Source organism: Shimia sp. MMG029 (assembly GCF_027947445.1).
Taxonomy (GTDB): Bacteria; Pseudomonadota; Alphaproteobacteria; order Rhodobacterales; family Rhodobacteraceae; genus Shimia.
Genome location: NZ_JAQJIM010000002.1, coordinates 283,048 through 340,718 on the forward strand (window position 1 = coordinate 283,048; position 57,671 = coordinate 340,718).

The 57,671-nt window shown below is 58.3% G+C and carries 48 protein-coding genes (2 of these 48 only partly in view); 24 read left to right on the plus strand and 24 right to left on the minus strand.

The genetic code is table 11. The features are described from left to right. Positions 1 to 1,436 carry the 3' portion of a putative bifunctional diguanylate cyclase/phosphodiesterase gene (locus PJL69_RS08185; protein WP_271309214.1) on the plus strand. It extends 766 nt beyond the left edge of the window, so the window shows 1,436 of its 2,202 coding nt (coding positions 767-2,202); the start codon falls outside the window, past its left edge; it ends in the stop codon at positions 1,434 to 1,436. Positions 1,437 to 1,475: 39 nt separating this feature from the next. After that, positions 1,476 to 2,444, plus strand: a complete 969-nt coding sequence (locus tag PJL69_RS08190) for a capsular polysaccharide export protein, LipB/KpsS family (RefSeq protein ID WP_271309215.1) — start codon at positions 1,476 to 1,478, stop codon at positions 2,442 to 2,444. A gap of 91 nt (positions 2,445 to 2,535) precedes the next feature. Here PJL69_RS08190 and PJL69_RS08195 read toward each other — a convergent pair whose 3' ends face one another. From PJL69_RS08195 to PJL69_RS08225, 7 genes are all read right to left on the minus strand, one after another. Next, positions 2,536 to 3,837, minus strand: a complete 1,302-nt coding sequence (locus tag PJL69_RS08195) for a M16 family metallopeptidase (protein ID WP_271309216.1) — start codon at positions 3,835 to 3,837, stop codon at positions 2,536 to 2,538. After that, positions 3,834 to 5,177 carry a M16 family metallopeptidase gene (locus PJL69_RS08200; RefSeq protein ID WP_271309217.1) on the minus strand — a complete coding sequence of 448 codons (1,344 nt, stop codon included), beginning with the start codon at positions 5,175 to 5,177 and terminating at the stop codon, positions 3,834 to 3,836. Before PJL69_RS08200 ends, PJL69_RS08195 begins: the two co-directional genes overlap by 4 nt. A 181-nt stretch (positions 5,178 to 5,358) precedes the next feature. Further along, the gene (locus tag PJL69_RS08205) at positions 5,359 to 5,880 is read right to left on the minus strand and encodes a DUF3035 domain-containing protein (RefSeq protein WP_271309218.1); all 522 of its coding nucleotides are present in this window, start codon (positions 5,878 to 5,880) and stop codon (positions 5,359 to 5,361) included. A gap of 53 nt (positions 5,881 to 5,933) precedes the next feature. Then, positions 5,934 to 6,404 (minus strand): signal peptidase II, encoded by a 471-nt coding sequence (gene lspA, locus PJL69_RS08210; protein WP_209097117.1) that lies wholly within the window; start codon positions 6,402 to 6,404, stop codon positions 5,934 to 5,936. Between the two features lie 204 nt (positions 6,405 to 6,608). Further along, positions 6,609 to 8,198, minus strand: coding sequence for a bifunctional phosphoribosylaminoimidazolecarboxamide formyltransferase/IMP cyclohydrolase (gene purH, locus PJL69_RS08215; RefSeq protein ID WP_271309219.1), 1,590 nt, complete (start codon positions 8,196 to 8,198; stop codon positions 6,609 to 6,611). Positions 8,199 to 8,217: 19 nt separating this feature from the next. Next, entirely contained in the window at positions 8,218 to 9,960 is a 1,743-nt protein-coding gene (locus PJL69_RS08220) for a heparinase II/III family protein (protein WP_271309220.1), read from the minus strand. 133 nt (positions 9,961 to 10,093) lie between these two features. After that, positions 10,094 to 11,365, minus strand: a complete 1,272-nt coding sequence (locus PJL69_RS08225) for an RsmB/NOP family class I SAM-dependent RNA methyltransferase (RefSeq protein WP_271309221.1) — start codon at positions 11,363 to 11,365, stop codon at positions 10,094 to 10,096. A 108-nt stretch (positions 11,366 to 11,473) separates the two neighbouring features. Here PJL69_RS08225 and PJL69_RS08230 point away from each other — a divergent pair, with 108 nt between their 5' ends. Then, a complete protein-coding gene (locus tag PJL69_RS08230; protein ID WP_209097121.1) occupies positions 11,474 to 11,659 on the plus strand; it encodes a DUF1674 domain-containing protein in 186 nt (61 codons plus the stop codon). A gap of 6 nt (positions 11,660 to 11,665) precedes the next feature. Here PJL69_RS08230 and PJL69_RS08235 read toward each other — a convergent pair whose 3' ends face one another. The 5 genes from PJL69_RS08235 to dapB all read right to left on the minus strand — a co-directional run bounded on the left by PJL69_RS08235 (position 11,666) and on the right by dapB (position 18,521). Then, entirely contained in the window at positions 11,666 to 13,018 is a 1,353-nt protein-coding gene (locus PJL69_RS08235; RefSeq protein ID WP_271309222.1) for a hypothetical protein, read from the minus strand. A gap of 319 nt (positions 13,019 to 13,337) precedes the next feature. Then, a complete protein-coding gene (locus PJL69_RS08240) occupies positions 13,338 to 15,410 on the minus strand; it encodes an ABC transporter permease (RefSeq protein WP_271309223.1) in 2,073 nt (690 codons plus the stop codon). Further along, entirely contained in the window at positions 15,407 to 16,459 is a 1,053-nt protein-coding gene (locus PJL69_RS08245; RefSeq protein ID WP_271309224.1) for a quaternary amine ABC transporter ATP-binding protein, read from the minus strand. The genes PJL69_RS08240 and PJL69_RS08245 overlap by 4 nt, the downstream gene beginning before the upstream one ends. Before the next feature lie 6 nt (positions 16,460 to 16,465). Continuing rightward, positions 16,466 to 17,428: an ABC transporter substrate-binding protein gene (locus PJL69_RS08250; RefSeq protein WP_441347461.1), complete on the minus strand. Its 963-nt coding sequence runs from the start codon at positions 17,426 to 17,428 to the stop codon at positions 16,466 to 16,468. Between the two features lie 283 nt (positions 17,429 to 17,711). Then, on the minus strand, positions 17,712 to 18,521 hold the full coding sequence (gene dapB, locus PJL69_RS08255) for a 4-hydroxy-tetrahydrodipicolinate reductase (RefSeq protein ID WP_271309225.1): 810 nt from the start codon (positions 18,519 to 18,521) through the stop codon (positions 17,712 to 17,714). 99 nt (positions 18,522 to 18,620) lie between these two features. On the opposite strand from dapB, the gene rbfA reads away from it, so the two are divergent. After that, the gene (gene rbfA, locus PJL69_RS08260) at positions 18,621 to 19,046 is read left to right on the plus strand and encodes a 30S ribosome-binding factor RbfA (RefSeq protein WP_271309226.1); all 426 of its coding nucleotides are present in this window, start codon (positions 18,621 to 18,623) and stop codon (positions 19,044 to 19,046) included. A gap of 26 nt (positions 19,047 to 19,072) precedes the next feature. After that, positions 19,073 to 19,789 carry a phosphodiester glycosidase family protein gene (locus tag PJL69_RS08265; protein WP_271309410.1) on the plus strand — a complete coding sequence of 239 codons (717 nt, stop codon included), beginning with the start codon at positions 19,073 to 19,075 and terminating at the stop codon, positions 19,787 to 19,789. Here the strand turns inward: PJL69_RS08265 and PJL69_RS08270 are convergent. The 3 genes from PJL69_RS08270 to PJL69_RS08280 are packed head-to-tail and all read right to left on the minus strand — an operon-like array spanning position 19,779 to position 22,790. Then, positions 19,779 to 20,786, minus strand: a complete 1,008-nt coding sequence (locus tag PJL69_RS08270) for an ABC transporter substrate-binding protein (RefSeq protein WP_271309227.1) — start codon at positions 20,784 to 20,786, stop codon at positions 19,779 to 19,781. The two genes, PJL69_RS08265 and PJL69_RS08270, sit on opposite strands and share 11 nt — an antisense overlap. Beyond that, positions 20,765 to 22,132, minus strand: a complete 1,368-nt coding sequence (locus tag PJL69_RS08275) for a sensor histidine kinase (RefSeq protein ID WP_271309228.1) — start codon at positions 22,130 to 22,132, stop codon at positions 20,765 to 20,767. The genes PJL69_RS08270 and PJL69_RS08275 overlap by 22 nt, the downstream gene beginning before the upstream one ends. Further along, the gene (locus PJL69_RS08280) at positions 22,125 to 22,790 is read right to left on the minus strand and encodes a response regulator transcription factor (RefSeq protein ID WP_271309229.1); all 666 of its coding nucleotides are present in this window, start codon (positions 22,788 to 22,790) and stop codon (positions 22,125 to 22,127) included. The genes PJL69_RS08275 and PJL69_RS08280 overlap by 8 nt, the downstream gene beginning before the upstream one ends. Positions 22,791 to 22,896: 106 nt before the next feature. On the opposite strand from PJL69_RS08280, the gene PJL69_RS08285 reads away from it, so the two are divergent. The 3 genes from PJL69_RS08285 (at position 22,897) to PJL69_RS08295 (ending at position 25,961) form a co-directional block, all read left to right on the plus strand. Beyond that, positions 22,897 to 23,883, plus strand: coding sequence for a tripartite tricarboxylate transporter substrate binding protein (locus PJL69_RS08285; RefSeq protein ID WP_271309230.1), 987 nt, complete (start codon positions 22,897 to 22,899; stop codon positions 23,881 to 23,883). 79 nt (positions 23,884 to 23,962) lie between these two features. Further along, positions 23,963 to 24,445, plus strand: coding sequence for a tripartite tricarboxylate transporter TctB family protein (locus PJL69_RS08290; RefSeq protein WP_209097131.1), 483 nt, complete (start codon positions 23,963 to 23,965; stop codon positions 24,443 to 24,445). Between the two features lies 1 nt (position 24,446). Continuing rightward, complete coding sequence (locus tag PJL69_RS08295) at positions 24,447 to 25,961, plus strand: tripartite tricarboxylate transporter permease (RefSeq protein ID WP_271309231.1); 1,515 nt, start codon at positions 24,447 to 24,449, stop codon at positions 25,959 to 25,961. A gap of 67 nt (positions 25,962 to 26,028) precedes the next feature. On the opposite strand, the gene PJL69_RS08300 is transcribed toward PJL69_RS08295, so the two are convergent. Then, the gene (locus tag PJL69_RS08300) at positions 26,029 to 27,381 is read right to left on the minus strand and encodes an aminotransferase class III-fold pyridoxal phosphate-dependent enzyme (RefSeq protein ID WP_271309232.1); all 1,353 of its coding nucleotides are present in this window, start codon (positions 27,379 to 27,381) and stop codon (positions 26,029 to 26,031) included. A 237-nt stretch (positions 27,382 to 27,618) separates the two neighbouring features. On the opposite strand from PJL69_RS08300, the gene mutL reads away from it, so the two are divergent. The 3 genes from mutL to PJL69_RS08315 all read left to right on the plus strand — a co-directional run bounded on the left by mutL (position 27,619) and on the right by PJL69_RS08315 (position 31,250). Beyond that, positions 27,619 to 29,502 carry a DNA mismatch repair endonuclease MutL gene (mutL, locus tag PJL69_RS08305; protein WP_441347462.1) on the plus strand — a complete coding sequence of 628 codons (1,884 nt, stop codon included), beginning with the start codon at positions 27,619 to 27,621 and terminating at the stop codon, positions 29,500 to 29,502. After that, positions 29,502 to 30,821 (plus strand): DNA recombination protein RmuC, encoded by a 1,320-nt coding sequence (locus PJL69_RS08310; RefSeq protein WP_271309234.1) that lies wholly within the window; start codon positions 29,502 to 29,504, stop codon positions 30,819 to 30,821. The genes mutL and PJL69_RS08310 overlap by 1 nt, the downstream gene beginning before the upstream one ends. Before the next feature lie 102 nt (positions 30,822 to 30,923). Continuing rightward, positions 30,924 to 31,250: a DUF3775 domain-containing protein gene (locus tag PJL69_RS08315; RefSeq protein WP_209097136.1), complete on the plus strand. Its 327-nt coding sequence runs from the start codon at positions 30,924 to 30,926 to the stop codon at positions 31,248 to 31,250. Here the strand turns inward: PJL69_RS08315 and PJL69_RS08320 are convergent, their stop codons facing one another. Next, positions 31,251 to 31,835, minus strand: coding sequence for a TetR/AcrR family transcriptional regulator (locus tag PJL69_RS08320; RefSeq protein WP_271309235.1), 585 nt, complete (start codon positions 31,833 to 31,835; stop codon positions 31,251 to 31,253). A gap of 103 nt (positions 31,836 to 31,938) precedes the next feature. Here PJL69_RS08320 and PJL69_RS08325 point away from each other — a divergent pair, with 103 nt between their 5' ends. Further along, the gene (locus tag PJL69_RS08325) at positions 31,939 to 32,532 is read left to right on the plus strand and encodes an NAD(P)H-dependent oxidoreductase (protein WP_271309236.1); all 594 of its coding nucleotides are present in this window, start codon (positions 31,939 to 31,941) and stop codon (positions 32,530 to 32,532) included. Between the two features lie 64 nt (positions 32,533 to 32,596). Here the strand turns inward: PJL69_RS08325 and PJL69_RS08330 are convergent, their stop codons facing one another. Both PJL69_RS08330 and PJL69_RS08335 read right to left on the minus strand, forming a co-directional pair. Then, on the minus strand, positions 32,597 to 33,739 hold the full coding sequence (locus tag PJL69_RS08330) for a saccharopine dehydrogenase family protein (protein WP_271309237.1): 1,143 nt from the start codon (positions 33,737 to 33,739) through the stop codon (positions 32,597 to 32,599). Positions 33,740 to 33,764: 25 nt separating this feature from the next. Beyond that, the gene (locus PJL69_RS08335) at positions 33,765 to 34,820 is read right to left on the minus strand and encodes a saccharopine dehydrogenase (RefSeq protein ID WP_271309238.1); all 1,056 of its coding nucleotides are present in this window, start codon (positions 34,818 to 34,820) and stop codon (positions 33,765 to 33,767) included. A gap of 140 nt (positions 34,821 to 34,960) precedes the next feature. Here PJL69_RS08335 and polA point away from each other — a divergent pair, with 140 nt between their 5' ends. Beyond that, positions 34,961 to 37,762, plus strand: a complete 2,802-nt coding sequence (polA, locus tag PJL69_RS08340; RefSeq protein WP_271309239.1) for a DNA polymerase I — start codon at positions 34,961 to 34,963, stop codon at positions 37,760 to 37,762. Positions 37,763 to 37,833: 71 nt separating this feature from the next. Here the strand turns inward: polA and PJL69_RS08345 are convergent, their stop codons facing one another. Beyond that, complete coding sequence (locus PJL69_RS08345) at positions 37,834 to 38,586, minus strand: hydroxypyruvate isomerase family protein (RefSeq protein WP_271309240.1); 753 nt, start codon at positions 38,584 to 38,586, stop codon at positions 37,834 to 37,836. A 94-nt stretch (positions 38,587 to 38,680) separates the two neighbouring features. Continuing rightward, the gene (locus tag PJL69_RS08350; protein ID WP_271309241.1) at positions 38,681 to 39,271 is read right to left on the minus strand and encodes a DUF1285 domain-containing protein; all 591 of its coding nucleotides are present in this window, start codon (positions 39,269 to 39,271) and stop codon (positions 38,681 to 38,683) included. A gap of 67 nt (positions 39,272 to 39,338) precedes the next feature. Here PJL69_RS08350 and PJL69_RS08355 point away from each other — a divergent pair, with 67 nt between their 5' ends. Genes PJL69_RS08355 through PJL69_RS08370 form a run of 4 tightly spaced genes read left to right on the plus strand, consistent with a single transcriptional unit; the run spans position 39,339 to position 46,048 of the window. After that, positions 39,339 to 40,346 (plus strand): AAA family ATPase, encoded by a 1,008-nt coding sequence (locus PJL69_RS08355; RefSeq protein WP_271309242.1) that lies wholly within the window; start codon positions 39,339 to 39,341, stop codon positions 40,344 to 40,346. Then, positions 40,343 to 41,227: a DUF58 domain-containing protein gene (locus PJL69_RS08360; RefSeq protein WP_271309243.1), complete on the plus strand. Its 885-nt coding sequence runs from the start codon at positions 40,343 to 40,345 to the stop codon at positions 41,225 to 41,227. Before PJL69_RS08355 ends, PJL69_RS08360 begins: the two co-directional genes overlap by 4 nt. Then, on the plus strand, positions 41,224 to 43,992 hold the full coding sequence (locus PJL69_RS08365; RefSeq protein WP_271309244.1) for a DUF4159 domain-containing protein: 2,769 nt from the start codon (positions 41,224 to 41,226) through the stop codon (positions 43,990 to 43,992). The genes PJL69_RS08360 and PJL69_RS08365 overlap by 4 nt, the downstream gene beginning before the upstream one ends. A 13-nt stretch (positions 43,993 to 44,005) precedes the next feature. Beyond that, on the plus strand, positions 44,006 to 46,048 hold the full coding sequence (locus PJL69_RS08370) for a hypothetical protein (protein ID WP_271309245.1): 2,043 nt from the start codon (positions 44,006 to 44,008) through the stop codon (positions 46,046 to 46,048). Here the strand turns inward: PJL69_RS08370 and PJL69_RS08375 are convergent. Continuing rightward, positions 46,045 to 46,977: a CatB-related O-acetyltransferase gene (locus PJL69_RS08375; RefSeq protein ID WP_271309246.1), complete on the minus strand. Its 933-nt coding sequence runs from the start codon at positions 46,975 to 46,977 to the stop codon at positions 46,045 to 46,047. The genes PJL69_RS08370 and PJL69_RS08375 overlap by 4 nt on opposite strands. 196 nt (positions 46,978 to 47,173) lie before the next feature. On the opposite strand from PJL69_RS08375, the gene gpmI reads away from it, so the two are divergent. The 3 genes from gpmI to PJL69_RS08390 are packed head-to-tail and all read left to right on the plus strand — an operon-like array spanning position 47,174 to position 51,174. Further along, positions 47,174 to 48,694, plus strand: coding sequence for a 2,3-bisphosphoglycerate-independent phosphoglycerate mutase (gpmI, locus tag PJL69_RS08380; RefSeq protein WP_271309411.1), 1,521 nt, complete (start codon positions 47,174 to 47,176; stop codon positions 48,692 to 48,694). Then, complete coding sequence (locus tag PJL69_RS08385) at positions 48,691 to 49,836, plus strand: murein hydrolase activator EnvC family protein (protein ID WP_271309247.1); 1,146 nt, start codon at positions 48,691 to 48,693, stop codon at positions 49,834 to 49,836. The genes gpmI and PJL69_RS08385 overlap by 4 nt, the downstream gene beginning before the upstream one ends. Before the next feature lie 3 nt (positions 49,837 to 49,839). Next, complete coding sequence (locus PJL69_RS08390) at positions 49,840 to 51,174, plus strand: S41 family peptidase (RefSeq protein ID WP_209097148.1); 1,335 nt, start codon at positions 49,840 to 49,842, stop codon at positions 51,172 to 51,174. 76 nt (positions 51,175 to 51,250) lie between these two features. Here the strand turns inward: PJL69_RS08390 and PJL69_RS08395 are convergent, their stop codons facing one another. Together PJL69_RS08395 and PJL69_RS08400 are read right to left on the minus strand one after the other, a co-directional pair. Then, positions 51,251 to 53,899 carry a methyl-accepting chemotaxis protein gene (locus tag PJL69_RS08395; RefSeq protein ID WP_271309248.1) on the minus strand — a complete coding sequence of 883 codons (2,649 nt, stop codon included), beginning with the start codon at positions 53,897 to 53,899 and terminating at the stop codon, positions 51,251 to 51,253. Positions 53,900 to 53,978: 79 nt separating this feature from the next. Beyond that, positions 53,979 to 55,139: an ABC transporter substrate-binding protein gene (locus tag PJL69_RS08400; RefSeq protein ID WP_271309249.1), complete on the minus strand. Its 1,161-nt coding sequence runs from the start codon at positions 55,137 to 55,139 to the stop codon at positions 53,979 to 53,981. 358 nt (positions 55,140 to 55,497) lie between these two features. Between PJL69_RS08400 and truB the strand changes: the two genes are divergently transcribed. From truB to PJL69_RS08420, 4 genes are all read left to right on the plus strand, one after another. After that, on the plus strand, positions 55,498 to 56,409 hold the full coding sequence (gene truB, locus PJL69_RS08405; protein ID WP_271309250.1) for a tRNA pseudouridine(55) synthase TruB: 912 nt from the start codon (positions 55,498 to 55,500) through the stop codon (positions 56,407 to 56,409). Between the two features lie 16 nt (positions 56,410 to 56,425). Continuing rightward, positions 56,426 to 56,944 carry a DUF1643 domain-containing protein gene (locus PJL69_RS08410; RefSeq protein WP_271309251.1) on the plus strand — a complete coding sequence of 173 codons (519 nt, stop codon included), beginning with the start codon at positions 56,426 to 56,428 and terminating at the stop codon, positions 56,942 to 56,944. Positions 56,945 to 57,081: 137 nt separating this feature from the next. Further along, positions 57,082 to 57,351 (plus strand): 30S ribosomal protein S15, encoded by a 270-nt coding sequence (gene rpsO / locus PJL69_RS08415; RefSeq protein WP_058241030.1) that lies wholly within the window; start codon positions 57,082 to 57,084, stop codon positions 57,349 to 57,351. Between the two features lie 146 nt (positions 57,352 to 57,497). Beyond that, a protein-coding gene (locus tag PJL69_RS08420) for a sterol desaturase family protein (RefSeq protein ID WP_271309252.1) crosses the window boundary here: on the plus strand, positions 57,498 to 57,671 show its beginning. The gene runs 549 nt beyond the window's last position; the window shows 174 of its 723 coding nt (coding positions 1-174); it begins with the start codon at positions 57,498 to 57,500; the stop codon falls past the right edge of the window.

A 57,671-nucleotide genomic window follows, 5' to 3' on the forward strand; every position in this document is an offset into this window, starting at 1 on the left:
CATGGCCACCCATGGGACAGGGCACGCGCATCATCGTCGCCGCTGCCCCGCTTTTGGTATTGCTCATTCTCACGATCACGTGGTTGAGCTGGCGGGTGGTGCGTAGCAACGCTGCGGCACAAGAAAAACTCGCGGAAATCGCGCTGCAGTCACGCTATGACGCCGACCACGACAATCTCACCGGTTTTTCCCTGCGCGACCATTTCTTCGCGCGAGCAACAACTGCTCTGGAGGCGCAAACGACGGAGCTACAGGCGCTGGTGTATTTGGACTTGGACAACCTTAAGCACGTGAATGACACGTGGGGGCATGCAGCTGGCGACCATCTGGTTCATTCCGTCGCAAATCGCATCACAGATCGTCTGGGCACGCATCAGATCGCAGGACGGATTGGGGGAGACGAATTCCTCATCCTTGTGAGCGGCTTTGCGCAGCAAGCGGAAATCGAAGCGCAACTCAGGGAGGTTTTGCTCGCCCTCAAACAACCACTCCGGTTTGAAGGTCATCTCATTGAGACATCCGCAAGCGCTGGCGTGGCCTATTTCCCGGAACATGGCAGCACAATCGACGAACTGGTACGTGCCGCTGATGTGGCCCTGAACCGCTCCAAAGACATCAGCCAGTTTGGCATCGCCGTCTTTGACCCAACAATGGACGCCAGCTTGAAAGAGAACAGGGACCTGCGTGCCGACCTCCAGAAAGCTGTACAAAACGGCGAGCTTGAGCTTTTCTACCAACCGATCATCTGCGCGCAGCACGGCAAACCTACCCACGCAGAAGCCCTGCTGCGCTGGAACCACCCGTCGCGTGGCCGCATTCCCCCGGATCGCTTCCTACCATTGGCAGAAGCCAGTGGGCTGATGCCCGAAATCAGCCGATGGGTCACGCAAACCGCGATCAAGGATGCGGCCGAATGGCCGATGGACTTTGGCGTCAATATCAATGTGAACACATCACAATTGCTACATGCAGGGTTTCCGCAAGAGATCGGCACATTGCTGGCCAAGAGCAAGCTGCCCCCCGATCAGCTGACAATCGAAATCACAGAGCGCGAGATTCTGGACAGAATCGACGACACCAAATCCGTCCAGAAAGAGCTCACAGACATTGGCGTTCGCTTTGCCCTTGATGATTTTGGCACCGGCTATTCCAGCCTCAGCTACCTGCATCTGTATGACTTCCAGACACTGAAAATCGACAAGAGCTTTCTGTCCGGCCCTGACCTGTCCGAGGACGCAAAAGGCCTTCTGTCGACCATGATCAACCTTGGACAGGTGCTCGGCATGACGGTTGTGGTGGAGGGTGTCGAAACCAAGGAACAGCATGATTTTCTTACTGAGTCTGGCTGCTCTGAGTTACAGGGGTTTCTTTTTGCAAAGCCAATGCCCTTGTCGGAGCTGACTGCGCTTTACGGTCGTCAAAGCAAATCCGGCTAGTTCTTGCTGAGAATTCTACTAAGCTCCCCGCTCCGCAAAATGCCCAAGATCATCCTGCATCTCAAATCAAATGACGCCAACCCAGAGCTGAATGGGTGGCATCTCCGTCTCTATCGAGAGATTGTAAATTTAGGGCATGCTGAAGGCATCGCAGTCGATATTCGCGTGCGTGACAGCGACATACGCGTTGGCACGCGCAGTGTTCCAGATGACCGGTTTAACGACAGAAACCTTCACATCATCGATGATCGATCCATCAGGGCACCCGGTGTTCTGAATGCTGGCGTCGCATACCTGTGGGAGTTTTGGCACCTAGATCCGCATGGAACAAAAGCCTTCTCATCAATAGGAGAAGACACTTACGCCCCCTCCATGATTTCAGATCAGCGCACGGAGACGTTTGCTCGCAATATTAAGCGACGCTATTTGGAGAAGCGGAAGTCGAAATATGACCAGCCCGAAATTCGCGAAAACTTCGTGCCAAAGGCGGTCGCGGTTTTCTTTCAAGGCCAATATCCCCTCAACTCAGGCGCAACGCAGCACTCAGACATTGAGGTGCTGAAGGCAACGCTCCGCGCGACGGGCGATCAGCCGATTGTGGTGAAGCCACACCCAATCTCAAGTGACGCAGCGACAATGGACGAAGTGAAAGCTCTGGCGCAGCACGATTCACGCATCACGCTGACACACGCGAACGTCCATGACATTCTCAGAGCAAGCATATGTACGGTTTCAATAAATTCGACCGTTGCCCTTGAAGGGTATCTTCACGGTGTGCCTGCAATTTTGTGCGGCAAAGCCGACTTCCACCATCTCGCGCAAACCGTTACCGATCTGAGCAAAATGTCACATGCTCTGGAAAATGCGCTGTCCTCGGAGGAGGATTTGGAACGCTACTTGACTTGGTACTTCCTCAAAAAATGCATCCCGATAAACAGCGGGCAACTCCACAAAAAGATCTGGGAAAAATTTAATATCGCGGGCTTTCCAAGAGAACGGTTTGGCTAAGTCTCAAACCTCTAGCAACGGCCTTTTCACAGGTAAAAAGGGCTGCGCGCGTCAGATCGCACACAGCCCCCAGTAAAAGATGTATGGCGCGCTATAGCCCCTCCGGTTGCCCGACAATGACAAACTGTAGGGCATCACTGTCCAAGAGCTCGCCGGCAACCCGCGCAATATCCTCAGGCGTGACAGCATTCACCTTGTCATTGCGGGTCGCGATGTAGTCGATGGGCATGCCATCCATCTGCATGGACACCATGATCTGGGCAATCGCCCCATTACCATCAAACCGCAACGGATAGGCACCGGTCAGCAGCGCCTTGGCTTTGTCCACTTCCTCTGCGGTGGCCCCTTGGTTCGCCATACGGGCCCATTCGTCTTTCACAACGCTGACCGACTGCGCAACGCGATCATTGGCAGATGACACGCTGCCCATGTAGACGTTCGCCAGATCTCGCAGCACCAGATAACTGTAGACCCCATAGGTCAGGCCACGCTTCTCACGCACCTCTGTCATCAAACGGCTTTCAAAGCCCCCGCCGCCCAATATGGTGTTGAGCACATACGCAGGGAAAAAATCTGGATCGTTCCGATCAATGCCGTTTTGCGCCCACAGGGCGACAGACTGTGGTGTGTCATAGTCAACAACGTCGATGCCGCCCGTGATGGCAACATCTGCTGGCCCAGGCAGGGGCGCGCCCGTCTCAGGCAGATCCCCCAGAAGCGCATCAAGCATGGGGCCCAGCTCTTCTTCAGTGATGTCACCAACAACACCCACAAACAGCCTGTCTTTGGCGAGCGCCCCCCTATGAGCCGCTGCAATGTCTGCCCGTGTCAGAGCAGCGACGCTTTCAAGTGTGCCTTCACCGGGCGTGCCATAAGGATGGTCGCCATAGACCAATTCAGCCAGACGTGCGCCCGCGATCTGTTCAGGATCTTTCAAATCAGAGCGAATGCCAGACAGAACCTGCTCGCGCACACGATCCAGTGCATCCTGAGGAAAGCTCGGCGCCACTAGGGAGCGCCGCAACAGCTCAACGGCCTCTGCGCGATTTTCTGTGAGCAGGCGTGCGGAAATAGAAACCGCGTCTGAATGGCTGTCATAACCAAACTGAGCCGCCAGCTCTTCGCTGGCCCGTGCAAAACCTTGGGCATCCAGATCGCCGGTGCCCTCTTCCAGCAAACCGACCATTAGATTGGTCGCCCCACGCTTCCCAGGAAGATCCAAGGATGTGCCGCCCTTGAAACGCAGCTCCAAGGCCACAAAAGGAATGGATGGCTCTTCAACAAGCCATGCCGTGATGCCGCCAGCAGAGGTGACTTCTTTGATTTTGATTTCCGCCCACGCTGCTGGCGCGATAACGACAATGGCAATGAATGCATAAACAAAACGGATCATTGGCTCACCTCTTGTTCTTCAGCCAACAGCCAGCCTGTGACGGAAGTGCGCAGATCGAACACCTCTTCCGCCGCAGCCATGATGTCTTCACTCGTGATCGACTGCAAAATCTCGGGCCACTCTTGGATATCCGCTATGGTGAGACCTGAGGTCAGCCCTCGACCGTACCGATTGGCCACGCTTTCGACACTGTCCCGTTCATACACCTGGCTGGCGCGCAGCTGCATCTTCAGACGATCCAGATGCGCCGCATCAACACCTTCCGCCATAAACTCTGCAACCGCCTCGTCCATCGCGTCTTCGGCCTCCTGCATCCCAATGCCGGGGGCCGGTACCATGATGAGGTTGAAGGTCGTCGCATCAAGTGAGGTGCCGCGATACCAGCTGCCAGCATAGACCGATTGCTTTGTCTCAAACTGAAGTTTTTGGCTTAGCACCGACGTCTGTCCACCTCCCAAAAGTTCGGCAAGAAGGGTCAGCGCGGCCGCTTTGCGTTGATCGCCACTGTTGCGCTCAGGAGCCAGATAGCTGCGTGTTACATAGGGTTGCGCCACCCGCGCATCATAAAACACCATGCGTCTTGCGCTGGATTGCGGCGGTTCGCTGGGTCGCAGGCGTGACGGCAAATCCGGATTGGCTGGTATGACGCCATAATATTGATCGGCCAATACTTTCACGTCTTCAGGCTCTACGTCGCCCGCGACGATCAAGATTGCATTGTTGGGCGCATAATACGTCTCATAGAACGAAAGCGCATCATCCATATCCAGCGCCTCCATCTCATGACGCCAGCCAATTACGGGAATGCCATAGCGATGGTTGAGATACTGCGCCGCAGTCAGTTGCTCCCGAAACAGGGCCCCGGGGTTGTTCTCAACCCGTTGATTGCGTTCTTCGATGATCACCTCACGCTCGGTCAGAATCTCTTCTTCGCCGATACGCAGATTGACCATGCGGTCACTTTCCATACGCATCATCAGCTCCAGACGATCAGAGGCCACCCGCTGGTGATAAGCCGTCACATCGTAGCTGGTAAAGGCGTTGTCGCGCCCCCCATTGGCCGCAACCGTCGACGAGAACTCGCCCGACTCCATGGTGTCTGTGCCTTTGAACATCAGATGTTCGAGAAAATGTGCGATGCCGGATACACCGGGTTGCTCATCGGCAGAACCCGCTTTGTACCAAACCATATGCATCACCACCGGCGCGCGGTGGTCTTCGACCACAACGACCTGCATGCCATTTTCAAGCTCATAGGTGGTTACCAAATCATCGGCAGCCTTCAGGGGCGTTGACATCCCCACACTGACGGCCACCGCCAACACTATGCGTCGCAACATCAAAATGTCTCCCAACCAATCGCCGCTTAACATCGATACGCAGGACACGCCGCCAGCAGCTCACTTTATATAAAGAGTGACGCCCCAAGAGGGGCGCTTCAAGATCACTTACGTGATTGTGAGCCAACCAATGTCTGGCTCACACGATTGGCTAGGCGCAGCTGCGCATTGGCGTTTGAGATCAATTGCCTGGCGCAGCAGGGGTGCGCACGCCAGCGCGTTTCCAGCGCCACCATTCCTGCCTGTAGTCCAGTGCTTGAGGCTTATAGACCTGTTCGTAAAGCCCCTTCTTGGAGACCCGAATGCTGGTAAACCGCCCTCTGCGATCACGGAACTCTTCGTCTTCCTGAGCAACAACCTGTCGAATGTTCGCATCACGCCCATAACGAGAGGAATAGGACACAAGACCAGTATCAGAGTTTGGAACAGCTGTGTTCAAAGGGCTGCGCGCCGCAGCAGACCCACCCAAAGCCGCAACAGCATCCCCAAGCGGATCTTGATCTGTGCGGTTCACGCCCGCGGGCGTGGGAGGCGGCAGCGCGGACAAATCACTGGGAACCACGAGCTCTTTGCTTGGCAAGATGCTAAACTCATCTGGGCCATTGCCCGAGCTCACATTGGAATGCAACGTTCCACCCGATGTGCATCCGGCCAGCGCCAACACGACAGAAACGCCCAAAATCTTCAAACGCGCCACGCTCATATTCACTTCTCCAAGAGCCATTGGCACAGCTTTACCCGATCCCAAAGCGGAGGTCACGTCTCTCTTTTGTTACTCCCAAAAAGGATAAGGCCAAATGCCCCGGCAAAGATCCAAACATCCGCCACGTTGAACGCGTAAGGGTTGTCAATTCCGCAACAAGACATGTTCAGGAAGTCCACAACAGCGCCAAATAGCAGTCGATCCACCACATTGCCCAATGCGCCCCCGATCAGCAGCCCTGCGCTGATCATGCCCCATTTGCCCGGCGGATCTTTGCGCACCCAATGCATCACAAAGCCACAAATCAAAACAGCAAGCGAGATCAGAACCCATTTTGCGGCGGCCGGACTGCCGGAAAACAGGCCAAAGTTAATCCCGTCGTTCCACGCCATATGAAACCGCAAAACAGGCGGCAGGACATCAATCTGCATCACCTCACGCAGATTCAATGCGTTCAAAACCAGAAACTTGCTCGCCTGATCCGTGATGAAGGCCCAAAAGCCTGCCCAAAACACAAGACGCATGTCCTGCGCCCCCTTTCTGCCTAACTGCCCCAATGTTCTGTGTTGATCACAGAAACGCTGATTTTTAACTTTGCCGGTACTCTATGTCACATTTGTTGAATGGAACAAGCGCATTGGCGGATTTTCGCACCCGCCAAGCAACGGCTTGCCAAGATCAGTTAAGAAAGGCGCAGCCGGACAAACGCCGGCCACGCACGCTTAAGCTTAGTGGCGGAAGTGGCGCATGCCGGTGAAGACCATCGCCAGACCAGCCTCATCAGCGGCCTTGATCACCTCGTCATCACGCATGGAGCCGCCCGGTTGAATCACACAGGCACCGCCCGCAGCAGCGGCTTCCAATAGACCATCCGCAAATGGGAAGAATGCATCAGACGCCACAGCGGACCCTTTTGCGGGGCTCTCAGAAAGACCCAGCTCATCGGCCATGCGCTGCGCCTTCGCTGCGGCCACATTGGCGCTGTCCAAACGGCTCATTTGGCCGGCACCTACGCCGACAGTTGCCCCGCCTTTTACATAGACGATGGCGTTGGACTTCACATGTTTTGCCACTTTCCAGGCAAACAACAAATCGTCCAGCTGCTCATCCGATGGCGCAACCTTGGTCACCACCTTCAGATCGTCTCGGCTGACGTAGCCCACATCTTTGTCCTGCACCAGCACGCCTCCGGCGACCTGCTTGTAAGCAGTGATCGCTTCACGCACATTTGGCAGACCGTCAGTCAGCAGGAGACGCAGGTTTTTCTTAGCCGCGAAAATTTCTTTGGCTTCATCAGACGCGCCCGGCGCAATCACCACCTCAGTGAAGATCTCAACAATCTTGCTGGCGGTCTCTGCATCCAGCGGCTGGTTCAGCGCCACAATCCCACCAAAGGCAGAGGTGCGGTCACAATCAAACGCTTTCTGATAGGCTTCCACCAAGGTCGTGCCAACCGCCACACCGCATGGGTTGGCATGCTTGATGATCGCGACAGCTGGGCTGTTGGCTGGATCAAATTCCGCCACCAGCTCAAAGGCTGCATCGGTGTCATTGATGTTGTTGTAGCTTAGCTCTTTGCCCTGCAGCTGAGTGGCGGTTGCAACGCCGGGGCGGCCAGTGCCATCGGTGTAGAAGGTCGCTTCCTGATGGCTGTTCTCACCATAGCGCAAGGTTTGTTTGATCTCACCGGCGAAGGCACGACGGCGCGGCGCTTTCTCTTCCAGCGCTTTGGCCATCCAATTGGACACGGCGGCGTCATAGGCTGCGGTGCGCGCATAAGCGGTCTGTGCCAGCTTTTGGCGGAACGCAAATGTGGTCTGCCCATCATTGGCCTCCAACTCGCCCAGAAGCGCATCGTAGTCTTCGACGTCCACAACAACGTTCACGAAGCCATGGTTTTTAGACGCCGCACGGATCATTGCCGGGCCGCCAATGTCGATGTTTTCAATGCAGGTCTCATAATCACCGCCTGCGGCCACGGTGGCCTCAAACGGATAGAGATTCACCACCAAGAGATCGATTGCACCGATGCCATGCTCATCCATTGCCGCAACATGATCATCGTTGTCGCGCAGCGCCAACAGACCCCCATGTACTTTTGGGTGCAGGGTCTTCACACGACCGTCCATCATCTCAGGAAATCCGGTCACCTCGGAAACGTCTTTCACCACGAGCCCCGCATCGCGCATCGCTTTGGCGGATCCGCCTGTAGAAAGGAGCTCGACACCCCGGTTGGAAAGCGCGGTGGCCAGTTCGATCAATCCGGTCTTGTCGGATACGGATAGCAATGCGCGGCGAATGGGGTGGAGATCGGTCATAGGGGCGTGGTCCTTGGGCTCAGCTGTTCAAATCCATCTCATCCCGGTTCAAGTCCCTGATCGCCATGTTGGTCTCATGGGCTTTGCTCAGCGACCACCGGATGCGGGTCGCATACTCCATTGCCACGCCAGATAGAACGATTTGTTTGGTCGCACGCGGCTTTAATCGCCCTTTTTCAAGAAAAACGCTGGCATCCAGCCGCATTTTGGCGATCGCATCGTGCCGGAACACCCATGTCTCGCCACTTTTTAGGGCAATCGAGACGGCAGCACCGCCCATATCAAGGCTCGCATCGACCTCTGGATGCAGGTGAAATGCAATTTCATAAGGCACGCCTTGCAGGGCGCCTTCATCCATCACCTTGTCAAACCGGCGCTTGGCCACGTCATCCATTGTGACAAGCAAGTCTTCGCCCGCCATGCCCCGCCCATCAAAGGTCAGCTCCAAAGTGCGCGCATGGGTCAGACCGTGGGTCTTTACATAGCCGTTGTGCCCACCTTCAAACCGCAATCCGTCACTGGCATTGCTCATCTGAATAGGCACATCTGTGGGCGCGTCGACCAGCTGCTCCTCGCGCCAGCCTTTGCCCTCTTGGCCAAGCCGTGCGCTGGAAAGCTCATCAATCGTCACGGTGGAATGTGATGGCGTTGCCCGGCCAAACCGCCGCCAATCTTCACCAAAGCTCGCGCCGGATCCGCAATTCACAATCACCGGCCGCCGTCCGCTAGTCAGCTCAAAAGCCAATGTGGAGGCATGCGCATTGGGGGCATTCATGCCACTGGGCGGAACGCTTGCATCCACCACAACGCTGGTGCGTCCAGCGCTTAGGCGGGCATAACCCATCGCCAACCCATCCGCCTGTCGCGTCTTGTTTCCACTTTCCGCCAGAGCATGGTCCAACCGCCCCTCCAGACCGCGCCCCCCGCCATGAAACCGCGCCAAGCCACCATCCGAATGGCGCAAGGTCCGCAAGGTTGGGGCAATACGTTCTATCGCCCGCAGATGCATATCCGAAGGCGTCTGTCCCGCATCTCTCAGCGCGGTGGCCGCCCAGGTGAGCAACGTGAAAACCTCCAACAACTCTTCAGGATTGCGTGTCGGAATACCGCCTTGCACATCCACCTGCTGCGCGCATTCCTTATCCAGTGCCTTACAGGCAGGCGCCACATGATGCTCCATGCCTTCAAGCGCCAAGCCTGCATAAATCAGCCCGGTCAGCGCTTCAAAACGCGGCAGGCCCGGTGCCGTTTTGTGCCACCGTTTACTTAGAAAAATGGTCTGCTGGCCCAGTGACTGAAAAAAGGCTTCCGATGGGTCGGATCCCTGCGCCCGCAACAAAAAAATCGCATGGCTGATCCAGCGGATCAGGCGACGGCCAGTCAGATCAGGAGTCCATCCGGGGCCCGTTCCACGTCCATAAAGGTCGATCCAACTCCAGACCCATTCCTGCGCACGATCCCGCGCCGGCATATCACCAACAGCGGCCAGATCATCAAGCCAAGCGAATCCTTGTAGTTCCTGCGCGAAAACGTCGTCAGGCACATCAATGTCCCAGATCAGCGTCTTTGGGGCGCTCACCAGATGCCCGGCAAATAGAAAATTTCCTGCAACCAACTGCTTACCGCGAGCAAACAGCCCAATGGTGCGTGGCTCAGGCGTGCTGGTGAAACCGGTGGCAGGACGCGCACGCGCACTGCTGCGCGCAGCCACGCGGTGCATCAGCCGCGTCCATCGTGCCGAAAAACTATGTGTTCTGGACATCCACTCTGCCTCTACGCTCTGCTGGCGTTTGTCGGGAGTGTAGCGAGCAGATCGCCGCAAGTCACCGATTCAATCTGCCAATAGAAATCGTGCGTGCCCCATAGACAAACGTCGGGCTGGTCTCTTCACGTCGCTAGATGCCTTTGCGCAACATCGCGACGTAAAAGCCATCCATGCCGCCTCTGTCAGCCCAGAAATCAGGCCGCAAGCGCAGGCCGCCTTCTTCCGTCACCCAAGACGGATCAATCCCGTCGATCAACACCGCGCCTCGATCCACGGTCACATCCGCCCAGCGTTCAACCACCTCTTCGATCTGAACCTCGCCCTCGTCAGGCAGCAAGGAACACGTGCAAAACACCAAGCGCCCGCCGGGTTTCAACAGGCCAATGGCGTGATCGAGAAACACTTCCTGCATACCGATCAGATCACCAAATTCACTGCCATCCTTGGCAAAAGGCAAATCCGGGTGGCGCCGAATCGTCCCTGTGGCTGAACAAGGTGCGTCCAGCAGGATCGCATCATATTGACCGTCCTGCGCCATCACATCGCCTACCACAACCTCGGCATTCAACTGCACGCGTTTGAGATTTTCTCGCAGGCGCTCCATCCGCGCGGGATTGTCATCCACCGCCGTAACCTGCGCACCTGTTGCGGCGATTTGCATGGTTTTACCGCCGGGCGCTGCGCAGAGATCAAGCACAGTCTCGCCAGGCTGGGCATTGAGCACACGCGCTGGGATTGCCGCAGCTGCGTCCTGCACCCACCATAGTCCCTGTTTGAACCCTTCGAGCGCAGTCACCTGCCCCCCCTCGCGCAGACGCACGGAACCTGTGGGCAGCACCTCCCCGCCAACAGCTTTTGCGACAGCTTCTGCATCTTCCTTGGCGGTCAGATCAAGCGGCGCGCCCGCATAATGTGCCGCCTCAATTTCAAGCATGATCTCAGCATCATAAGCCTGCGTCAGAGGCTTGCGCAGCCATTTGGGCAACCGTGGCACACGCAGCTTTGCCCACTCATCGCGGCCCTTATCATCAACCTTGCGCAGCACCGCATTCACAAGGCCCTTCATGCCCGCAGTGCGTTTAGATTTGCTGACGATCTCTACCGCGTCATTGACCACGCCATGCGCTGCGCCACCCTGACAGATCTCCAGAGTTGCCATGCGCAGCACATTCTGAACCGTCAAAGTCGGGATCTTTTTGAGATGCTTCTGAAGCACGCGATCCGCCCGCTCCAGATTGCGCAATGTGTCGGTGGCCAATCGTTGCGCGCGCGCACGCTCTGCTGGCTCCAGCTTTTGCAATGCCCCGCCTGCAATCACATCTGACAGCAAACGCCCTTCGCCCATCACCTGATCCAAAAGGTAAACCGCACTGCGACGGGTCGGGTAGCTGGATTTGGACATGTAAGAGACCTTCAGAGATGGTGGCCACAACACATGCGTGGCGACAGGGGACTTGTCGTTGTCAGACGGGCGCGTATATCAAGGGTCAGGCTTAAAAGGAACCCTTCTATGAGCGACACATCTCAAACCCGCGATGATTTGCCCGAAGCTGCAAAGCGCGCTTTGGCGGAGGCCGAAGACCGCCGCAAGAAAGCAAAAGAGCTCGAACTGCCGACGGAGCTTGGCGGACGAGATGGGCCGGAGCCGGTGCGCTATGGGGATTGGGAAAAAAAGGGCCTCGCGATCGATTTCTAAAGACGCCTACTCAGGGTTCTCCCATCCCGCAGCGCGCAACAGACCCAAGAAACGTTGCTCATGTGCAGCGCCAATATCTGGCGCAAATACACCATGAACCAGTTCTGGCCGGAAGTTTGGCCAGGTTTGCCCTAACATCGAAATCATTTGCTGTGCCTCATCAAGGCGCCCCTCAGCCTGGTACGCAGCGGCAAGGTACGCTGCGCGCACTGCGTTTTGTTCAACACCTTGCTGCAGCGCCAATTCAAAAGACTCAACGGCGATGGCGTAGTCTTTCAAGTAAAACGCTGCAAAGCCGCGAATGGCTGTATTGCCTGTCCCAAATGCGCTCTGAGTTGGGTCCGTGACCAGCGCAGCATTTTCAAAGTCTCCGGTAAACAGCGAGATCAACGCGTGGAAAATCAATTGATGCCACTGCCCTTGGCTAAGCTCATATCCCTGTTTGCTAAGGTCCCTGGCCAAGTCCCAATCGGTACGGGCGTAAGCCACCCATCCCGCTGCGGAAAGTGTCCAGGAATCTTCAGGTGCCAAGGCGCGAGCCTGATCTAACATCGCCTCAGCCTGCCCCAGAAAAACCTGAGACTTGCCGGATCCACGCATTAAGACCGCGATACTGCCTAAGCTGTGGGCGGCGGTGGCAAAGCTGCCTGAATAGTCGGGATATTGCGCAATCACCGCCTGCGAATGGGCGATCACCCGCTTTTGACGCGCGATGTCCATAAACGAAAACATATGATCGCGTCCAAGCGCGTCTAAACTGATCGCAGTTGGGGCCTCTAACTTGGCCGCATCTGGCAACAATACGCCTTCTGACTGCTGGCGCGACGACTGCGTCACACTGGCCCCAGCGGATTGAGACACCGTTTCAGCCTCCTTGGCATCCGGCAAATACTGCGGAACGACGACAAAACCGATTGCAAGTATCGCAACAACCAACGCCAAGGCCCAATGCCTCTTTAACTTTGGCCGCTCAAACGACGATTCAGGATCTTCCTGCAACTCTGCGAAGGTGAGCTCTAGGTTTAAACTTGAGGGATCCAGCCGGAAATGCAAAGCATCCCAACGCCCCTCCTCGGCGAAATAGCTCTCTAGCAAAGCCGCCAAACGGTGCACATCGGCGCGCGCCAAGCGCTGCGCTTCCTCACCGTCAAAATCCGCATAGAGAATGGGCAACAACGTCTGAATGGAAACTTGTTCCTCGAGCCCTGCGATGTGTTCTTCAGCCAGAAAGTGCAACAAAGCGTCAACGCGTACAATTTTATGGAACCGATCACTCGCAATAATGCGCGCCACGGCGACGCGAATAATTTCAGGCGCTATTGCATCCAACGCGTGCAGATCTTCATCGCTATCATACATCACTTTCTGTCCAACAATCACGTTCTTATGGGCATTCAAACGCTCCCCCTGAAAGGTGCGTAACCTATCTAGTTCGAAACGATTAAATAGCTGCAAACTCACAGGCTGGGCGCAGCTTGCGCTCTACAGTATTTTACCCACCATAGCTGTTTGCGCCCCTGACACTATTGATGCAGGTCAAATACAAAATTCAGCATCTCAGTAAAAAACACGTCTCGTCCGATGCGGCCACTTTCAGTCAGCGCTGGCTAGGACCGGACTCGACACCTGATAGAAAAATCGGGGCTGGCGCCCCGATCTGTTTCTTCCGTGCAAAACGCTACAGCCCCAGTGCTTGTCGCCGCTCTTCTGCGAACCCCTGCACCAGGCGATCCGCTACAAGTGCAAGAATCGCCATCGCAGCACCCGCTGTTACGCCAAGCCCCACATCCGCCTGACCCAGCGCCAGATAGATCGATTGGCCCAAACCCGTGGTTCCGATCAGCGCTGCAATCACCAGCATTGCAAATGCATAAAGGATGGTTTGATTGAGCCCCAAAAGGATCGTTGGCGCGGCATAAGGCGCGCGCACTTCAAGCATCGTCTGCCAACGCCCTGCGCCGCTGGCTGTCGCCGCCTCGATCATTTCATCCGGTGTCGTGATCAGGCCATGGCGCGTGTAGCGAACCATCGGCACCACCGCATACATGCAGATCGCCAGAAACGCAGAAAACTCGCCAATCTGAAAGAACATCAGCACAGGTATCAAGAACACAAAAAGCGGGATGGTCTGGAGCGTGTCACAGATGGGCCGGATCACCAGCCAGGCTCGCGGGCTCATCGCAGACCAGAACCCCAGAAAACCGCCAACCAACGCACAGGCCGCGACCGCCGCTCCGCTCAGATAGAGTGACAGAAGTGCACGTTCCCAGAGGCCTGAGATCAGGATCAATCCCAAAAGCAGCGTCACCTGCAACGCAAGCTTGCGGCCGCTCGCAACCCAGCCAAGTGCGGCAACGCCAAATACGAGGATCGGCCAAGGCAGTTGCGCCACGCCAATCTCAAGAACCATCGCAGCGATCATCACAAACCCCGCACCGGCCACATGACCACGCAACACCATTAGGCCCGAAATAGCAGCAAAGACCGCGTAGAACACAAACGTATGCGTGGCCGTCCAGGCAAATCCCCAGGTGAAGGGCAACACGGCGTCAGACAGGCCAATCCGCAGCGGAAGCAGCCCATAAAACATCGCTGAGTTTTTGAGCGCGTCTAACGTTGTGCCATAACTTGCCGTGAATTGCCCAACCCCTTGGTCCACAGCTTCGGCCACACCGTCCATTGCTGCAAACCCAGCCGGGTTCCACTCAGCAACCTCCGCCCATACCGCCACAGCAGCGCCAATCGCAAAGATCACCGCCGCCACGCGCTTATCTTGAGCCGGGCGTGGCTCTGCAAGCGCCGCAGACATCCGGTCGATCACCACAGCAAAGACCACGATCACCGAACCTGCCAGAAACGCTGGACCAAACAGCGCCTTGCGCATGGTCAGAAGCACTTCCCAACCGATGTCTTCAAACCCACCGATCACGGCGGCAATAATCACCATGCTGAGCGCGGCCATCAGACATTGGTTGAAACCAATCATGATTTGTTGAGAGGCCGCAGGCAGTTCCACAAGGAAAAGCTGTTGGCGGCGCGTGCCACCCGACATCACCGCCGCTTCCCGGATCTCCGGCTCAACCCGCTCCAGCCCCAGCAGCACGTTGCGCGCCATCGGAGGAGCTGCAAAAATCGCAGATGCAATCAGCCCAACAACGGGACCAAAGCCAAACAGCACAAGCAAAGGTGTGAGATAGGCAAATGTCGGCATGGTCTGCATGACATCCAGAACAACATTCACACTGCCTTTGAGCTTGGGATATTCAAACGCAAGGATCCCAATTCCGGCCCCGAGCAACGCCGCCAGCGGCACCGACACCGCCACAAGCGCAAGCGTGTTCATCCCTTCCAGCCAGTAGCCACTGATGACCACAAAGCCAAAGCCAAAGAACGCCAGCGCCGCCATGCGCGCGCCACCGACAAGCCAACCCAAAGCGGTCACCGTGCCAAGCACCAAAGGCCAGGGCGCACCACCAAGCAGACCGCCAACCCATGTCATCGGAAACGCCAAGAGATAAGAGAACAAACGCGCAATGGGCTTGAAGACATCGAGAAACCCGCCCACTACGGCACCGACCCAATCCGTCATCGGAACCGTCAGTGCGGCAGGCCAAGTCACAAGCCACTCAAACTGCGCCCCAAACAAACGGCAAATAACGGCCACAGCCAAAACAACAATCGCTGCAATGCCACCCTTGCTCAGTTGCAATCCGCGCTGTCCAGAAACGGGCGCTTCCTCTGCGATACTCATGTCTCTTCCGCCTGCAAAGCCGCCGCCAGATCAGACGGATTCACCGCCCCCACAAGCGCGCCCTGTGCGTCATGCACCGGCACAGGCTCGTACAATGACATGCATTTCGCGAGCGCAGTTTCGATGGTCATCCCCACCTTCAGACCCGGATCATCTGGCATGTTTTCAGGAATATCCTGCGTCATCACGTTCTCAACGCAGCCGTGTCGGCCTTTGGGAACATCTTTGGAAAACTCGGCAACATAATCATTCACCGGGTGCAGGACGATCTCTTCGGGCGTGCCAATCTGCACCACTTCGCCGTCTTTCATGATGGCAATGCGGTCGGCCAGTTTCAGTGCCTCTTGGATGTCGTGCGTGATGAACACAATAGATTTTTTAAGCGTCGCCTGAATGTTGAGAAACTCATCCTGCAGCTGCCGTCGGATCAACGGGTCGAGCGCGGAAAATGGCTCATCCAGGAACCAAATGTCAGGGTTCACAGCAAGAGAGCGGGCGATGCCCACACGCTGGCGCTGTCCACCGGACAGATTGCGTGGATATGTATCCTCCCGGCCTTTCAGGTCCACAAGTTCCAGAACTTCCAGCGCGCGTGCGCGCCGCTCTGCCTTGCCCATGCCTTGCATTTTCAGGGGGAAACCAACGTTGTCCGCCACCGTCATATGAGGGAACAAGCCAAAGTGCTGAAAGACCATGCCCAGCTTGCGGCGACGCAGCTCAATCAAACGCTTTTCATCGGCCTGAAGAATGTCTTCACCATCAATGCGCACCGAACCTGCAGTCGGTTCAATAAGGCGCGAAATACAGCGGATCAGCGTAGACTTGCCAGACCCTGAAAGGCCCATAATCACAAAGAGTTCGCCGGATTTCACTTCGAAGTTCGCGGCCCGTACGGCTGGAATCAGGCCTTTGTCCTTGAGTGCCTGAGCGGTGGACGCATCGGTTCCGGCTCCGCGTGCATCACGCAGAGCCGTCTGGGCGTTTTCGCCGAAGACCTGCCAGAGGTCTTCGACTGCAATCGCCGGAGCGGTCGTTTTCTGTTCGGTCATTCGGAGTTACTTGATTGCGGCGTCCACGACGGACTTCCACTTGTCTTCGTTTGCCCCCATCCAGGCCGCCACAACGTCCTCAACGGACTCGCCGTCCACATCAACTGCGCCCATCATCGGCTGCTGATCTTCCACGGCCAGTTGATAGTTCACCAGAATTTCATGTGCCGCTGGCCACTTGTCTTTCAGTCCCGGCCATCCCGCCTTGAAGATGCGGCTGGGAGAGAAATCACAATCGTTGATCGCATTCGGGTTCGGCCCCCACGCAGGATCGGAGAAGCAAGCGTCTTCGCCTGCGGGGAGATCTACAAACTGCACGTCATAGGCAGACATCGCCCAATGCGGCTGCCAGAATGTGATCAACAGAGGGGACTTCTTTTCGGTGGATGCACGCAGTTCCGCAATCAATGCACCTTCGGAACCGGCTGGCACAGCCTTGAATGGCAAATCGAGACCCGTCATCCGGTCTGCACCAGGCGTGCCCCAGTCTGCAGGATAATCCACCAGACGCCCCGCTGGCAGGGTCTCAGCGGTCGCGAAGTTGATTGCACAGGCTTTCAGGGCTTCCCAAGCGGGCAGGCCGGGGCAAAGATCGGCAACATGGGCAGGGTAGGCAATGCCTTCACGTGCATTGAGGCCCAGATCAGACAGCTCTTCCAGCTTCCCCTCATCTTTGAGCACAGCGTATTGATCAGACACATTAGAAGACCAGATCTCAAGCGTCGCGTGGATGTCACCATCTGCAATCGCTTGGAATTGGTTCATCATGCCTGCGGTGACATATTCCACATCATAGCCTGCCGCCTTCAGCATTTCCCCTGCCACATGTGTCGTCACATGCTGACCTGTCCACTCGTTCAGTGCCAACTTGATGGGCTCGTTGGCCGCGCCCAGTTCGGCTGCCTGCGCAGATCCTGCTACCGCAATGACCGCCAGTGCGGACAGTCCCGCCTTCAGAATGGTCGTCATGATCTTCTCCCTGTCATCGTTTTTTAAATGGTCATTTAATTTTTTGACTGTCGGCATAAAAACACAGGGGCGCGCACCTGCCAACAAAAAAGACGCAGCCATTGCTCACAACGTCGGGTGGGCAACAGCACGCTGAGAAAAAGAGCGCTTTGGCGCAGCAAAGTTGCCGCGCGCTTAAGCGGAAATCTGCGCGCAGGTTTTTGTCATGGGCAATCTAACACGATTGCCCAGGCAAGCCGACCCGATTTAAGCAGGCCAAATCTGAATTGCAGACAACCGGGTGTTAGAGCCCCAACACATCCATCATGTCATATTCGCCGGGCTTTTGCCCTTGCCCCCACAGCGCGGCTTTCAGCGCGCCACGGGCAAAGATCGCGCGATCCGTCGCCAGATGACGCAACACAATGCGCTCGCCTGCGGCGGCGAAAAGGACATCATGTTCTCCGACAATGTCGCCACCACGGATGGCGGTGAAACCGATATCGCCGCGTTTGCGCGCACCAGTGATACCATCACGGCCACGATCGGCGACATCAGCCAAATCAACCCCACGCCCTTCCGCTGCGGCTTCGCCCAGCATCAGCGCCGTACCACTTGGGGCATCAACTTTATGATGATGGTGCGCTTCAATGATTTCGATATCAAAGTCTTCATCCAACGCGGCGGCCACTTTCTGCGTCAGGCGGGTCAAAAGGTTCACCCCCAGGCTCATATTGCCCGCACGCACAATCACCGCATGTCGGCCACAGGGCTCAAGATGCGCAATGTCCTCATCAGTCATACCGGTGGTGCCAATCACATGCACAGCACGGGCCTGCGCAGCCAGTTTGGCGAAGGCGATCGTGGCCGCTGGCGCCGTAAAGTCAATCACCGCCTGCGCTTTGGCAAAAGCCTCCAACGGCTGGTCTGTAACCGTCACGCCAAGTGGAGCGCCACCCATGGCCTCTCCCACATCGCGCCCCACCCAGTCATGACCACTGCGTTCCACCGCGCCGACAAGCTTGGCCTTATCGCTCTCGCAAACCGTCTTGATCAGCATCTGCCCCATACGGCCAGAGGCTCCTGTGATGACGATTCCGGGCAAGTCTTGCATAGCATTCTCCAATGTTCCGGCCGGTGGATCGGCGCTGCCTCTGCTTACAGAAAGCAATCCAGCTTGGCAAAGGGCGACAGAAGCCCTAAGTGGGGAAGCATGGCAAAGAACACATTTTCTGAGGGCCGTGGCCCCTCCCAACGCCAACTTCGAGTGGGCGAAGTGATCCGACGCACCCTGTCGGAGGTCTTGATGCGCGATGAGTTGCACGACCCCGATCTCAGCCGTCTGTCCATCACCGTCGGCGAGGTGCGCGTGACACCTGATCTATCCATTGCAACGGCCTTTGTGCTGCCCCTGGGCGGCGGCAAACAGGATGAGGCGATCAGCCTTCTGGCAAGCCACAAGGGCGAGCTGCGGCGCATCATCGGTCGCAAGGCGAAACTCAAGCACGCGCCTGATCTCCGCTTCCGCATCGACACAACCTTCGATCAGATGGACGCAACCCGGCGCATGCTGGCTGACGACCGTGTGCAAGCCGACGTCGCCAAACCTGACAGCGAAGAGGATGGCACGTCCTCGTGATCCGGCTTTGGCTCTGTTTCGCACTCATGGCGCTGCCCACTCTGGCAAGCGCTGTGAGCTGCGAAAACGTGAGCTTTGAGCGCAAAAGCTTCACCTTCTGCACCGTCGACGCATCTCAGGAAAACCTGAGGCTGTTCTTACGCGATGATGAGGGCGCAGTCTTGGGCCAGTTCCCAAATGTTGCCCGCAGTCTTCCCCCGCAAGAAACCCTCACATTCGCGATGAACGCGGGTATGTACCACGCAGATCGCAGCCCCGTCGGCCACTATGTGCAAGATGGCGCGGAGGAGATGCGGCTGTTGACTGGAGAAAGTCGCGGTAATTTTGGCCTCCTGCCCAATGGTGTTTTCTGCCTCACTGACGGCAGTGCCCGGGTCTACGAGACCCTCGATTTTGCCGCACAGAAACCCATCTGTCGTGATGCCACGCAATCCGGTCCGATGCTGGTGATCGACGGCGCATTGCATCCGCGATTTCTGGTCGACAGCACCTCAAAATTCATCCGCAACGGCGTTGGCACCACATCTGATGGCAAAACTGCCATATTTGTGATCTCCAACAACGCGGTGACCTTCCACGAATTTGGGCGTTTCTTTCGCGATCTGCTGCAAACGCCCAACGCGCTCTATTTTGACGGCAAAATCAGCCGCCTCTATGCGCCACAGCTGGATCGTTCCGACGCCGGTTTCTGGATGGGACCAATCGTTGGCGTGGTCGAAACGGCACCAGCTGTCACTGAATAACTGCGCTGCTCCATTCCTTTATGAACGTGCGCCGCTTGAGCGGATCAAGATAGGTCATCAAAGCAGGCTCCAGCGTGATCACCGTATGCCCGCTTGCGTCGCTCATAGGCTTGAGCGAGGGCAAAGGAAAAACATCACGGTTGCGGGGCTGTGACTGCATTGCCAACAGATGCCTGACAAAGGCCACGGCATCGTCTTCCACAAAGGTCTGTGCCGTTACAAAAGCTGTGCGCATCATCGTGGTCGGAAAATCAGAAGGTAAAACAACTTCCAAATGATCGGCCACATCCAAACGCGCGGCCACGTAACTGCCCAGCACATTATACGCCACAAGCAACTCACCGCTTTCCAGATCATCAATCATATCACCAGAGCAACAGTATAGCCGGGCCCCCAGACCGCCCATCACCTCCATAAGCCGCCAAAATGTCTCAGAGGCGCGCGCATCCTGAGTTGCAAAAAGATACCCCAAACCAGACTCGCGTACGTCATAAGTTCCGACGCGCCCACGAAACAACTCCGGCTGCGCACGCAGCGCCTGAATCAACTCTTGCCGCGACTTGGGAACGGCGCCATCGGGAAAAGCCGCGCGGTTCACAACCACCGTTGCGGGCTCAGACGTAAATGCAAATAAGCTCTCGCGCCACTGCGCCCAGCCAGGCTGGCCCAAGTTGGAAATTTGCAAAGCGTAGCCGTCATTCACAAGCTTCAACTGCAGGTCCATCGCGCTTGAAATCACAACGTCATAGTCATTGGGGTGCGCCCTGTAGATCTCATCGATTTGCGCGGTTCCAATAACATAATAGTCAACAGACAGGCCGGTTTTCCCACGTAAAAACGCCTCGATTATTGGCGCAAAAAATGAAGTATCCGTGCTCGACAGTACCCGAAGTTTGCGTTCCGCGGTCTGTGGGCCAAAGTGGGTGTGCTCTTCCCAATCTTGCGCCCAAAGGGCCGCTGGCAACAAACAGACGATCAAAGAGAAAAAGTAACGCATGCGCCTCCCTCCGGGCGGTTTTCCAGGCTGAGCGTCCCACCGTGTGCTTGCGCCACGTCCTGTGCAATCGTAAGCCCCAACCCCGACCCAATTGTACCGGTCGCATTTGTGCCACGCAAAAATCGCGTGGCAAGGTTGTTTATTTGATCGGGCGGAAACCCTGGTCCTTCGTCTTCTACCAGCACCCGTGGGCTGGGCGAAGCACTCACAGTAATGACGATTTCACTCTCGACAGGCGAATATTTCAGAGCGTTGTCCACCAAGTTACGCAGCGCATTCTGCAGCAGGATCGAATCCGCAGCAACATTCACCTCTGCGTCACTCACCACCGTCAGCGCGATGTCCTTCATCTCTGCAATCGGGGTCAGCCGGATCACAAGATCCTGCACTATCGCCACCAGATCCAACGCCTCTCGCTCCAGATGGTCGGTGCGAAAGGTGATCATCGCATGATCCAAAAGCTGTCCAGCCGCACGGGAGCTTTCATCAATCGCCCGCACCATCGCCCGCAGGGCCTGACGATTGTCCTCTCGCTCAACCCTCTGCAACGTTGTTTCTGCATGACTGCGTACCGTGGCCAATGGCGTACGCACCCGATGCGCCGCTTCTGCGATGAAGTCTTCTGACTGAGACAACGAGGTGCTCAGGCGCGCCATGAAATTGTTCAGCGAAGACACCAGAGGCCCCATTTCCTGCGGCACGGGCTGGGCCACTGGTGTCAGGTCCTTGGGTCCCCGCCTTGTGATCGAGTGGGTCAGTCGTTCCAGCGGACGTATCGTGGTTGACGTGGCCCATGACGCAACCAAAACCGACAATAGGAAAAAGCCCACACCATAATAGGCAACATTCGATGAAATTCGGTTCAACGTCACCTGCAACGCGTCCCGTGTTTGAGCAACAGATACTGTTACCTGCGTGCGCAAGTCGGCCCCAACCAAAATGCGCGACGCCGATGCGAGGCGAATGGAAGCCCCTCGCATTTCGCCTGACACATGCGTGACCTCCGCGCCGGCACGCGCCGGCACAACGGGCAAACTTTCATAGCCAGAGAGCAAGGCACCATCCTGATGAATCGCATAAAACACGCGATCATCCTCTTCGGTGCCCAAAATGGCGAAAGCAGCGTAAGGAAAATCCACCTCAACAACACCATCGCGCAAGATCGCAGCGTCCAAGATTGACGTGACAGAGGCTTCCAAAATGCGATCCTGACCCTGCTGCGCAATTTGCGCCGCATAACTGCGCACCACCACAAACATCAGGATTGAAATGCCAGCAGCCCCCCCAATCAGGGTCAGCGCCAGCCGCGCCCGCAGCGAACCGGAAACATTGGCCGTTTCACGCATGATCGAGCCGATACCCGAGCCCACGCAGCGTGGTAATTTGCAGGTTGGAAGAGGCCAGATGCCGCCGCAGGCGTCCGATGTAGACTTCGATCGCGTTCTCAGAGACGTCCTCGTCATAAGAAAACAGTCTGTCTGCCAATTTTGCCTTGGAAAAGATCTGCCCGGGCGCGTTGATCAGCAGCTCCAGCAAGCGCAGCTCTCTGTTGCGCAGAGTCACCGTTTTCGCCCCCACTCTCAGCTGTCCAGCCACCGGATCCAGTGTGACGTCTCCCAATTGCACGGACGCCTGCGCATGCCCCGCATTGCGGCGCAAAACCGCCCGGCACCGGGCCTGCAGTTCCTCATAGTCAAAGGGCTTGGTCATGTAATCGTCGGCCCCAAGATCCAGCATACTGATTCGATCACTCACCTGTGACCGCGCTGTCAGAACAATGACGGGCGTGTCATTGTTTCCGGCACGGTGCCGCTTTAGAAAACCGCGCCCATCGCCATCCGGCAGCATAATATCCAATAAAATTAGATCATAATCCCCGGTATCGACAAAAGCCGATGCATCCGCAATTTTATCTGCGTGATCAACAACATGACCATCCATTTTCAGCCGTTCGCACACCGCGTTGGCCAGATCGAGATTGTCTTCGACCAGCAAGAATTTCATCGAAGCGCGGCCTTTCTTCATCCGTGACAGGTTTGTGACAGGTTGCAGTGATTGAGTCGCCCCAACTGAGCCAGCTTTCGGACAGTTGTCAAATTGGGAGGAAACAATGTTGAAATTTGACATGGGCCGTCGCGCCCTAATGGCGACGGCTGTCGCCGCAATGGCATTTGCCGGTCCTGCTCTTGCAGACGGGCACAAAGTTGTGGACAGCATCCACTTTCTGATCCCCGGCGGCGCTGGTGGTGGTTGGGATGGCACCGCACGTGGCACTGGTGAAGCGCTCACCAAAGCGGGCATCGTGGGCAATGCATCCTACGAAAATATGTCCGGTGGTGGCGGCGGCAAAGCCATCGGCTATCTGATCGAAAACGCCGACAGCAACCACGGCACATTGATGGTCAACTCGACCCCAATCGTGATCCGCTCACTGACTGGCGTGTTCCCACACAACTTCCGTGACCTGACACTTGTTGCGGGTACCATTGGTGACTACGCCGCCATCGTTGTGGGCAAAGACAGCCCAATCAACTCCATGGACGATCTCCTGGCCGCATTTGACGCGGACCCATCCGGCACCGCCATCGGCGGCGGCTCTGTGCCGGGCGGCATGGATCACCTCGTGGCTGCCATGGTGATGGAAGCGGCAGGCAAAGACGCGCTGGGTGTGAAGTACATCCCATATGACGCAGGTGGTAAGGCCATGGCCGCGTTGCTGTCTGGCGAAATCGCCGCGCTGTCCACCGGTTTCTCCGAAGCAGTTGATCTGTCCAATGCAGGCGAAGTGAAAATCATCGGCGTCACCGCAGATGACCGCGTGTCAGCAGCTCCAGATGCCATGACCATGAAAGAACAGGGCATCGACACATCCTTCGTGAACTGGCGCGGCTTCTTCGCGGCCCCCGGCCTGCCAGACGACAAGCTTGCGATGTACCAGGACGCGATCGGCAAAATGTATGACACCGGCGAGTGGGAAGAAGTTCGCGCGCGCAACGGTTGGGTCAACATCCACAACAACGGCGCAGACTTCCAAAGCTTCCTTGAGGAGCAGGAAAAGGTCATCGGCGACCTGATGAAAAAGCTCGGCTTCCTCTAAGAGCCTGAATTCACATTTCTAAAGGCAGAGCGGACCCCCGCTCTGCCTTCCTTTTCATACAAAGATGCAGGAGGGCTGGATGGCTCTTGATCGTTGGATCGCACTGATCCTGCTCGGCATTTGCCTCACATATGGCTACGCCGCTTGGTTCACGATGGATGGCAGCCTCGCACCATTCATGAGACGCAACCCCATTTGGCCCAGCACGTTCCCAAAGCTGCTGTCCCTCTTTGGCATCATCGCCTCGTCGATCATCCTCTTGGGCTTTGAAAAAAGTGAACCCAAAGAGGCGGACATCGATTACCGCCGGCTGCATGAGTACAAACTCGGTCAGGCAATCATTCTTCTCGCCCTGATGGTGGCCTATGCACTTCTGCTGCGCCCCGCAGGTTTCCTGCTGTCCACAAGCGGTTTCCTGATCCTGGGCTCCTTCATTCTGGGCGAACGCAAATGGCACGTCATGGTGCCTGTCTCCGCAACCGCCACTCTCATCGTCTGGTACCTCGTGCAAGAAGTGCTTGGCATCTACTTGCGCCCGTTGCCGGGCTTTATCGGAGGCTGACATGCTTGAAGGACTTCTGATTGGTCTGCAAACGGCCTTCTCTCTACAAAACCTGCTGATGGTGATTGGCGGCTGTCTGATCGGCACATTCATCGGCATGCTGCCGGGTCTCGGCCCAATGTCGATCATCGCCATCATGATTCCCGTGGCCATCTCCATGGGCGACCCTTCTGCCGCTCTGATCTTACTTGCGGGCGTCTACTACGGCGCCATTTTCGGTGGCTCGACCTCCTCCATCCTGCTTAACGCGCCGGGGGTCGCGGGCACTGTGGCCTCAAGTTTTGATGGCTACCCGATGGCCAAACAAGGCAAGGCCGGCAAAGCGCTCACCATCGCCGCCATCGCAAGCTTTGCCGGCGGCACCATCGGCGCGCTTCTGCTGATGATCTTCGCCCCCATGCTGTCCTCCGTCGCGCTGCTGTTCCATTCGGCAGAGTATTTCGCCCTGATGGTCGTCGGCCTCTCCGCCATCGCAGCCTTTGCTGGCACAGGGCAAGTGGCTAAGGCGCTGATGATGACGGTTCTGGGCCTGATGATGGCCACCGTCGGCGAAGGTGCGCTGTTCAACCTGCCCCGCTTCACCATGGGCATTATGGATCTGCAATCCGGCTTTGGCTTTATCACACTGGCCATGGCGATGTTTGCCCTGCCCGAGGCGCTGTTCCTCGTGCTCAAACCCCGGGTGTCCAAAGAGGGCGGCGAAGGTGAGATCAAAGACCTGCGCATTTCCCGTGCAGAGGCAAAAGCCATCACCCCGGTGATCGGACGTCAATCCATTCAGGGCTTCTTCATCGGCGTGCTGCCCGGCGCGGGCGCCACCATCGCGAGCTTCCTTGGCTACGCGGTGGAGCGCAACATCGCCCCTAAAGAAGAGCAGGAGCAATTCGGCAAAGGCGCCATCAAGGGCCTCGCGGCCCCAGAGACCGCCAACAACGCAGCCTGCACAGGCTCCTTCGTGCCTCTTCTGACACTCGGTATTCCAGGCTCCGGCACCACCGCCATTCTGCTCGGCGCGCTGATCGCGCTCAACGTCACCCCGGGCCCGCGCCTGATGATCGATGAGCCACAAGTGTTCTGGGCGGTGATCATGTCGATGTTCATTGGCAATCTGGTCCTGCTGGTCCTGAACCTGCCGCTGATCCCCTACATCGCCAAAGTCCTCTCGGTCCCGCGCAACTACCTGATCCCCTTCATACTCTTCTTCACGTTGATGGGGGCCTATATCGGGCAGAACAACGCCACCGAACTGCTGATCCTTGTGGGTTTCGGCGTCTGTGCAACAGCACTGCGCTTTGCGGATTATCCGCTCGCCCCGCTGCTGATCGGCTTCATCCTTGGTGGCATGCTGGAAGACAACTTCGCCCGCTCCATGCAGCTTTATGATGGCATCGCCTTCATCTGGGAACGCCCCATGACACTGGGCCTCTTGGTGATCGCAGCCCTGCTGGTGCTGCTGCCAAGTTACCGTGCCCGCCGTGCACGCCTGCGGGCTCAAGGTGTGGCAGACGGGGATTGATGCATCCCCCACCGCAAAAACAAAAGGCCGCCGAAACGCTCGGCGGCCTTTTCATTTTGGTCCGGCGTTACGCTGCGGAGAACCCCGCATCCAGCGCTGACAGGATCGTGTCGACCTCCGCCTCCGAAATCGTCAGCGGTGGTGACATAAGGATATTGTGCATCCCCAGCCGCACCATCGCCCCCGCCTGATAGGTGACCTCGTGAATTTTCTTCATGGTCGCCATATCCATCGGGGTTTTTGCCGCCTTGTCAGAGACCAGCTCGATGCCCGTCATCAACCCGTGCCCGCCACGGATGTCACCGATGATGTCATGTTTCTCCGCCAGCTTTTTGACGCCCTCATAAAGCTGCGTGCCACGGGCAGCGGCATTGGTTTTCAGATCCAGCCGCGTGGTTTCCGCCAGACAGGCCACCACCGCCGCAGAGCCAACAGGATGCGCCGAATAGGTATAGCCGTGGAAAATCCCGGCCTCGCCGCTTTCGTCTTTCTCAAACACCTCTGCCACTTTGTCGCCCACCAGACAGGCTCCAACCGGGAAGTAACCAGAGGTGATCCCCTTCGCCGTGGTCATCATGTCCGGCTGCACACCCCAGTGCCGCGCACCGGACCAGTCGCCGGTGCGGCCAAAGCCGGTGATCACCTCATCGGAAATCAGCAAAATACCGTGGCGGTCACAAATATCCCGCATCAGCCCCATAAAGCTCGCATCCGGCACAATCACGCCGCCGGCGCCCTGGATAGGCTCCATGATAAAGGCGGCAATGGTGTTGGCCCCCTGAAAGGTGATCTCATCTTCAAACGCCGCCGCAATATTCTGCGCCAGTTGCGCGGGGTCGGTTTCATGGAAAGGATTGCGATAGGTGTATGGGCTTGGCAGGTGAAAACACCCCGGCAGCAGCGGCTCGTAGTTGATGCGGAACCTGTTGTTGCCATTCACAGACGCACCGCCAAAATGCGTGCCATGATAGCCTTTCTTCAGCGACAGGAACTTTGTCCGTGTCGGCTCGCCACGCAAGCGATGATACTGCCGCGCCAGACGCAGGGCAGTCTCCACACTGTCTGACCCACCCGAGGTGAAAAACACCCGCGTCATGCCATCCGCTTCAAAGAACTCACGCACGGCATAAGACGCCTCAATCGCCGCCGGATTGGAGGTGCCCGCAAAGGCAGAATAATACGGCAGGTCATAAAGCTGTTTTGCAATCGCCTCTTTCACCACATCATTGGAATAGCCAAGGTTCACGCACCACAAACCGCCCACGGCATCGACCGTGGAATGCCCTTCAAGATCGGTGATGTTCACACCCTCGGCGCTCTTGATGATTTTGGGCGCGTGGCTCTGCAAATCCCCCGGCGCACCCATAGGATGCCAAAGATGGCGGGCGTTGTTCTCTTTCAGAAAGTTGTCGTCTTTCATTCTGGTGCTCCCTTGCGTGCGGCGGTTTCTACCCGTGTGCATCGACTCAATAATTTGATCAAATTATGCGGTTGCCCTGTCGAACTGTCCAGTAAGAGTGCGACATGTCACCAGATTAAACTGGCGCAAAAACGACTGGCGAAAACCCGCAATCTCGGTGGTAGAATCAAACGAGAACATGCTACATTTCGTGACATGCCTGTGGATAACCCCAATATAAGCTCTTCGAACGCGCCAATGCAGCCCGTGATCTGCCAACTTGATGATGCCGCGATCAACCGGATCGCCGCTGGCGAAGTGGTCGAACGCCCCGCCTCTGCAGTCAAAGAGCTGGTTGAAAACGCAATCGATGCAGGCGCAACGCGCATTGAGATCGCCTATGCCGATGGCGGCAAAACCCTGATCCGCATCACCGATGATGGCTGCGGCATCACCGAAGAGCAGCTGCCTCTCGCCCTTTCCCGCCATGCCACCTCAAAAATTGATGGAAGCGACCTGCTGGATATCCACACTTTCGGCTTTCGTGGAGAAGCGCTGCCCTCGCTAGGCGCAGTCGGGCGTCTCAGCATAACAAGCCGGGTTGGTCGCGCTCCCGCCGCCAGTATCAGCGTGGAAGGCGGCGCGATGGGCCCCGTCAAACCCGCCGCACTTTCGGGTGGCACCATCGTTGAACTGCGTGACCTGTTTTATGCCACGCCTGCACGCCTCAAATTCATGCGCAGCGACCGGGCAGAGGCACAGGCCATCACCGATGTGGTCAAGCGCCTTGCCATGGCGGAACCCTTCATTGGCTTCACCCTGCGCGATGTGACCGGCGGCGGCGAAGGGCGTATTTCTTTCCGCGCAGAGGCCGAAAGCGGCGATCTCTTTGACGCGCTACACGGTCGCCTTGCGCGCATTCTGGGTAAAGAGTTTGCCGAAAACGCGCTCAAGATTGATGCCGAACGCGAAGGTCTGCGCCTGATTGGTTATGCCGCTTTGCCAACCTATTCGCGCGGCTCATCTGTGGCGCAATATCTCTTTGTGAATGGCCGCCCGGTGAAAGACAAACTTCTGGTCGGCGCGCTGCGTGGGGCCTATTTTGACTACCTCAGCCGGGATCGACATCCAGCAGCGGCACTGTTCATCGACTGCGATCCACATCTGGTGGATGTAAACGTCCACCCGGCCAAATCCGAGGTCCGCTTCCGCGATCCGGGCATGGCGCGCGGTTTGATCGTCTCCAGCCTGCGTCACGCGCTGGCAGAGGCCGGCCACCGCGCCTCCACCACCGTTGCCGGGGCCACGCTTGGCGCCTTCCGCCCCGAACCGATGGGCGCACTTGGCGCAACACCGCAGCCCTATTCGTCAGGCCCCGCGCGTGTTTATCAAATGGATCGCCCTTCCCTTGGTGCGCGCACCGCCGCCTATCAGGCACAGGCTCCTTTTCCACAATCACCTGTCTCTCAGGAACCGGGGTTTGCCGAACTCAGCGAATCCTACAGCGCACGTGTGGAGCCCGTTGATGCACACGACGCCCCACAGGACGCGCCTGCCGAACGCCTTCCGCTCGGAGCTGCCCGCGCGCAGGTGCATGAGAACTACATCGTTGCCCAGACTGAAACCGGTATGGTGATTGTCGATCAACACGCCGCGCACGAGCGGTTGGTCTATGAAAAACTCAAGCGCCAGATGGCAGAGAATGGCGTTGCGGCACAGGCGCTGCTGATCCCGGAAATCATTGAACTGTCAGACGGCGACTGCGCCCGCATTCTGGCCGTGGCCGCGCCGCTCTCCAAGCTTGGCCTTACGATAGAGGCCTTTGGTGGCGGGGCAGTGGCCGTGCGCGAAACCCCGGCCCTGCTTGGCGAGGTGAACGCCCGCGCCATGGTGCTCGACATCTTGGACGAGTTGGACGAAGACGGCGACACCATGCTGGTGCAGGCCAAGCTTGAGGCCATCCTCAGCCGCGTGGCCTGCCATGGCTCGATCCGCTCGGGCCGCCGCATGCGCGCCGAAGAAATGAATGCCCTGCTGCGCGAAATGGAAGCCACGCCGCATTCCGGCCAATGCAACCACGGGCGCCCAACCTATGTGGAATTGAAATTGGCCGACATCGAGCGGCTGTTTGGACGGACCTGATGACCGAATTGACCACCCTGCTTGCCAACACGGACACAGCGTCGCTCTACCTTCTCGGCGGCATTGGTTTTGCCGTGTTGGTGCTATTTGTGCTGCTGCGCAATGGCGCGCAGAACCGCGCAGCCCAGACCGAAGACTTTATCGCTCAGCATATGGGCCAGATGGCGCAACGCGTGGATCAACTGGCCACCGGTCAGGCTCAGCTTGATGGCGGCCTGCGCGCACAGGCGCAAACACAAAGCCAGATTGCCACCTTGATGGAGCAACGTCTGGGCGAAGTGCAGGTCAACATGCACGAGAACCTCGCCAAAGTGCAGCGCAGTACCGGCGAAAACCTCGCCACCATGCAGCAGAAAATGACCGACACATTGGCCGCCCAACAGCTGCAGATGCAGGAAAACCTCTCCAACATGCAGATGCGCACCGGCACCGCGCTCAATGACATGCAGGAGAAGCTCAACACCTCGCTCATGGGCAACGCCAAGCAAACGGCAACATCGCTCACACAGCTGCAGGAACGCCTGCAAACCATCGACAAAGCGCAAGAAAACATCACCCGCCTGTCGGGCGATGTGCTGAGCCTGCAGGACATTCTGTCCAACAAGCAAACCCGCGGGGCTTTTGGCGAAATTCAGTTAAATGATATCGTGTCTAAAGCGCTGCCCAGCGACAGCTACGCCCTGCAACACACGCTCTCAAATGGCCGCCGCGCCGACTGCTTGATCCACCTGCCTAATCCACCCGGCCCCATCGTGATCGACAGCAAATTCCCGCTGGAAGCCTATGAGGCGATGCTGCGCTCAGAAACAGAGGCTGAGCTGAAGGCGGGGATCCAGATGTTCAAAACCTCGGTGCGCAAACACATCAAGGATATTTCGGAGAAATACATCCTTGAGGGTGAAACGGCTGATGGCGCGCTGATGTTTTTGCCCAGCGAAGCGATCTACGCAGAGCTGCACGCCAAATTCCCAGAGCTCGTGCATGAAGGGTTCACCGCACGGGTTTGGATCGTCTCCCCCACCACCTGCATGGCCACGCTGAACACTATGCGCGCCATTCTGAAGGACGCCCGCATGCGGGAGCAGGCCGGGGCCATCCGCAAGGAGCTTGGCCTGCTTTATGCCGATGTTGACCGCCTCGGCAACCGCGTGGACAATCTGGACCGTCACTTTGGTCAGGCCGCCAAGGACATCAGCGAAATCAAGATCAGCGCGGACAAAGCCGGGCGGCGTGCACGTCGGCTCGACAATTTCGACTTCGAAGAGCTCGCACAGCCAGATGATGGCAAAGTTGTCCCTCTCACCAAGCCCGACGTATAACCAATCCGCAAAAATCACATTCAAATACAAGTTTGCGCCATATCAAAGACGCTGCATGATCATCGTATCAATCTGACTGCAGGACTTTTATGGAGGCGCAAAATGCTTGAAATCTCAGCCTGGAAAGTGGCGCAAGTGGTGCTCATGTCGCGTGAGCTTGACCGCGCTGAAGGGGAACTGCGGGCCTTTATTGACCGCCTGAACGAAGACGAACAGGCCAGCCTTGTTGCGATCATGTGGATTGGCCGCGACAGCTTCGCTGCCGAAGACCTCGCAGAGGCGATTATGACAGCCAAGACCGAGAAAACCGTGCCAACCGCGGATTACCTTCTCGGTTCACCGCATGTATCCGACCATCTGGAGAACGGTATGGAAGAGCTTGGTCTTTCGCTGAGCGACGCCGAAGACGAGCTGGTGCGACGCGGCTAATCACGCATCTATCTGGGGCACCAGCCACGCAGCCAAGTAAGTTTCCATCCGGTCTCGGGGGGTGGTTGCGTTGTGCAGAGAGCAAAACATCAGTGAAACCGCCTGAATCATAAAGGCCTGAACGCCTTCGGCCTGCAGCTCTGCTGAGATGTCTTTTCGAAACGGGCGTGCGCTGAGCCATTTGGCAATCACTTGTGCATGGCGCCCAAAAGTCATGGCGATGGCGCCAATCTCACTTTTCGCCGCCGCCCCGGAATGGCGCAGGATCACATCAAACACGTAACGTTCGCAGCTCATAAACGCGGTGAGCGGCATAAGCGCCTCAACCATATCTGACACGCTGCGCGGGCTGGGCAACTGTTCCAGCGTGTCGAGATGGCGATCTATTTCCACGCCAATCAGGTGATCCATCAACGCGTCTTTGTCTTTGAAATGGGCAAAAAAGGTGCCTTTTGCCACACCGGCGCGCAACACCACCTCCTCCACTCGCATAGCTTCATAGCCGCCGTCTGAAATGATGGCCGTTGCCGCCGTCAACAACTTGGCGCGGGTCTTTAAGGTACGGGATTGGACAGCTCTGCTCATACCGACTTCTCACACAAATAATGACTGCGGTCAAATTTATATTGACCAAGGTCATTTTTGACTGCATTTAAATTGACCACGGTCAGTATTGAGGAGAATCGCAATGACCCGCACACGTATTTTCGTTTTGAACGGCCATCCCGCCGAAGCTTCCCTGACGGGCGCTGTGGCCAAATCATATGCCAATGCCGCACAGAAAGCGGGGCATGAGGTCCGCTTCACCAACCTGCATGATCTGAAATTCGACCCGGACTACGGCTTTGGCGGTTACGTGAATCAAAAGCCACTGGAGGCAGATCTGGAAAAGCTTTTGCAAGACATCGAATGGGCCGAACATGTGGTGGTGGCCACACCCATGTGGTGGGGCGGTCTGCCGGCCAAACTCAAAGGGGTGTTTGACCGCGCATTCCTGCCGGGGCGCACCTTCGATACCCGCAACACCACAAAACTGGGTTTGCCCGCCCCTTTGCTCACAGGGCGCACTGGCCGCGTGCTTTTACTGTCAGACACGCCAGGCTGGTTCTTCCGCCTGTTTTACCGCAACGCTCTGATTGTGCAGATCCAGCAGCAAATTCTGGAGTTTGTCGGCATCAAGCCGGTCAAAGTCACGCAGTTTGCAGGGGCCAGCCATCCCAAAGACGGTGTCGTAGACAAATGGATCAAGCGCGCAGCCAAAATTGGGGCGCAAGCGGCGTGACCACGCAACAAAACGGGCCTGAGAGTGTTCCCCTCAGGCCCGCTGCAATGTCATTTAGAAACCATCACTCCTTGTGATCGACGATTTCCAGATGCTGTGCCAAGGTGCCGATGTGATCCAGCCAGCTGTTGAACAACGCAGGCTCAGACGGCGCCGCATGCACACCCGGTGCAATCGCGCCATCCAGAACGGATTCGATGGCCAGTGACACCGGAATGGACACAAGTCGCGCCATCGCCGTGCCACGATCGTCACCCCAGGCGTCCATTGCATAGGTCTTGTGATAGACTTCCGCGCCGTCTTTCTCCGCCTTCAGCCCCACACAGAGGATCACCCGATCCGGCTCGCCTTCGTCGTAAGAGTTTTCGTCCCAGAACTGGTCGGACATTTCCTTGAGCCGCGCGTCGCCTTCGGGGCCGGACAGCGTTTCGATTTCGCGGAACACATCGCCCCAAGCCTCTGCCCAGCCGTTCAGACGCAAGGTGCCACGCACGAACTCTTTCACGTTCCACGCGGGATCAAACTTATAGTCTTCCATGAACGGAATGCTGTCGCGGTTTGGATAAACCTCAAAGCTCTCCGGCGTCACAAGCGGCGCTTCATAGCTTGAAATCGCATCCCACGGACGATTCACATCAAACGGTTTGCCATCGCGGATCGAACGAGACGGTGAGCGCAGCGCCTTCAGCACGCCCAGCGGTGACCAGCTGAATTTATAACGAAACGGGTTGGCATGTTTGGGCACACCGCCACAGTAGCTGATGAAGCTCAGGGTGTTGTCTGCATCAAAGCTCTCAGACGCGCGGTAGTCCGCTACCAGCGCATGCGCCATCAGGTGGTCGATCCCCGGATCAAGACCCACCTCATTCACACAAGCGATGCCCGCCTCTTTGGCCTTGGCATCCAGCGCTTTCATCTCAGGCGCAATGTAAGACGAACTCACAAAATGCGCTTGCTTAGAAATGCACAGCTCCGCCAGCGGCACATGCCAATCCCCCGGCAACATGGACACCACGACGTCGCCTTTGGCCAGAACACCGCCCAGCACGTCAATGTCAAACGCACGGATATCCTGGGTCAGATCGCCCACCGCTTCCTGTGCCTTCTCCACCGTCCGGTTCCACACAGTCACCTCACGGCCTGCTTCAATCAGGCGGCGGAGGCCGGGAATGGCTGATAGGCCGGTGCCACACCAATGAATGGTCATCTTTCTTCTCCCCTCAAAGGTCTTTTCACAAATCTTTGGAATGCGTGATGAAATCAGCTTCTGCGCGGGTCCACACCCCGCCACTCAGATCATCAAGCGTCATCAAGGTCTCAAGCAGCTGCGCCGCATAATCTTCCGAACTTTCCACCGGCAGCATGGAGGGCAGGTTGTCAATTGCCATCACATCCAGCACCGGATCCTGCGCCACGCGCAGTGCGGGCGCCTCCCAGGTTGTGGCTCGGTCATAGACCGGCACTGGATTGTAATCGCTGTCCGGGTCACAGGCCACATCGCCAATCGCCGTCAACTGCCGCGCCGCGCTCAGCGCGTCCTGCGGCACAAACACAGGCGTACCGGGGCGCGCAAAAATACAATTCAGGAACAGATCATGCGCCAGAATTTCAGGGAACGGCCCACCGGAGGCGGTTTCCGCCATGTCCCATTTGGTCACGTCACAGCCCATCGCCGTCAGCAGATCTGCGGCTCCAGTGCCGACCCGACCCAGCGCGCCTATCACAATCGCAGACGGGCGCACCGCATCCAGCGCATCAAGCTCAGCGCCAAGGTCGGCCAGCAACGCCTCTTTGCCACCATAGACACCAACCGGCCCACACAGCGCGCCCCGCTGTTGTGCTGCCCAGCTCTTCAACGTGACAGCAGCGCCCGCATAGCCCGCCCAATAGCCAAAGGCCGCAACGCGACGCCCGGTCTCATCCACCAGATACTCCAGATCATAAAGCGTGCCGCCACCGGCCTTAAAGCGCTTCAGCAGCGCCACACCGGAATGCTGCCCTTTGAACGCATGGCCAAACATAATGTGGCGATGGGGCAGCGGTGAGCCATCTTCGGGCAGCTCCTTGAGACCAAAGATGATCGCCTCTTTGGGGGCATCCGGCCAGCTGTTCTCTGCCGCGATTTCACAGCCCGCAGCCTTGTATCCGTCGATCCCAATCGCACGCACAGAGCTTTCCTCTACGGTGACGCGAATGCCTTTTTCAATCAGCGCCTTCGCCCCATCTGGCGTCAGCCCGACGCGCTCTTCATTCGGCCGCTGCTCGGCCCGCACCCAAAGATGTGTCATCTGTGCTCCCCTGATAGTTGCGCTCCCATAGATCAGCCCGCCGCGTCAATGACAAGAGGTTGCGCCGATCTCGCAATTTCCGGGTGGCGGTGCCGATGGCCACATGGCACAACGGAGCCAAGCAAAAAGAGGACCACGCGATGGGTTTTGGCAAAGGATGTCACCTGCATCTGATCGACGGATCGGCTTTCATTTTCCGGGCCTACCACGCCCTGCCGCCCCTCACACGCAAGTCTGACGGACTGCCAATTGGCGCGGTCTCTGGTTTCTGCAACATGCTGCAGCGCTATATCGAAGACAATTCTGGCCCCGATGCCCCGACCCATGTGGCTGTGATCTTTGATTATTCCGGCAAAAGCTTCCGCAATGATCTCTATGACCAATACAAAGCCAACCGCCCCCCCGCACCCGAAGATCTGGTGCCGCAATTCCCCCTGACGCGTGACGCCACCCGCGCCTTCAACATCGCCTGCAAAGAGATCGAAGGCTTTGAAGCTGACGACATCATCGCCACCTTGGCCTGTCAGGCCCGCGAGGCCGGTGGCCGCTGCACCATCATCAGCTCTGACAAAGACCTGATGCAGCTGGTTGGTGATGGCGTCGAAATGCTCGACGCGATGAAAAACAAACGCATCGACCGTGACGGCGTTCATGAAAAATTCGGCGTCGGCCCAGAGCGTGTGGTGGATGTACAGGCGCTTGCGGGCGACAGCGTGGACAACGTGCCCGGCGCGCCCGGCATCGGCATCAAAACCGCCGCGCTGCTGATCAACGAATACGGCTCACTCGAAGAGCTTCTGGACCGCGCCGAAGAAATCAAACAGCCCAAGCGCCGCCAGACCCTGATTGACAAACGCGACCAGATCGAATTGTCCAAGAAGCTCGTGCAGCTCGACTGCGAGATGACGCTCGATTTCACGCTGGATGATCTGGAAGTGCAGGACGCAGAGCCTGACACGCTGCTCGGTTTCCTTGCCGACATGGAGCTGCGCACCCTTCTGAAACGCGCCGCAGATAAGCTCGGTGTCGAAGCACCTGTTGTACCCGAACCAGTGGCATCAGCGGCCGCAACTGTTGAGGACAGCGCCGAAGATGTGCCCTTTGACGCGGACAAATACGAATGGGTCCGTGATCGTGCCGCGCTGGATCGCTGGATCGCCGCCATCATGAAACGCGGCTATGTGGCGGTGGACACGGAAACCAACTCGCTCAACGAAATGGTGGCCGAACTGGCCGGCATTTGCCTCTCCGTTGAGCCGGGCGAAGCCTGCTACATCCCTATGGGCCATAAAAAAGGGGCCACCGACGATCTCTTTGGTGGCGATGAGCCGCAAGAGGGGCAGATGCCACTCAATGAGGTGCTTGATGCGCTGAAACCTGTGCTCGAAGATGCCTCTGTTTTGAAAATCTTCCAGAACGCCAAATATGACTGCAAGGTTTTCGCCAATTACAACATCGCCGTTGCGCCGATTGATGACACCATGCTGCTCAGCTACGCCCTGCACGCAGGCGAGCACAACCACGGCATGGATGCGCTGAGCGAGCGCTACCTCAGCCACCAGCCGATCCCGATCAAATCCCTGCTGGGCACCGGCAAAAGCGCGATCACCTTTGACAAGGTCGCCATCGAAGATGCTGTCAAATACGCCGCAGAAGATGCCGACATCACCCTGCGCCTCTGGAAGCTGTTCAAGCCGAAACTGCACCAGCGTCAGGTCACGCGCGTCTATGAAACACTGGAGCGCCCGCTGGTGCCAGTACTGGCTCAAATGGAGCGCCACGGCGTCAAAGTGGATCGCGACACCCTCAGCCGCATGTCCAACGCCTTTGCCCAGAAAATGGCGGGGCTGGAGGCTGAAATCCACGAAATCGCAGGCCGCAGCTTCAATGTGGGCAGTCCGAAACAGCTTGGCGAAATCCTGTTTGATGAAATGGCCCTGCCCGGCGGCAAGAAAGGCAAAACCGGCGCTTATGCCACCGGGGCCGATGTGCTCGAAGATCTCGCAACCGAACACGCTCTGCCGGGTCTGGTGCTCGACTGGCGACAGCTCAGCAAGCTGAAATCGACCTACACCGACGCGTTGCAGGAACACATCAACGTCGACACCGGCCGCGTGCACACTTCTTATGTGCAGACCGGGGCCAACACCGGGCGCCTCGCCTCTTCCGATCCCAACCTGCAAAACATCCCTATCCGCACTGAGGAGGGGCGCCGCATCCGAGAAGCCTTTGTCGCTGAAGAAGGCAAGACACTGATCTCGCTCGACTACTCTCAGGTGGAGCTGCGCCTCCTCGCGCATATTGCGGAAATCGACGCGCTCAAAACTGCCTTCCGCGACGGTCTCGACATTCACGCCATGACCGCCTCAGAAGTCTTTGGTGTCCCGATGGAAGAGATGACAAGCGAGGTCCGCAGCCGCGCCAAAGCGATCAACTTTGGTGTGATCTACGGCATTTCCGGCTTTGGTCTCGCCCGCAACCTGCGCATCCCGCGCGGCGAAGCGCAAGATTTCATCAACCGCTATTTTGAGCGTTTCCCCGGCATCCGCAGTTACATGGATGAAACCAAGGAATTTGCCAAAACCCACGGCTATGTCGAAACCTTGTTTGGCCGCAAAATCCACACGCCGGAAATCAACGCCAAGGGCCCACGCGCGAGCTTCGCCTACCGCGCTGCGATCAACGCACCGATCCAGGGCACCGCAGCCGACATCATCCGCCGCGCCATGATCCGCATGCCCGCCGCGATCAAAGACCTGCCGGCAAAAATGCTGCTGCAGGTACACGACGAATTGATCTTTGAGGTCGAGGACAGCGCCGTTGACGATACCATCGCAGTCGCTCGCGACGTGATGCAAACCGCCACAGAACCGGCCATCAAGCTGGATGTGCCTCTGATTGTCGATGCAGGCCGCGGCGCAAACTGGGCAGAAGCGCACTAACCCACCAGCGCCGCTTTCACCTCTTTCCAACATAAAACGCGCTGCGCTCCTTGTGCAGCGCGTTCAGGCCACTACCCCCGCCAATCAAGCCCCTGATCTGTGCGTTTGCGTGGGTTGTACTCCGCGCTCACCGTGCCCGCATATCCGCTCGCATCCAGCATCTCAAAAAATGCGGGGTAGTCGAGGTGTTTGCTTTTCAACGGTTCATGCCGATCTGGCAGCCCGCCAATCTGAATGTGTTTCACCCGCGCCTTATGCTTGTCCCAGCAGGCCAGCACATCGCCATGAATGCGATGGGCATGGTAAGTGTCAAACTGCAGTGCCAGATTGGGGGCATTAACCGCGTCCAGTATCTCTGCCGCAAGGTCGAAGCTGTTCAGGAAATACCCCGGCATATCGACGTCATTGATCGGCTCAATCGTCAATTGCTGCTTGGGCGCAAAGGCGCAGGCCCATTTCAGATTCTCAACAAATGTTGCGCGCGCCGCCTCTCCACTCGCCGCGCCCGCCATGATATGCACCACATCCGCGCCCAGCGCCTCAGCATAACGCAACGTGCGCCGAAAATCGCGTTGAAACCGCTCAGACAAGCCCGGCACAGCGGCAAACCCCCGCTCCCCACCTGTGTAATTTGGTGGCGGGCAATTGATCAGCGCCAGTGACAAACCATTGCGCACAAGTTCCCGGCGTGTGTCAGGCGCTGGCACATCATAAGGAAACAACACTTCCACCCGATCAAACCCAGCCTCGGCGGCGGCCTCATAGCGCTCAATTTCGGGAAACTCGGTAAACAGCATTGTCAGATTGGCGGCAAATTTTGGCATGTCTTCCTCCTGCTCACGCGGAGTATTCCAGCTTTGAAGCCATCCAAACAGTCTGTTTTTGCGTCACTTTTAGCAAGATCGGCAGGATATCGCCTTACGCAACCGCCTCTGAGGGCAAAAATGGAAAAAACACGCCTGAGGAGAAGACGCCAAACTGGCTCTCGCCATCCACCTCTTGATGGGTAGCCAGCTCCACAAGTCTGTAAAACGCCTTGCGCGTGATCCGCGCCTCCAGATTGGCGCGCACCGTCACGTAAGGCGTTGGCTCTTCGCTTTCGGGGTCAATCTCTACCCGGATCGGGGTCTCATCCCCCACTGCAACATGATCGCCCACATGAGTTTCAAAGGTCAGAACCTGATCTGCGCCCGCGCCACTCACCTCGAAATCCTCAGCAACAAAAGGCGCATCTTCAACCGTGATGCCAACCTTCTCCACTGGCGTCACCAGCACATAGGCGTCACCATCTTTGCGCAGAATGTTGGAAAACAGCCGCACCATCGCAGGCCGATTGATCGGGCTGCCCTGATAATACCACGTGCCATCGCGCGCGATGTGCATATCCAGATCGCCGCAATGGGGCGGGTTCCAAAGGTGCACAGGCGCCGGGCCGCGCCCTTTGGCGGCGGCATTGGCGGAGCTGGCGATGGTGTCTGCAGTCACTTTCACAGGAAATTGTTCCCTCATTGCTTTTGCCATTTCATCTGAGAACGCTACTGTCAACGTAGGCAAGTCACCATACGGGAGAGTCAGCATGGCGGATGAGAACGATCTGGTCGCAGAAATCGAAACTCTGGGCACCAAGCTGGCCGCAGCCAAGGCGGCCATAACTCGCCGTTTCATCGGTCAGGAACGTGTCGTCGATCTGACCCTTTCCGCCTTGCTATGTGGGGGCCACGCCCTGCTGATCGGCCTGCCGGGCCTTGGCAAAACCCGCCTTGTGGACACCCTCTCCACAGTGATGGGGCTCAATGGCAACCGCGTGCAATTCACCCCCGATCTGATGCCTGCCGATATTCTTGGCTCCGAAGTTCTGGAGAAAGCCAAAGGCGGCGCGCGCAGCTTCCGATTCGTTCCCGGCCCGATTTTCTGCCAGCTTCTGATGGCCGATGAGATCAACCGCGCCAGCCCGCGCACACAGTCGGCCCTTTTGCAGGCCATGCAGGAAAAACAGGTCACTGTTGCCGGCGAAGACCGCCCGCTGGAGGCCCCTTTTCACGTGCTCGCCACGCAGAACCCGATTGAGCAGGAAGGCACCTACCCACTGCCCGAAGCACAGCTTGACCGCTTTCTGGTGCAAATTGATGTGCCTTACCCAGACCGCGACACAGAGCGTGACATCCTTCTGGCCACCACAGGTGTGCAAGAGGATGAGGCCCATGAAGTCTTCACCGCAGACGAGCTGATCGCCGCGCAAACCTTACTGCGCCGTATGCCAGTGGGGGAAAGCGTGATGGAGCTGATCCTTGATCTTGTGAGTGCCTGCCGCCCCGATGATGAAAGCGCGAGCGAGGCCGTGCGCGAAAACGTTGCCTGGGGCCCCGGCCCCCGTGCAGCGCAAGCGCTGATGATGACCGTCCGCGCGCAGGCCCTCTTACAGGGCCGCCTTGCGCCCAATGCGCAAGATGTGATCGACATGGCCGGCCCCGTGCTCAGCCACCGGATGGCGCTGACATTTGCCGCCCGTGCGCGGGGCGAATCCCTGCCCGACCTGATCGCGCAAACCGTCGCCCGGTTTGACACCATGGGAGCCGCCGCGTGAACGCAGCCCTGCATCTGCGCAGCCGCGCCGAGACGGAGGCCGCGCGCCTGCCGCCCCTGCTAGCGCAGGCGGATCATCTGGCGGGCACGGTGCTTCTGGGCGAACATGGCCGCCGCCGCGCAGGCATGGGCGACGATTTCTGGCAATACCGCCCGGTTCAGCCCGGTGACAGCCTGCGCATGATCGACTGGCGGCGCTCCGCCAAATCGGATGCGCAGTTTGTCCGTCAACGTGAATGGCAGGTGGCGCAATCGATCATGATGTGGGTCGACACCGCCCCGTCGATGCAGTTTGCCAGCGACACCGGCCTGCCCAGCAAGGCCGATCGCGCGCGTCTTCTGGCGCTATCGCTTGCCATCCTGCTCATTCGCAGCGGCGAGCGCGTGGGCCTCACAGGCACCGATCTGCCCCCCCGTCGAGGCGAAGCCCAGATCCTGCGGCTTGCTGAAATGTTCCTGCGCGATGATCTGGAGGGCGACCTGCCCGACTACGGCACACCAGAAGCCCGCGCGATGCTGCCCCATGCCCGCGCGGTGTTTGTGTCTGATTTCATGGGCGATTTTGAAGCCGTCTCCGCAGCCCTTGCCAAAGCCTCTGATCGCGGTGTGCGCGGCGTGTGCCTGCAAATTCTCGATCCCGCTGAGGAAAGCTTCCCCTATCGTGGACGCGCGATTTTTGAAAGCATGGGCGGCGGCCTCAGCCATGACACCAAAAAGGCCGATGATCTGAAAGACCGCTATCTAGAGCGCCTTGCCGAACGGCAGGCGGCATTGAAAGATCTCTGCCGCGTCACTGGCTGGCTCTATGGCTACCACACCACACAACACAGCGCGCAATCGGCCCTGCTCTGGGCGCACCGCGCCTTGGAGAAACGCGCATGATTGGCGGGTTGGCCATCGGCTTTGCCACCCCGTGGCTGTTGGCGGCCCTGATTGCGCTGCCGGTGCTCTGGCTCATTTTACGCGCAATCCCCCCCGCCCCGATCAAACGTCGCTTCCCCGGTGTGGTTCTGCTTCTGGGCCTGTCTGACGAAGACACCGTGACAGACCGCACCCCGTGGTGGCTGCTGCTACTGCGCACATTGGCGCTCGCGGCTCTGATCATCGGGCTGGCTGGCCCGCTCCTCAACCCGCAAAGCCGCGAAGCGGGCAAGGACCCTCTCCTGATCCTGATGGACGCAAGTTGGGCCTCGGCCCCTGATTGGGAAGCACGCCGCGAGATGGTGGCCGCGCTGCTAGACGAAGCCGCCCGCGATGGCCGCACCGCCTCAGTGCAGCGGCTTACCATGCCAGAACAGCTGCGCTTCTTGCCAGCCAATACGCTGCAAAGCCGCCTCGCGGGCGTGACGCCAATGGCATGGGCACCAGACAGCGCCACGATGGAGACATTCGCCACCAACCTGTCTGAAACCCTTGCAGATCAAACCTTTGACACGGTCTGGCTGTCAGATGGCCTTGCACGTGAAGGGCGCAGCACCCTGCTCACAGCGCTGCAAGCGCGCGGGGCAGTGCGCGTCATTCAAACCGGCCTGCCCACCACCGGCCTGCTGCCAGCGACATACGAAGATGGGCGCCTGCTGCTCAGCGCGATCCGCAGTCAAAGCGGCCCTGCGCGGGATGTGACCGCACAGGTGATCGGCACCGATCCCAGCGGCGCAGAACGCGTGCTCGCAACCCTCCCGCTGGAATTTGATCTTGGCGCCACCTCCACCGAAAACGCCATTGTGCTACCTTCAGAGCTGCGCGCCCGCGTCTCCCGCTTCGAACTTGCGGGCCTGCGCTCCGCGGGCGCAGTGGCGCTGAGTGATGACAGCCTGCGCCGCCGCGAAATCGCGCTTATTGCAGGGCGCGACGATCGCGAAGGGCTGCAACTGCTCTCGCCCCTGCACTATTTGCGTCAGGCTCTTGTGCCCAGCGCGGACGTGATCGAAGGCCCGCTTGCGGACATCCTGCCCGCCAATCCGGATGTGATCGTCATGGCAGATGTCGCGATCCTCTCAGATGGCGAAACAGAGGCCATGCTGGCCTGGCTTGAAACCGGCGGTCTGCTCTTACGCTTTGCCGGCCCCCGCCTTGCCGCCAGTGAAATCAGCCGCTCCGAAGAGGATCCCCTGCTGCCCGTGCGCCTGCGCGCTGGCGGGCGCAGCATTGGCGGCGCGATGAGTTGGGGAGAGCCGAAATCCCTCGCCCCCTTTGATCAGGACAGCCCCTTCTTTGGTCTTGATGTGCCCGAAGAGGTCACCGTCACCGCACAGGTCATGGCCCAGCCGGATCCCACATTGGCGGATCGTGTGATCGCAAGCCTGAGCGACGGCACCCCTCTTGTCACCCGCAAGCCTGTGGGCGAAGGCCAGGTTGTGCTCATGCATGTCACCGCCAATGCAGAATGGTCCGGCCTGCCGCTGTCTGGCCTGTTTGTGCAGATGCTGGATCGTCTTGCCGTGCTCAGCGCTGTGGGCACCGACTCCGAAACACGGCTCACAGGCACCACATGGCAACCATTGAAAGTGCTCGACGGCTTTGGCCGCTTGGAAGATGCACAGACTCTGCCCGGTGTCAGCGGCGAAGCCCTCGCCACGGCCAGGCTCGGCGAAACCCTGCGTCCCGGCCTCTATCGGGACGGCGACAAAATCCTTGCGCTTCCGGTTCTTGCAGCTGGTGCCACGCTTAGCCCAGAAAGCTGGCCCGTCACCGTCCCTGTCGAGGGGCTGCGCGGTGCGGTGACACGTGACCTCGCAGGATTGTTCCTCTCCGCCGCGTTGATCCTCTTGGCCATCGACTTGCTGGCATCGCTCTTGGTCTCTGGTCGCCTTTGGGGCGCGCGCGCTGCGGCCAGTGTGCTGGCTTTGCTTTTGGTGTCGCCAGACGCATTCGCCCAAGAGGACCTGCCCCCACCCGCCAAAGCCATAAACAGCTATGAGGTGGTGCTGGGCCACGTGCGCACTGGCAACCCGCAAGTCGATGACACAGCCCTTGCTGGCCTGCGCGGCCTCAGCAATGTGCTGTATTTCCGCACCTCAATTGAACCCGCAGATCCCACCACCGTTGATCTGGAAACAGACGAGCTGGCATTTTACCCGTTCCTCTACTGGCCCATCACCCCCGATCAGCCGATCCCCTCGCGTGAGGCCTATGGCAAGCTGAATGCCTATCTGCGCTCCGGCGGCATGATCCTCTTTGACACGCGCGATGCCGACGTGGCGCGTTTTGGCACCGCCAGCCCCGAAGGCCGCATGTTGCAACGCCTTGCGGCAGGTCTCGACATTCCACCATTGGACCCTCTGCCCGAAGACCACGTGCTCACCCGCACGTTCTATCTGCTGCAAGACTTTCCAGGCCGCTACATGAACCGCGATGTCTGGGTCGAAGCTGCCCCAGCGGATGCCGAGCGGATCGAAGGCATGCCGTTTCGCAATCTCAATGATGGCGTGACACCTGTGGTCATCGGCGGCAACGACTGGGCCGCCGCCTGGGCTGTTGACACACGCGGCAACACGCTTTTTCCCGTGGGCCGGGGCCGCGCGGGAGAGCGCCAGCGCGAGCTGGCCTACCGCTTCGGCATCAATCTCATCATGCATGTGCTCACCGGCAACTACAAAAGCGATCAGGTTCATGTGCCTGCTCTGCTGGATCGGCTGGGCCAATGACGCGAGGCTGCTCATGACCGGATCTCTGATGTTTGACCCGATCGTGCCACTGTGGCTGCTGGCTGCGCTCGTGGCGCTTTGCACCGTTGCAGTCTCCTTCGCGCTGTGGCGCAGACTGAACGGCTGGGGCTGGCGTGGATTGGCAGCGTTTGTGGTGCTGGCCGCCCTTGCAGGCCCCGTCTGGCAAACCGAAAACCGCGCCGCCCTCAGCGACATTGTCCTGATGCTGGTCGATCAGTCCGCCAGCCAGCGCCTTGCAGACCGCCCCAGTCAGACCGACGCCGCCGCCGCTGAGTTGCAAGCCCGGCTTGAGGCCCGCGCCAACACCGAAGTGCGCCGGGTCCCCGTACGCGACGCCAGCGGGGATGGTGGCACCGAAATGATGGCGGCTTTGTCAGAGGCCCTCGCCCAAGAGCCGCAAGGCCGTATTGCAGGCATCGTCGCCCTCAGCGATGGTCAGGTCCACGACATGCAAATGGCCCCAGAGCTGCCAGCCCCCTTCCACCTGCTGCTCAGCGGACAATCAGACGACTGGGACCGTCGTCTGATCGTGCGCAACGCACCGGCCTTTGCCATTCTGGGCGAACCCGTCACCCTGACCCTGCGTGTCGAAGACAGCGGGGCCGCGCCGCAAAACGCAGATCGCGTGCCGCTCGACATTTCCGTGGATGGCGAAGAACCGCAACGCTTCATGGTGCCCATTGACCGCGACATTGAACTGCCTGTGACCCTGCCCCATGGCGGGCGCAATGTGATCCAGTTCTCCCTGCCGACTGCCGAAGGCGAACTCACTGACCGCAACAATGCCGCCCTTGTGCAGATCAATGGCGTGCGGGACCGCCTGCGCGTGCTTCTGGTCTCAGGTGAGCCGCACCCCGGCGGGCGCACTTGGCGCAACCTTCTGAAATCAGACGCTTCTGTCGATCTGGTGCATTTCACCATCCTGCGTCCCCCGGAAAAACAGGACGGTGTACCGGTCAGCGAACTCTCCCTGATTGCCTTTCCCACCCGCGAGTTGTTTCTGGAAAAGATCGACGATTTTGATCTCATCATCTTTGATCGCTACCAGCGCCGGGGCATCCTGCCCTCACTCTATCTCGACAATGTGGCCCAATACGTGCGTGGCGGCGGGGCCGTGCTTGTGGCCGCAGGACCAGACTATGCCAGCGCCGACAGCATCTATCGCTCGCCCCTTGCCGATGTGTTGCCCGCCAGCCCCACCGCCCGCGTGGTCGAAGAGGCTTTCCGGGCAGAAGTCAGCGACCTTGGCGCGCGTCACCCGGTCACCGCAGGGCTGCCCATGGAGGGCGAATGGGGCCGCTGGCTGCGCCAGATTGAAGTCACACCAGATGCGGGTGACGTGCTCATGACCGGCACCGAAGGCCGCCCCCTTCTGGTGCTCAACCGTGTCGAGGAAGGCCGTGTTGCCCTGCTGGCCTCCGATCACGCTTGGCTCTGGGCGCGAGGATTTGAGGGCGGCGGCCCGCAGCTCGAACTCCTGCGCCGCTTGGCCCATTGGATGATGGGCGAGCCGGAACTCGAAGAGGAGGCGCTCTGGGCCGAGCCGACGGGTCAAAGCCTGCGCATCATCCGACGCAGCCTGTCTGAGGAGGTTGGCGAGGTCATCATCACCACCCCGTCTGGCGACACCGAAACCCTCTCCATGAAGGAGACCAGCCCGGGCCAATTTGAAACACGCTATGACGGCGCAGAGATCGGCCTTTACCGCCTCAATCAGGATGACAAAGAAACTGTGGTCGGCCTCGGCCCTGCGGCCCCCCGTGAGTTTGAGCAAACCATCGCCAGCGCCGAGGTGCTCGCCCCCTTGCAAGAGGCCACCCGCGGCGGCGTTCTGCGCCTTGAGGACGGCGTACCGAGCCTGCGCAACGTGCGTGCGGGCCGCCCCGCTGCCGGCCGCAACTGGATCGGCCTCACCCCGCGCGAGGCTTATGAAACGCTCGATGTTGCACGCGCATCATTGCTGCCAACATGGCTGGTTCTGCTGCTCGCCTCAGGTTTCATTCTCACAGGATGGCTGCGCGAAGGCCGCACCTAGCCGCGACGTGGCAACAGCGTACGCGCTTTGCGCCCTAGGCGGAACAACAGGCGCGCCTCCCGCACGGCTTTGGCCTGCTCAGCCTCAAATTTCTGCAACATCGACAAGCCCAGTGGATCCGCTTCCGGCGCAGGAAAGCTGCGCGGCGCGCTCACTTCGACGCCCAGCCCATGATGCCCTTTGGTGTAGATCTGCACACTCTTGAAAGATTGAGGGGTTTCCGCAATCTCACCCGCAGCTTCACGCGCCTCAATCTCATCCAGCGCGGTCTCAATGTTATCAAAGGCAACACCGGCAAGGTCATTGATATCAAACCGCCACCAACGCAGGGCCAGCAGTCGTTCAATCACTGCACGGTCAAAGCGAAACCGCATGTGTTGCGCGGGAAGCCCCGCCACAATCGCATAGGGCGGCACATCCTTGGTGACAAAGGCATTGCCAGACACGATCGCCCCATGGCCGATCTTCACACCCCGCCGAATGGTCGCCCCGCCACCAATCCAGACATCATGCCCAATGGTCACATGTCCCTGCGCACCGGTGTTGTTTTTGGCAGTGCGTGCCACGCGGCGGCGTTTGGTGGCTTCTTTTTCGGGCGGATAGAACTTGAACTGCTCATAGGTGTACTGACTTGGCGAGGTCGACAGCCAGTTGGTGGGATGTTCGCCTTCGCCAATCGTCACGCCAGGGCCAATGCTGCAATAGCGCCCGATCCGATCCACATAACGCACAATCCCCGTGCGCAGATAGGAATACATCCCGATCTCAAGGTCTTGATAGTAAAACGCTGGCGCATTGTTCAGCTGACTGGGTGCTTCAAACCGCACATGCAGATGTTTGCCCCGCGTATCAATCCCCTGCACCACACGCAGCCCCTGCGGCGTCAACTCACCAAACGGGCGAAGTTGGGACGGTTTGATATTGGCCACCTGACGAAAGCTCTCTTTGCAAAAGTTGCCCCGTTTATCGCACAGCGCGGTTAAGGATGCGTTTACCACAAATTGCCAGCCATATGTGCCACCAAACGCTCAGCCTGTGGGCAATTGCCAAAAACGGGTTTCTTCACCCTCTGTGGCACGCTAGAACGCCAGTGATTGAGGCGTATAATCCCACTGGAGCAAGAAGATCATGGCACGCAAGCCCGTTGTTTTGTGCATTTTGGACGGCTGGGGCCTGTCTGAGCAAACCGAAGCCAACGCGCCATTTCTGGCCAAAACGCCAAATTTTGATGCCATGATTGCGGATGGCCCCCATGCCACACTGATCACACATGGCCCGGATGTGGGCCTGCCCAGCGGGCAAATGGGCAATTCCGAGGTCGGCCATACCAACATCGGCGCAGGTCGGGTTGTGGCCATGGATCTTGGTCAAATTGATCTGGCGATTGAGGATGGCTCCTTCTTTGAAAACGCTGCCTTGCAGGCCTTTATCGCAACGCTGAAACAGACCGGCGGCACAGCGCATCTGATGGGCGTGGTCTCTGATGGCGGTGTGCACGGTCACATCACCCATGTGATCGCAGCGATCAAGGCGATCACAGACGCAGGCGTGCCCGTGGTGCTGCATGCGGTCACCGATGGCCGCGACGTCGCGCCAAGGTCCGCGCTGACCTATATCGACACGCTCATGGCAAACCTGCCAGAGGGCGCCTCCGTCGGCACCGTCACCGGACGCTACTATGCGATGGATCGCGACAACCGCTGGGAACGTGTGTCTCAGGCCTTCACAGCCTGGACATCCGGCACCGCGGCCCACAGCGCCGCCGATGCCAGATCCGCGGTGGAAGCCGCCTACGCCCGCGACGAAAGCGATGAGTTCATCGTCGCCACTGCGATTGACGGCTATACCGGTGCTAAAGACGGCGACGGCTTCTTCTGTCTCAATTTCCGTGCTGACCGCGCGCGCGAAATCCTCGCAGCCTTGGCGCAGCCTGACTTCACCGATTTTGACGCATCTGCCCGCCCAAACTGGGCCACTGTGCTGGGCATGGTCGACTATTCTGAGGCCCACAACGCCTATATGACCACCGCCTATCCCAAACAGGATATCAAAAACACGCTGGGCGAATGGGTCGCCAAACACGGCAAAACGCAGTTTCGCCTCGCCGAAACCGAGAAATACCCGCATGTGACCTTCTTCCTCAATGGGGGTGAAGAAACCCCGTCTGAAGGCGAAGACCGCTTCATGCCCAAGTCCCCCAAGGTTGCCACCTACGACCTGCAGCCGGAAATGAGCGCAGATGAGGTGACCGAGAAATTCGTGGCCGCGATTGAGCATGGCTATGATCTCATCGTCACCAATTTTGCCAACCCCGATATGGTCGGCCACACCGGCAGCCTTGAGGCCGCGATGGCCGCATGCGAAGCCGTGGACAACGGGCTTGGCAAAGTGCGCGCCGCACTTGAGGCCGCTGGCGGCACCATGATTGTCACCGCCGATCATGGCAACTGCGAAGTCATGGTGGATCCCGAAACCGGCGGGCCGCACACCGCCCACACCACCAATCTGGTGCCTGTGGTTATGGTCAATGGCCCAGAGGGTACCAAACTGCGCGATGGCCGTCTGGCCGATCTCGCCCCAACGCTGCTGCAGCTGATGGATCTGGATCAACCGTCTGAGATGACCGGGGAGAGCCTGATCTCTTGAGACATCTCCGCACCTTTCTGGCTGTGCTTGGCCTCAGTCTTGCCGCGTCCTTGACGCATGCAGAGACCGATCCCGCAGAGGCCGCACGCCAGGCAGCGTTGCAACTGGAAGAGGCCACCGTCGCCCTGGCGCAGGCCAAAACCAGCCGTGATCGGGTCAAATCCCTCACATCTGTGGTGCAAGCCTACGAAACCGGTCTTACGGCCCTACGCGCGGGGCTGCGACGCGCCTCCATTCGCGAGGCACAGCTTGCGCGACAGCTCAAGGCACAAGAGGTCGAAATCGCGAGCCTGCTCGGCGTGCTCCAGTCCATGTCAAAAGGCCCAGCCCCGGTGATTTTGGTGCATCCCGGTGGCCCTATGGGCACAGCGCGCTCTGGGATGATCATTGCCGATGTCGCTCCCGCTCTTGAAGCCAAAGCCGCACAGGTGCGTCGCGACCTCGAAGAAGTCTCCATTCTGCGCAGCCTGCAAGAGGGCGCCGCAGAAACCCTTCAGAATGGCCTGACCGGCGCACAGGATGCGCGCACCGCATTGTCCAAGGCCATTGCAGACCGCAAAGATCCGCCACTCCGCTTCACCGAAGATCCTGTGCAGACCGCATTGCTGATTGCGTCCACCGAAACGCTTGAAGGCTTTGCCAGCGCATTGGTGGATCTGCAGGTCGAAGGGCTGCAGGAAATCCATCTGCCTGACGTGCGCGACCGCAAAGGAGCGCTGTCCTTGCCTGTCGCCGCAACCGTTCTGCGCCGCTCGGGAGAGGCCGACGCAGCCGGCATTCGCCGCCCCGGGCTGGTGCTGGCAACACGCCCCGCCGCTCTGGTGGTCAGCCCGACCCCGGCGACAATTCGCTACCGCGGTCCATTCCTGAATTTCGGGAACGTGATGATCCTTGAGCCGCAACCGGGTGTACTCTTCATATTCGCCGGTCTTGCACAGGTGTTTGGCGATGTGGGTCAGGTGCTGTCCGAAGGCGCACCTGTGGGCTTGATGGGAGGAAATGAATTGGAAACCGGTGCAATTCTCTCACAGTCTGGTGATGACGCTGGCAATGCACGGCCAGAAACGCTCTATATAGAAGTCAGAGAGGGCAAGGCGCCCGTGGACCCGGAAACGTGGTTCCAAACGAATGAGGATGGATAAGCAATGAAGAAGTTCGTCGCCGCCGCGACAGGAGGCATCCTAGCGGGGCTATTGGTCACCACTCAAGTGGCTGGTCCGCTCCTAGCGCAAGAAACCGAACGCAAGACCAACGTCTATGAACAGCTTGACCTGTTTGGTGACATCTTTGAACGCATCCGCATTCAATATGTCGAAGAGGTGGACGAAGCCGACCTGATCGAAGCGGCCATCAACGGCATGCTGACCTCACTTGACCCACACTCAAGCTATCTGTCCCCCGATGACGCCAACGACATGCGCGTGCAGACACGGGGCGAATTTGGCGGACTCGGCATCGAAGTCACGCAGGAAGAGGGCTTTGTCAAAGTTGTCTCCCCGATTGATGACACCCCGGCGGCCTCTGCTGGTATTGAGGCAGGCGATTTCATCACCCATGTGGATGGCGAAAGCGTTCTGGGCCTGAACCTCGACGAAGCCGTGGAAAAGATGCGTGGCCCGGTGGGCAGCGAGATCGTGATCACCGTGGTGCGCGAAGGCGAGCCGGAACCGTTTGACGTGACCATCATCCGCGACACCATCAAGCTCACCGCCGTACGCTCCCGCACGGAGGGCGACAGCGTTGTGCTGCGTGTCACCACATTCAACGACCAGACCACACCAAACCTTGAGAGCGGTTTTGCAAAACAGGTCGAAGAACTCGGCGGCATCGACAACGTCAATGGCATCGTGCTCGATCTGCGCAACAACCCCGGTGGTCTGCTGACACAGGCGATCAGCGTCTCTGACAGCTTCCTTGAAAAAGGCGAGATTGTCTCCACACGTGGCCGCAACCCGCAGGATGGTGAACGCTACAACGCCACCCCTGGCGATCTGGCCGAAGGCAAGCCGCTTGTGGTGCTGATCAACGGCGGCTCTGCCTCGGCGTCTGAGATTGTGGCAGGCGCGCTGCAAGATCACCGCCGCGCCATCGTTGTGGGCACCAAGAGCTTTGGTAAAGGGTCTGTGCAAACCGTCATGCCTCTGCGCGGCGAAGGTGCAATGCGTCTCACCACGGCGCGCTACTACACCCCTTCAGGCCGCTCCATTCAGGCCCTCGGCGTCAGCCCGGACATCGTGGTTGAACAGCCACGCCGCGCCCCTGAAACCGAGGAGGAAGAGGAGAACGCCCGCAATATCCGCAGCGAAGCGGATCTGCGCGGCAGCCTCAACAACGACAGCCTGACCGAGGATGAGCGTCGCCAAATCGAAGAAGACCGCGAAAAGGCTGAAGCAGCGGCCAAGCTGCGCGAAGAGGATTATCAGCTCGCTTACGCGCTCGACATCCTCAAAGGTCTCTCTGCATTGGGACCAAAAGAGTAATCATCAGGCGACTGATGAAACAAAAAAGGGCGCTGATCTCTCAGCGCCCTTTGTCATTTTCATGGGCTGTGCGCGGTCACTCCGCGGCCCATTGCGATCCATCGTCCTGCTGGGCAAGCTCATCCAGGGCGTCCTGCGCGTCCGAAACTGCAAAATGCGCCATCAAACCAGAGAGCTTCTCTGCGTTCTGACTCAACAGTTGCCCCGCTGCGCTTGTTTCTTCCACCATCACTGCGTTTTGCTGCGTCACTTGATCAAGATGCGCGACGGACTTATTCGCTTCTGCCAGCCCGCTGGCCTGCTCCGCAGAAGACTGGGCGATATTGCTCACCAATCCGGAAATATGGCCAACACGATCAGAAATGCTGCGCAGGGCCTCACCGGTCTTGGCAACCAGTTCAACACCATGTTCCACCTGCTGCGTGCTCTTGGAAATCAACGCTTTGATTTCACTTGCTGAGTCTGTCGTGCGATGTGACAGGCTCCGCACCTCAGAGGCCACCACTGCAAACCCCCGCCCCGCATCACCAGCACGCGCCGCCTCAACACCCGCATTCAGCGCCAAGAGGTTTGTCTGGAAAGCAATATCATCAATCACACCAATGATCTGTGCGATCTGCGACGAACTGGTCTCAATGTCCTGCATCGCGCGCACGGCATCTTCCACAACCATTCGGCTTTCTGCGGTTTCTTCACTGGCATTTTCCGTGGTGGACGCAGCATCCTGTGAGCCATCAGCAGCCGATTTCACACTGTTGGTCAGCACTTCAATCGACGATGCGGTCTCTTCCAACGTCGCGGCCTGGCTCTCCGTGCGATGGGCCAGATCATCCGAGGCCTGACTGATTTCCGCAGAGCCATTGCGAATAGATTCCGCAACACTCACAACTTCCTGCACGGTGTCATTCAGTGTTTCCGCCGCTGTGTTGAAGTCATCCTTCAATTTGGCGTAGCCCTCTGTCAGCTCCGCTTCAATCCGGTAGCTCAAATCCCCTTCAGAAAGCTTGGCCAAGCCCGTGCCAATTGCATCCACCGCAGCCATCTGTTCAGCCCGGCTCTTCTCCCGCTCCGCATCCGCGACACGCGCGTTTTCTTCCTTTTCCACCAGACCATCGCGGAAAACCTTCAGCGCAGTGGCAATGCGTGCAATCTCATCGCTGGCCCGCTCAAATCCTGCCACCGGGCTCATGTCACCCTGCGACAGGCGTTCGGTTGTCTTGCTGATCCCATCCAATGGCCGAATGATCAGGAAATGGGTCAACAGCAATGCCACACCGATCAGGGCAAGCGCCGCCCATCCCATAAGTTTGAGATGCTCTTTGACTGTTGAGGCATCCCCAGCCAGCGCCACCGCCTGCGTTGTGATTGTCTCCTGACTGTCGAGCCCCAGCATCGACGCCTGTCCCGCAATTTTGAGCACCGCATTCACAGTGGCATGTGCCGCGTCACTCGCGGCTTCATCCGCCTGAATGGACTTGATGCGCAGCGCTGCGAGGCCTTCTCCCGGCACTGCAATTGCCGTGATCTTGTCAATTCTCTCGGCAATGCTGCCATCGCCAAAATCACGATAGGACGCAAGCTTGCCCGCAGCAGCAGCCATGGTTTTCTCTTTGCCCAGCGCATCCTCAACTGTGTGCGCCGTCACAACTTTCAAAGCTTCACTTTGAAACACGCCAAGCGACGAATTGATCTCCAAGAGCGCGTTGATAAACGCAACTTCATTGTCCAACAGTCCCTGAATGGCATCCCGGTTGCCGGTGGCAGCATCATCGGCCGCAATGGTCAGCTCAAACAGCATGTCATCCACGGCGCTCACCAAGATCGCATCCGCACGCTGACGAATGGACAGCACTTCGTCACGCGGCACCCCACGCCCAATCAGGCCCGCAGAAATCGCTTTCAGCAGCCCATCCGAAACCTCTTGCAGAGACTCCGCAACCGGCGCACCCGCTTCAAATCCTGTCAAAGTCACAAGCGCCTCTTTCAAACGGTTGTGAGAGGAAATGCCAAGGTCGGAAAGGATCGAACGCATGGCGCGATCCTTGGAGGTCGACATTGCCAAGGACACCCCGGTCAGAAAGTTAATCTCTGCACGTGTGTCCAGCAACGCCTGAAGCGTCGCAAACCGCGTGTCCACCAGATCCAGCAGCGTGGCATCAATCGATGCCATCGTATCTTCGCCCTGAATCACGATATCAAAATACGCATCGTCAGCAATTTCCAGCAATGCGCCGGTCAACTCCGCACCTGCCTGCTGCAACGCCTCGATCATCATGTTGGATTGTTCTGTATGCGCAAATGCTGATGTGCGCGCAGTGATCGAAGACTTCAACCTCTGCACAACTTGCGCAAGATCCGCCTCAAAGCCCGCTTTTGTCTCCTCCGGAAGCGCGCCCACAGCTTGGGTCAACTCATCGCCCGACATTTGCACCTTTTGTGCCGCTTCTCCAAGCTCCGCAGCCGTGTTGGCAACCAACACTGCAATCATCGCATCTTTGGTATGGCTCGCAGACATGATCAGCGCGCTACTTTGTGCCAGCTGTGGCAAATCGCTGTCAGTCATCTGACGCACACTTTGATCAACGCGGTCAAACGACTGATAGTTCACATAACCTGCCCCAAAGGCGACAGCCATGAGCGTGAGCAAAAGAAACGTGATTTTGCCGCGAATGCTCGACAGAACATTCAGCTTGCGCAGGATTTGAAACCACCTTGAACGGAGCATGGGTGTACCTCTGAAATTCTTTGGCTAAGTGCCCCGCCCGTCACAGGCGGGGCAATTTGGCGGGTGTCAGTCGCTGTCTTCAGGAACCGCCTGCGGAAACGATGGGCGTAAAGCTGCCATCGGCCGCGATACGTGTCAGGAACACATCATCCATGCCCTGATTGTCATCGGCCCCAAACATCATGGTCACGCCGCCAAGATCGACGGCCTCAAGACCGCCCATGGCAGACAGAAAGCTCTCACGCGTCAACGACTTGCCCGCTGCATTCAGACCTTCAATCGCCAAACGCCCAACCATGTAGCCTTCCAGGGTCACGAAACCCGGCTTTGCTTCCGCATCAATCGCGGCCAAAGCTTGAGTGTACTGCGCCACAACTGGAATGGAGGCATCCCATGGGAATGGCACCACCTGGCTAATGATGACCCCTTCACCATCGGCCCCAAGTTCATTGGCAAGCGCAGAGGAGCCCACAAAAGAAATATTCACAAACTCCGCATCAATTTTCATCTTCCGCGCCAGCTTGATAAACTCGGCAACAGGCTTGAACGCCCCAACCATGACAACGGCATCTGGTTTTGCTTTGCGGATCGACAGCAGGGCTTTTTTCACGGCAACAGTGTTGCGGGTGTAGGTGCCTTCCGCCGCAAGGCTCATGCCACGCTTTTCAAGCGCTGCGTTCACACCGGAAAGCCCCACACGGCCAAAGCCGTCGTCCTGATAAAGGATTGCGATGTTCTGGAGCCCCTGCTGATCGACCAGATATTCAATCCACGCTTCTGTTTCAGCGGCATATGTTGCACGCACATTGAAGATGTTGCCGTGGCTCGCATCCCGCAGAAAACCTGCACCGGTAAATGGACCGATGAACGGCATGTTGGCTTCGGTCGCAATAGGCTGCGTCGCCGATGACGTCGGCGTCCCCACCGAACCGATCAGACCGATATGGTTGCCCCCTTCAACAACTGATTTGACGAGCGTGGCCGAACGATCCGGCTCATAGCCGTCATCCATACTGTCCAGTTTGAGCATACGACCATGCACACCGCCCGCCGCGTTTGCCTCCTCAAAAGCGGCCATAATTCCAAGACGCATGCCAGTCCCAAGCGCAGCCGCAGGGCCATCCAGCGCGGCCACCTGTGCAAAGGTCACGCTGGTGTCTGTGATGCCCTGTTCTGCGCTGGCAAACATGGGCAATACGGCAAAAATGGCTGCCGCGAGTATCGTGTTTTTCGAAAACATGTATAAATCTCCGGTTCGCTGATAATTGCAGCCTTGAAGCCGGGCGATAAATTTCAGTTAATCGCGAAATGAAATTGCGCACAGCGGGCGCGAAACTTGCTTCAATTTTATCAATCCCCAAAAATCATAGAGATTCATGCACTCTGAGGTGTATCGGTCAGACCACCACTCATCCCAACTCTTAGGATATGAACGATTCTTCCGTAACTGCGTGTTAAGCTTTCCGTCAGTGCAGGCGCGACCCCGCGCGCTGCGCGCCGGTTTTCAACGCCGCCTCCCCCGCAGAAATTGACACCTCTTCCCCAATCCGCTACCTCGCCGCCTTCACGGCATTTTCAAAACAGACAAAGGTTGGGTCATGGGACGTAAGCGCAAAGGACGTGATATTTCTGGCTGGCTCGTGGTCGACAAACCCGCAGGCATGACCTCCACTTCTGTGGTGAACAAAGTGCGATGGGCCTTTGACGCCAAGAAAGCAGGTCACGCAGGCACGCTTGATCCAGACGCGACCGGCGTTTTGGCCGTCGCGCTCGGCGAGGCCACAAAAACCGTGCCTTTCATCACCGACGCGCTGAAGGCCTACACGTTTACTGTGCGTCTCGGTCAAGCCACCAACACCGATGACGCAGAGGGCGAAGTGATCGCGTCCTCCGATCTGCGCCCCTCTGACGAGGAGATCAAAGCCGCACTCGGTCAGTTTGTTGGCGACATCATGCAGGTGCCCCCCAAATTTTCCGCAGTGAAAATCGACGGTCAGCGTGCCTATAAGCTGGCCCGCGATGGCGAAGACGTGGAAATCGCCGCCCGCCCGCTCTGGGTTGAAGAGCTGGTGATGGTGGACCGCGAAGACAAAGACCACGTCACCCTTGAAATGACCTGCGGCAAAGGCGGCTATGTGCGCTCCATTGCCCGCGATCTTGGCGCCGCACTTGGCTGTCACGGCCATGTGCGCGAATTGCGCCGCATCTGGTCCGGCCCTTTTGACGCCGCCGACGGCCTCACCATCGAGCAGATCGACGAAATGGCGAAACAGCCCGAACTCGACACCCACCTGCGCCCGCTTGAGCAAGGTCTAGAGGAGCTCACCGAAGTCAAAGCCACACCAGATGGTGCCGCCCGTCTGCGCAACGGCAACCCCGGCATGGTGATCGCCCATGATGTGGAATACGGCGAGGAATGCTGGGCCAGCTATGAGGGTGAGGCCGTGGCCGTGGGCATCTTCAAAGCAGGCGAGCTGCACCCCAACCGCGTGTTTGTGAAAGCCGGATAACCCTGGTCACTGCGGCATGATCACGCGCCATTTCCAAAAAGAGGATGCCACCTCCTCCGCGATCTATTCTGATTGCGAGACCTATCGCTACGCCCTGACCCGTGTGTGGGACGCAGGACAGCAGCGCGTCCTCTTCATCATGCTGAACCCCTCCAAGGCTACAGAGCAGCAGAACGACCCCACCATAGAGCGCTGCGAACGCCGCGCGCGTGCGCTGGGGTTTGGCGGCTTTCGGGCGGTCAACATCTTTGCGCTGCGCGAAACCGACCCCAAGAAAATGCGCGCCCATCCCGCGCCCACCGGACCGGACAATGACGCCATCGTGGCCGAAAGCTGTGACTGGGCTGATGTGATCCTCGCAGCCTGGGGCGCCCATGGCGATCACCTCAACCGCGGCTTTGAAATGCGCGACGTGCTCGCGCAGCTGGACAAACCGATGCACACGCTGGGCCTGACCAAAGCGGGACACCCACGCCACCCACTCTATATTGCCTATGCCCAGCAGCCCGAGCTCTGGGATCTGCCCGCAGTATAACGCACAAAACCCTTTTCTTTTTGACCTTTCGGGACTAAACACGCCCATCCTTCGGAGATTCTCCGGAGGGATCTCTATGGACCCTGCTGGACGACATCCCGGCTTGTGCCCGCAACCCTTTGATATAGGAGACCCCGATGTCGATCACTGTTGAAGAAAAAGCACGCCTGATGAAAGAATTCGCAACCAAAGAGGGCGACACCGGTTCTCCGGAAGTCCAGGTTGCAATCCTGACATCCCGCATCAACACCCTGACCGAGCACTTCAAAACCCACAAGAAAGACAACCACGGCCGCCGTGGTCTTCTGAAAATGGTTGCTCAGCGCCGTAAGCTTCTGGACTACACCAAAGGCAAAGACGAAGCGCGCTATCAGGACCTGATCAAGCGTCTGGGCATCCGTCGCTAAGACGTCGCCGACTGCGAGATTATCTGAAACGCCTGCTCCCACGAGCAGGCGTTTTGCGTTGGGCCGCCTGTCCGGCTTTACGCAAAGTCAAATTTGACAGTCCCGGCACAAGCAAACAGACTATGCTGCCAAAGGGAGAGCACATCATGAAAGACGCATTGTCGGTATTGATCCGTATGGGCAGCCTGCACCGCCTGCTGCCGTTCTGGCTTGTTGGTCTGTGGCTGATCACCCAGAATCTGGCGTGGTGGATCCCGGTCGCGCTGGTCTATGGCTACATCGCGCAGCTGTTTGTGGAATACGCCATGCACCGTTTCTTG

What these genes read in the sequence shown, in the direction of transcription:
- PJL69_RS08190 (WP_271309215.1), top strand. Translation starts at nt 1,476, where the DNA reads ATGCCCAAGATCATCCTGCATCTCAAATCAAATGACGCCAACCCAGAG.
- PJL69_RS08195 (WP_271309216.1), bottom strand. Translation starts at nt 3,837, where the DNA reads ATGATCCGTTTTGTTTATGCATTCATTGCCATTGTCGTTATCGCGCCA.
- PJL69_RS08200 (WP_271309217.1), bottom strand. Translation starts at nt 5,177, where the DNA reads ATGTTGCGACGCATAGTGTTGGCGGTGGCCGTCAGTGTGGGGATGTCA.
- PJL69_RS08205 (WP_271309218.1), bottom strand. Translation starts at nt 5,880, where the DNA reads ATGAGCGTGGCGCGTTTGAAGATTTTGGGCGTTTCTGTCGTGTTGGCG.
- lspA (WP_209097117.1), bottom strand. Translation starts at nt 6,404, where the DNA reads ATGCGTCTTGTGTTTTGGGCAGGCTTTTGGGCCTTCATCACGGATCAG.
- purH (WP_271309219.1), bottom strand. Translation starts at nt 8,198, where the DNA reads ATGACCGATCTCCACCCCATTCGCCGCGCATTGCTATCCGTATCCGAC.
- PJL69_RS08220 (WP_271309220.1), bottom strand. Translation starts at nt 9,960, where the DNA reads ATGTCCAGAACACATAGTTTTTCGGCACGATGGACGCGGCTGATGCAC.
- PJL69_RS08225 (WP_271309221.1), bottom strand. Translation starts at nt 11,365, where the DNA reads ATGTCCAAATCCAGCTACCCGACCCGTCGCAGTGCGGTTTACCTTTTG.
- PJL69_RS08230 (WP_209097121.1), top strand. Translation starts at nt 11,474, where the DNA reads ATGAGCGACACATCTCAAACCCGCGATGATTTGCCCGAAGCTGCAAAG.
- PJL69_RS08235 (WP_271309222.1), bottom strand. Translation starts at nt 13,018, where the DNA reads ATGTATGATAGCGATGAAGATCTGCACGCGTTGGATGCAATAGCGCCT.
- PJL69_RS08240 (WP_271309223.1), bottom strand. Translation starts at nt 15,410, where the DNA reads ATGAGTATCGCAGAGGAAGCGCCCGTTTCTGGACAGCGCGGATTGCAA.
- PJL69_RS08245 (WP_271309224.1), bottom strand. Translation starts at nt 16,459, where the DNA reads ATGACCGAACAGAAAACGACCGCTCCGGCGATTGCAGTCGAAGACCTC.
- PJL69_RS08250 (WP_441347461.1), bottom strand. Translation starts at nt 17,428, where the DNA reads ATGACGACCATTCTGAAGGCGGGACTGTCCGCACTGGCGGTCATTGCG.
- dapB (WP_271309225.1), bottom strand. Translation starts at nt 18,521, where the DNA reads ATGCAAGACTTGCCCGGAATCGTCATCACAGGAGCCTCTGGCCGTATG.
- rbfA (WP_271309226.1), top strand. Translation starts at nt 18,621, where the DNA reads ATGGCAAAGAACACATTTTCTGAGGGCCGTGGCCCCTCCCAACGCCAA.
- PJL69_RS08265 (WP_271309410.1), top strand. Translation starts at nt 19,073, where the DNA reads ATGGCGCTGCCCACTCTGGCAAGCGCTGTGAGCTGCGAAAACGTGAGC.
- PJL69_RS08270 (WP_271309227.1), bottom strand. Translation starts at nt 20,786, where the DNA reads ATGCGTTACTTTTTCTCTTTGATCGTCTGTTTGTTGCCAGCGGCCCTT.
- PJL69_RS08275 (WP_271309228.1), bottom strand. Translation starts at nt 22,132, where the DNA reads ATGCGTGAAACGGCCAATGTTTCCGGTTCGCTGCGGGCGCGGCTGGCG.
- PJL69_RS08280 (WP_271309229.1), bottom strand. Translation starts at nt 22,790, where the DNA reads ATGAAATTCTTGCTGGTCGAAGACAATCTCGATCTGGCCAACGCGGTG.
- PJL69_RS08285 (WP_271309230.1), top strand. Translation starts at nt 22,897, where the DNA reads ATGTTGAAATTTGACATGGGCCGTCGCGCCCTAATGGCGACGGCTGTC.
- PJL69_RS08290 (WP_209097131.1), top strand. Translation starts at nt 23,963, where the DNA reads ATGGCTCTTGATCGTTGGATCGCACTGATCCTGCTCGGCATTTGCCTC.
- PJL69_RS08295 (WP_271309231.1), top strand. Translation starts at nt 24,447, where the DNA reads ATGCTTGAAGGACTTCTGATTGGTCTGCAAACGGCCTTCTCTCTACAA.
- PJL69_RS08300 (WP_271309232.1), bottom strand. Translation starts at nt 27,381, where the DNA reads ATGAAAGACGACAACTTTCTGAAAGAGAACAACGCCCGCCATCTTTGG.
- mutL (WP_441347462.1), top strand. Translation starts at nt 27,619, where the DNA reads ATGCAGCCCGTGATCTGCCAACTTGATGATGCCGCGATCAACCGGATC.
- PJL69_RS08310 (WP_271309234.1), top strand. Translation starts at nt 29,502, where the DNA reads ATGACCGAATTGACCACCCTGCTTGCCAACACGGACACAGCGTCGCTC.
- PJL69_RS08315 (WP_209097136.1), top strand. Translation starts at nt 30,924, where the DNA reads ATGCTTGAAATCTCAGCCTGGAAAGTGGCGCAAGTGGTGCTCATGTCG.
- PJL69_RS08320 (WP_271309235.1), bottom strand. Translation starts at nt 31,835, where the DNA reads ATGAGCAGAGCTGTCCAATCCCGTACCTTAAAGACCCGCGCCAAGTTG.
- PJL69_RS08325 (WP_271309236.1), top strand. Translation starts at nt 31,939, where the DNA reads ATGACCCGCACACGTATTTTCGTTTTGAACGGCCATCCCGCCGAAGCT.
- PJL69_RS08330 (WP_271309237.1), bottom strand. Translation starts at nt 33,739, where the DNA reads ATGACCATTCATTGGTGTGGCACCGGCCTATCAGCCATTCCCGGCCTC.
- PJL69_RS08335 (WP_271309238.1), bottom strand. Translation starts at nt 34,820, where the DNA reads ATGACACATCTTTGGGTGCGGGCCGAGCAGCGGCCGAATGAAGAGCGC.
- polA (WP_271309239.1), top strand. Translation starts at nt 34,961, where the DNA reads ATGGGTTTTGGCAAAGGATGTCACCTGCATCTGATCGACGGATCGGCT.
- PJL69_RS08345 (WP_271309240.1), bottom strand. Translation starts at nt 38,586, where the DNA reads ATGCCAAAATTTGCCGCCAATCTGACAATGCTGTTTACCGAGTTTCCC.
- PJL69_RS08350 (WP_271309241.1), bottom strand. Translation starts at nt 39,271, where the DNA reads ATGAGGGAACAATTTCCTGTGAAAGTGACTGCAGACACCATCGCCAGC.
- PJL69_RS08355 (WP_271309242.1), top strand. Translation starts at nt 39,339, where the DNA reads ATGGCGGATGAGAACGATCTGGTCGCAGAAATCGAAACTCTGGGCACC.
- PJL69_RS08365 (WP_271309244.1), top strand. Translation starts at nt 41,224, where the DNA reads ATGATTGGCGGGTTGGCCATCGGCTTTGCCACCCCGTGGCTGTTGGCG.
- PJL69_RS08370 (WP_271309245.1), top strand. Translation starts at nt 44,006, where the DNA reads ATGACCGGATCTCTGATGTTTGACCCGATCGTGCCACTGTGGCTGCTG.
- PJL69_RS08390 (WP_209097148.1), top strand. Translation starts at nt 49,840, where the DNA reads ATGAAGAAGTTCGTCGCCGCCGCGACAGGAGGCATCCTAGCGGGGCTA.
- PJL69_RS08395 (WP_271309248.1), bottom strand. Translation starts at nt 53,899, where the DNA reads ATGCTCCGTTCAAGGTGGTTTCAAATCCTGCGCAAGCTGAATGTTCTG.
- PJL69_RS08400 (WP_271309249.1), bottom strand. Translation starts at nt 55,139, where the DNA reads ATGTTTTCGAAAAACACGATACTCGCGGCAGCCATTTTTGCCGTATTG.
- truB (WP_271309250.1), top strand. Translation starts at nt 55,498, where the DNA reads ATGGGACGTAAGCGCAAAGGACGTGATATTTCTGGCTGGCTCGTGGTC.
- PJL69_RS08410 (WP_271309251.1), top strand. Translation starts at nt 56,426, where the DNA reads ATGATCACGCGCCATTTCCAAAAAGAGGATGCCACCTCCTCCGCGATC.
- rpsO (WP_058241030.1), top strand. Translation starts at nt 57,082, where the DNA reads ATGTCGATCACTGTTGAAGAAAAAGCACGCCTGATGAAAGAATTCGCA.